49 protein-coding genes, 2 tRNA genes and 2 pseudogenes (2 of these 53 only partly in view) are annotated in these 57,671 nt (G+C 64.1%); 34 read left to right on the top strand and 19 right to left on the bottom strand.

The genetic code is table 11. From position 1 onward, the window contains the following. Both AQ611_RS11700 and AQ611_RS11695 read left to right on the top strand, forming a co-directional pair. Positions 1-859, top strand: partial view of a trans-sulfuration enzyme family protein gene (locus AQ611_RS11700; RefSeq protein ID WP_231935831.1) — the 3' portion only. Its footprint begins 374 nt before the window's first position; only the last 859 of its 1,233 coding nucleotides appear in the window; its start codon lies off the left edge, out of view; it ends in the stop codon at positions 857-859. Positions 860-1,626: 767 nt separating this feature from the next. Next, positions 1,627-1,959 (top strand): hypothetical protein, encoded by a 333-nt coding sequence (locus tag AQ611_RS11695; RefSeq protein ID WP_069234611.1) that lies wholly within the window; start codon positions 1,627-1,629, stop codon positions 1,957-1,959. 169 nt (positions 1,960-2,128) lie between these two features. Here the strand turns inward: AQ611_RS11695 and AQ611_RS11690 are convergent, their stop codons facing one another. From AQ611_RS11690 to AQ611_RS11675, 4 genes are read right to left on the bottom strand one after another with little or no spacing between them, the layout of a single operon-like run. Continuing rightward, a complete protein-coding gene (locus AQ611_RS11690) occupies positions 2,129-3,010 on the bottom strand; it encodes an efflux RND transporter periplasmic adaptor subunit (RefSeq protein ID WP_059518670.1) in 882 nt (293 codons plus the stop codon). A 13-nt stretch (positions 3,011-3,023) separates the two neighbouring features. After that, positions 3,024-3,227, bottom strand: a complete 204-nt coding sequence (locus AQ611_RS11685) for a DUF1656 domain-containing protein (RefSeq protein ID WP_059518612.1) — start codon at positions 3,225-3,227, stop codon at positions 3,024-3,026. After that, the gene (locus tag AQ611_RS11680) at positions 3,224-5,413 is read right to left on the bottom strand and encodes an FUSC family protein (RefSeq protein ID WP_069234610.1); all 2,190 of its coding nucleotides are present in this window, start codon (positions 5,411-5,413) and stop codon (positions 3,224-3,226) included. Before AQ611_RS11680 ends, AQ611_RS11685 begins: the two co-directional genes overlap by 4 nt. A 17-nt stretch (positions 5,414-5,430) precedes the next feature. Then, positions 5,431-7,095 carry an efflux transporter outer membrane subunit gene (locus AQ611_RS11675; protein ID WP_374755083.1) on the bottom strand — a complete coding sequence of 555 codons (1,665 nt, stop codon included), beginning with the start codon at positions 7,093-7,095 and terminating at the stop codon, positions 5,431-5,433. A gap of 206 nt (positions 7,096-7,301) precedes the next feature. Here AQ611_RS11675 and AQ611_RS11670 point away from each other — a divergent pair, with 206 nt between their 5' ends. Both AQ611_RS11670 and AQ611_RS26135 read left to right on the top strand, forming a co-directional pair. Beyond that, a complete protein-coding gene (locus AQ611_RS11670; protein ID WP_069234608.1) occupies positions 7,302-8,243 on the top strand; it encodes a LysR family transcriptional regulator in 942 nt (313 codons plus the stop codon). Between the two features lie 177 nt (positions 8,244-8,420). Beyond that, positions 8,421-8,588, top strand: coding sequence for a hypothetical protein (locus AQ611_RS26135; protein ID WP_069234607.1), 168 nt, complete (start codon positions 8,421-8,423; stop codon positions 8,586-8,588). Positions 8,589-8,702: 114 nt separating this feature from the next. On the opposite strand, the gene AQ611_RS11660 is transcribed toward AQ611_RS26135, so the two are convergent. The 4 genes from AQ611_RS11660 to wrbA are packed head-to-tail and all read right to left on the bottom strand — an operon-like array spanning position 8,703 to position 12,202. Continuing rightward, on the bottom strand, positions 8,703-9,653 hold the full coding sequence (locus tag AQ611_RS11660) for a metallophosphoesterase (protein ID WP_069234606.1): 951 nt from the start codon (positions 9,651-9,653) through the stop codon (positions 8,703-8,705). A 37-nt stretch (positions 9,654-9,690) separates the two neighbouring features. After that, complete coding sequence (locus AQ611_RS11655; RefSeq protein ID WP_069234605.1) at positions 9,691-11,112, bottom strand: FAD-binding oxidoreductase; 1,422 nt, start codon at positions 11,110-11,112, stop codon at positions 9,691-9,693. Between the two features lie 41 nt (positions 11,113-11,153). After that, entirely contained in the window at positions 11,154-11,597 is a 444-nt protein-coding gene (locus AQ611_RS11650) for a DUF2069 domain-containing protein (RefSeq protein WP_059518599.1), read from the bottom strand. Beyond that, entirely contained in the window at positions 11,594-12,202 is a 609-nt protein-coding gene (gene wrbA / locus AQ611_RS11645) for an NAD(P)H:quinone oxidoreductase (protein ID WP_069234604.1), read from the bottom strand. Before wrbA ends, AQ611_RS11650 begins: the two co-directional genes overlap by 4 nt. A gap of 121 nt (positions 12,203-12,323) precedes the next feature. Here wrbA and AQ611_RS11640 point away from each other — a divergent pair, with 121 nt between their 5' ends. Then, on the top strand, positions 12,324-13,637 hold the full coding sequence (locus AQ611_RS11640) for a YihY family inner membrane protein (protein WP_059518668.1): 1,314 nt from the start codon (positions 12,324-12,326) through the stop codon (positions 13,635-13,637). 30 nt (positions 13,638-13,667) lie between these two features. Here AQ611_RS11640 and AQ611_RS11635 read toward each other — a convergent pair whose 3' ends face one another. After that, positions 13,668-13,994, bottom strand: coding sequence for an Mpo1-like protein (locus AQ611_RS11635; RefSeq protein WP_069234603.1), 327 nt, complete (start codon positions 13,992-13,994; stop codon positions 13,668-13,670). 348 nt (positions 13,995-14,342) lie between these two features. Here AQ611_RS11635 and AQ611_RS11630 point away from each other — a divergent pair, with 348 nt between their 5' ends. The 3 genes from AQ611_RS11630 (at position 14,343) to aroC (ending at position 18,143) form a co-directional block, all read left to right on the top strand. Continuing rightward, positions 14,343-14,810: a CBS domain-containing protein gene (locus tag AQ611_RS11630; RefSeq protein WP_059518595.1), complete on the top strand. Its 468-nt coding sequence runs from the start codon at positions 14,343-14,345 to the stop codon at positions 14,808-14,810. 123 nt (positions 14,811-14,933) lie between these two features. After that, positions 14,934-16,868, top strand: coding sequence for an MFS transporter (locus AQ611_RS11625; protein WP_069234602.1), 1,935 nt, complete (start codon positions 14,934-14,936; stop codon positions 16,866-16,868). A gap of 165 nt (positions 16,869-17,033) precedes the next feature. Further along, complete coding sequence (gene aroC, locus AQ611_RS11620) at positions 17,034-18,143, top strand: chorismate synthase (RefSeq protein WP_059518592.1); 1,110 nt, start codon at positions 17,034-17,036, stop codon at positions 18,141-18,143. Positions 18,144-18,324: 181 nt separating this feature from the next. Here aroC and AQ611_RS11615 read toward each other — a convergent pair whose 3' ends face one another. Then, positions 18,325-19,995 (bottom strand): electron transfer flavoprotein-ubiquinone oxidoreductase, encoded by a 1,671-nt coding sequence (locus tag AQ611_RS11615; RefSeq protein ID WP_059518590.1) that lies wholly within the window; start codon positions 19,993-19,995, stop codon positions 18,325-18,327. Between the two features lie 180 nt (positions 19,996-20,175). Between AQ611_RS11615 and AQ611_RS11610 the strand changes: the two genes are divergently transcribed. Further along, on the top strand, positions 20,176-20,955 hold the full coding sequence (locus AQ611_RS11610; RefSeq protein WP_059518588.1) for an SDR family oxidoreductase: 780 nt from the start codon (positions 20,176-20,178) through the stop codon (positions 20,953-20,955). A gap of 43 nt (positions 20,956-20,998) precedes the next feature. Next, positions 20,999-21,442: an acyl-CoA thioesterase gene (locus AQ611_RS11605; RefSeq protein ID WP_059518586.1), complete on the top strand. Its 444-nt coding sequence runs from the start codon at positions 20,999-21,001 to the stop codon at positions 21,440-21,442. A gap of 232 nt (positions 21,443-21,674) precedes the next feature. Here AQ611_RS11605 and AQ611_RS11600 read toward each other — a convergent pair whose 3' ends face one another. Then, positions 21,675-23,198: a glycoside hydrolase 5 family protein gene (locus tag AQ611_RS11600; RefSeq protein WP_059518584.1), complete on the bottom strand. Its 1,524-nt coding sequence runs from the start codon at positions 23,196-23,198 to the stop codon at positions 21,675-21,677. Between the two features lie 616 nt (positions 23,199-23,814). Then, positions 23,815-24,363 (bottom strand): LuxR C-terminal-related transcriptional regulator, encoded by a 549-nt coding sequence (locus AQ611_RS11595; RefSeq protein ID WP_069234601.1) that lies wholly within the window; start codon positions 24,361-24,363, stop codon positions 23,815-23,817. Between the two features lie 248 nt (positions 24,364-24,611). Between AQ611_RS11595 and AQ611_RS11590 the strand changes: the two genes are divergently transcribed. The 14 genes and pseudogenes from AQ611_RS11590 (at position 24,612) to AQ611_RS11525 (ending at position 38,352) form a co-directional block, all read left to right on the top strand. Next, positions 24,612-25,316 (top strand): CoA transferase subunit A, encoded by a 705-nt coding sequence (locus AQ611_RS11590; protein WP_059518577.1) that lies wholly within the window; start codon positions 24,612-24,614, stop codon positions 25,314-25,316. Position 25,317: 1 nt separating this feature from the next. Next, positions 25,318-25,959, top strand: coding sequence for a CoA transferase subunit B (locus AQ611_RS11585; protein WP_069234600.1), 642 nt, complete (start codon positions 25,318-25,320; stop codon positions 25,957-25,959). 307 nt (positions 25,960-26,266) lie between these two features. Beyond that, positions 26,267-27,273, top strand: a pseudogene (locus tag AQ611_RS11580) (alpha/beta fold hydrolase). Positions 27,274-27,385: 112 nt separating this feature from the next. Beyond that, the gene (locus AQ611_RS11575; protein WP_069234599.1) at positions 27,386-27,739 is read left to right on the top strand and encodes a RidA family protein; all 354 of its coding nucleotides are present in this window, start codon (positions 27,386-27,388) and stop codon (positions 27,737-27,739) included. Between the two features lie 54 nt (positions 27,740-27,793). Beyond that, positions 27,794-30,031, top strand: coding sequence for a RelA/SpoT family protein (locus AQ611_RS11570; RefSeq protein ID WP_069235271.1), 2,238 nt, complete (start codon positions 27,794-27,796; stop codon positions 30,029-30,031). A 110-nt stretch (positions 30,032-30,141) separates the two neighbouring features. Beyond that, positions 30,142-30,218: transfer RNA gene (locus AQ611_RS11565), tRNA-Val, on the top strand. Between the two features lie 222 nt (positions 30,219-30,440). Continuing rightward, entirely contained in the window at positions 30,441-32,348 is a 1,908-nt protein-coding gene (gene thrS / locus AQ611_RS11560) for a threonine--tRNA ligase (RefSeq protein WP_069234598.1), read from the top strand. 49 nt (positions 32,349-32,397) lie between these two features. Next, entirely contained in the window at positions 32,398-32,922 is a 525-nt protein-coding gene (infC, locus tag AQ611_RS11555; RefSeq protein WP_082710295.1) for a translation initiation factor IF-3, read from the top strand. Between the two features lie 190 nt (positions 32,923-33,112). Further along, entirely contained in the window at positions 33,113-33,310 is a 198-nt protein-coding gene (gene rpmI / locus AQ611_RS11550) for a 50S ribosomal protein L35 (protein WP_004191477.1), read from the top strand. 30 nt (positions 33,311-33,340) lie between these two features. Then, a complete protein-coding gene (gene rplT / locus AQ611_RS11545) occupies positions 33,341-33,700 on the top strand; it encodes a 50S ribosomal protein L20 (RefSeq protein WP_004192938.1) in 360 nt (119 codons plus the stop codon). 161 nt (positions 33,701-33,861) lie between these two features. Next, positions 33,862-34,875 carry a phenylalanine--tRNA ligase subunit alpha gene (gene pheS, locus AQ611_RS11540; RefSeq protein WP_069234597.1) on the top strand — a complete coding sequence of 338 codons (1,014 nt, stop codon included), beginning with the start codon at positions 33,862-33,864 and terminating at the stop codon, positions 34,873-34,875. Positions 34,876-34,963: 88 nt separating this feature from the next. Next, positions 34,964-37,396, top strand: coding sequence for a phenylalanine--tRNA ligase subunit beta (pheT, locus tag AQ611_RS11535; protein ID WP_069234596.1), 2,433 nt, complete (start codon positions 34,964-34,966; stop codon positions 37,394-37,396). A 72-nt stretch (positions 37,397-37,468) separates the two neighbouring features. Continuing rightward, positions 37,469-37,873 carry an integration host factor subunit alpha gene (locus tag AQ611_RS11530; protein WP_059518563.1) on the top strand — a complete coding sequence of 135 codons (405 nt, stop codon included), beginning with the start codon at positions 37,469-37,471 and terminating at the stop codon, positions 37,871-37,873. Positions 37,874-37,932: 59 nt separating this feature from the next. After that, the gene (locus AQ611_RS11525; RefSeq protein WP_059518561.1) at positions 37,933-38,352 is read left to right on the top strand and encodes a MerR family transcriptional regulator; all 420 of its coding nucleotides are present in this window, start codon (positions 37,933-37,935) and stop codon (positions 38,350-38,352) included. 51 nt (positions 38,353-38,403) lie between these two features. Here the strand turns inward: AQ611_RS11525 and AQ611_RS11520 are convergent, their stop codons facing one another. Next, positions 38,404-40,569, bottom strand: coding sequence for a hypothetical protein (locus AQ611_RS11520; RefSeq protein WP_069234595.1), 2,166 nt, complete (start codon positions 40,567-40,569; stop codon positions 38,404-38,406). Positions 40,570-41,292: 723 nt separating this feature from the next. Here AQ611_RS11520 and AQ611_RS11515 point away from each other — a divergent pair. The 3 genes from AQ611_RS11515 to bamC all read left to right on the top strand — a co-directional run bounded on the left by AQ611_RS11515 (position 41,293) and on the right by bamC (position 45,105). Beyond that, on the top strand, positions 41,293-43,278 hold the full coding sequence (locus tag AQ611_RS11515) for an HAD-IIIC family phosphatase (protein WP_069234594.1): 1,986 nt from the start codon (positions 41,293-41,295) through the stop codon (positions 43,276-43,278). A gap of 68 nt (positions 43,279-43,346) precedes the next feature. Next, positions 43,347-43,423: transfer RNA gene (locus AQ611_RS11510), tRNA-Pro, on the top strand. 479 nt (positions 43,424-43,902) lie between these two features. Further along, the gene (bamC, locus tag AQ611_RS11505; protein WP_059518544.1) at positions 43,903-45,105 is read left to right on the top strand and encodes an outer membrane protein assembly factor BamC; all 1,203 of its coding nucleotides are present in this window, start codon (positions 43,903-43,905) and stop codon (positions 45,103-45,105) included. A 512-nt stretch (positions 45,106-45,617) separates the two neighbouring features. On the opposite strand, the gene AQ611_RS11500 is transcribed toward bamC, so the two are convergent. From AQ611_RS11500 to AQ611_RS11490, 3 genes are all read right to left on the bottom strand, one after another. Further along, positions 45,618-45,875, bottom strand: coding sequence for a hypothetical protein (locus tag AQ611_RS11500; protein WP_059573392.1), 258 nt, complete (start codon positions 45,873-45,875; stop codon positions 45,618-45,620). A gap of 148 nt (positions 45,876-46,023) precedes the next feature. After that, positions 46,024-46,269, bottom strand: coding sequence for a hypothetical protein (locus AQ611_RS11495; protein ID WP_059518540.1), 246 nt, complete (start codon positions 46,267-46,269; stop codon positions 46,024-46,026). Between the two features lie 254 nt (positions 46,270-46,523). Then, the gene (locus AQ611_RS11490) at positions 46,524-47,246 is read right to left on the bottom strand and encodes a YdcF family protein (protein ID WP_059518537.1); all 723 of its coding nucleotides are present in this window, start codon (positions 47,244-47,246) and stop codon (positions 46,524-46,526) included. A 203-nt stretch (positions 47,247-47,449) separates the two neighbouring features. Between AQ611_RS11490 and AQ611_RS11485 the strand changes: the two genes are divergently transcribed. After that, positions 47,450-47,767 carry a hypothetical protein gene (locus AQ611_RS11485; protein ID WP_059518535.1) on the top strand — a complete coding sequence of 106 codons (318 nt, stop codon included), beginning with the start codon at positions 47,450-47,452 and terminating at the stop codon, positions 47,765-47,767. 160 nt (positions 47,768-47,927) lie between these two features. Here the strand turns inward: AQ611_RS11485 and AQ611_RS26340 are convergent, their stop codons facing one another. Then, positions 47,928-48,176 carry a hypothetical protein gene (locus AQ611_RS26340; RefSeq protein ID WP_069234593.1) on the bottom strand — a complete coding sequence of 83 codons (249 nt, stop codon included), beginning with the start codon at positions 48,174-48,176 and terminating at the stop codon, positions 47,928-47,930. A gap of 198 nt (positions 48,177-48,374) precedes the next feature. Beyond that, positions 48,375-48,770, bottom strand: a pseudogene (locus AQ611_RS11475) (transposase); the annotation flags it as partial. 421 nt (positions 48,771-49,191) lie between these two features. Between AQ611_RS11475 and AQ611_RS11470 the strand changes: the two are divergent. The 3 genes from AQ611_RS11470 to rluB all read left to right on the top strand — a co-directional run bounded on the left by AQ611_RS11470 (position 49,192) and on the right by rluB (position 53,428). After that, positions 49,192-50,094, top strand: a complete 903-nt coding sequence (locus AQ611_RS11470) for a LysR family transcriptional regulator (RefSeq protein WP_069234592.1) — start codon at positions 49,192-49,194, stop codon at positions 50,092-50,094. 304 nt (positions 50,095-50,398) lie between these two features. Then, positions 50,399-51,715: an SMC-Scp complex subunit ScpB gene (gene scpB / locus AQ611_RS11465; RefSeq protein ID WP_083237301.1), complete on the top strand. Its 1,317-nt coding sequence runs from the start codon at positions 50,399-50,401 to the stop codon at positions 51,713-51,715. Between the two features lie 63 nt (positions 51,716-51,778). After that, positions 51,779-53,428 (top strand): 23S rRNA pseudouridine(2605) synthase RluB, encoded by a 1,650-nt coding sequence (gene rluB / locus AQ611_RS11460; RefSeq protein ID WP_069234591.1) that lies wholly within the window; start codon positions 51,779-51,781, stop codon positions 53,426-53,428. Positions 53,429-53,655: 227 nt separating this feature from the next. On the opposite strand, the gene AQ611_RS26130 is transcribed toward rluB, so the two are convergent. Beyond that, positions 53,656-54,159 (bottom strand): hypothetical protein, encoded by a 504-nt coding sequence (locus AQ611_RS26130; protein ID WP_146011789.1) that lies wholly within the window; start codon positions 54,157-54,159, stop codon positions 53,656-53,658. Positions 54,160-54,413: 254 nt separating this feature from the next. Between AQ611_RS26130 and rimP the strand changes: the two genes are divergently transcribed. The 3 genes from rimP to infB all read left to right on the top strand — a co-directional run. Then, positions 54,414-54,875, top strand: coding sequence for a ribosome maturation factor RimP (gene rimP / locus AQ611_RS11450; protein ID WP_004193908.1), 462 nt, complete (start codon positions 54,414-54,416; stop codon positions 54,873-54,875). Further along, positions 54,872-56,347: a transcription termination factor NusA gene (nusA, locus tag AQ611_RS11445; RefSeq protein WP_069234589.1), complete on the top strand. Its 1,476-nt coding sequence runs from the start codon at positions 54,872-54,874 to the stop codon at positions 56,345-56,347. Before rimP ends, nusA begins: the two co-directional genes overlap by 4 nt. A gap of 91 nt (positions 56,348-56,438) precedes the next feature. Continuing rightward, positions 56,439-57,671 carry the start of a translation initiation factor IF-2 gene (gene infB / locus AQ611_RS11440; RefSeq protein ID WP_059518521.1) on the top strand. Its footprint extends 1,683 nt past the window's final position, so the window shows 1,233 of its 2,916 coding nt (coding positions 1-1,233); its start codon is at positions 56,439-56,441; the stop codon falls past the right edge of the window.

Below are 57,671 nucleotides of genomic sequence, written 5' to 3'. Positions count from 1 at the left end.
GACGCACCATTACATGAGCACGGCAAAGATGCTCGATGAGGTGCTGCATAGATTTGGCGTGGATGTTTCCCTGGTCGATCAGACGGATGCATCTGCTTTTGCCGCAGTGATTCAACCCCGCACCAGACTCATTGTGCTGGAATCCCCCGTCAACCCATTGCTCAATCTGACCGACATCGCCAGTGTTGTGGGGATTGCGCAGTCACGCGGCATTCTCACTGTGGCAGACAACACCTTCGCTTGCCCGGTAAACCAGCAGCCTCGTGCGCTGGGCGTCGATATCGTCGTACATAGTGCGACCAAGTATCTGGGAGGGCATCACGATCTGACTGGGGGCGTAATCTGCACGAGCCGGTCTCTCGCCGAACAGATCTGGCACACACACGTCACACTCGGCTCCGTGCTTTCGCCCATGGATGCCTGGCTATTGTTGCGGGGGCTTCGTACATTGCCGATCCGAATCGAACGGATCAATGCCAATGCGCTGAATATGGCGAGAGTCCTTGAACGACATCCGAAGATCGAATACGTGCGCTATCCAGGCTTGGAAAGCCATCCGCAGTTTGACCTTGCGCGTCACCAGATGAAGGGAGCTGGCGGCGTGATTGCCTTTGGCGTGAAAGGAGGATTCAAAGCGGCCAGGCGCCTAGTCGCTGCGCTTGGCATTCCGTTGAACGCCGGTAGCCTCGGTGGCGTCGATTCTCTCGCCATTCATGTTGCGACGATGTGGGCAGGAACTATGACAGAAACCCAGATGGCGACAGCCAGTATTCCTGCCAATCTCGTGCGCTACTCAGTCGGAGTTGAGCACATCGATGATCTTGAATCGGATCTGCTTCAAGCTCTCGACAAGATATAACTGAACCGCTTCGCGTTTTCCATCGTCCCGGTTTCTCAGGAAGCGGGGCATTATTGCATCAATCGAATTCGAAGGCGCAGAAGGGTGAACAAGGTAGGCGCTTATCTAGCGTAAGCCTTGAAGTCATGAAATCCTCTGCGCTGATGCTGAAATGATCGAACTGCCGGGGCCTGGTGGACTTCATCGCAATGCAGATAGGTCGACGTCGTCGAGATCGGCGAATGGCGCAGATTATCGCGAACCACGATTAGTTCGGCGCTCGCGCGTGCCAAACGGCGCCTCCCGCTTCACGCTATGAGCCGCAGACGCCTGCTCGCGAGCCCGTTACCCGCGTGAATCAGGCGCCGCGTCGCCGTGCCCAGGTGTCCGGCTTCGTGCTTCGTGCTTCGTGCTTCGCGCGGAGCGGGCGTTGGATTGCCGCGAGACGACTCACCCCAGGACGGCCCAGGACGCGCATTTTCGCCGGCGCGCGGGCCGTTGCGCGTTCGGCGCCCATCGGAATGTTGGGCCATTGCATCATGTCCTTGTCTTCTCATTTTCACGGTCGTGTCGTCATGCGTAGTCCCCGCAATTTCTCCCTTGGTCATTCGAGTCCCACTTCCTCGGACGCAGCCGTCAGCGCTTCGGACCCCAGCGCTGACGGTGCGGGTTCCTCCCAGGCGCGAGGGGCGGCGGAGCCTGCCCGCGGCCGGCAGAACGTTGCGGGGATGGTGCCTTACGCGGGGTCCGGGGCACGCATACCCAGCCCCGGAACGGTTTCGTTTCAGGTGGCCCGCGCCGATTCCCCGCTGGCAGGGCTGCGCGAATCAAGCCCGCAGCCATCCGACGCGCAGGTGGCGCAACAGAACCTGGAGGCGTTCAAGCAACGGGTGGATCAGCTCTATCAAGACGCACGGCAGCAGGCGGGCACGCCATTGTCGCGGGCCGAACTCGCGGCCGATTTCCTGATTTCGGTTGGCCAGGAGCAAGGGCGCATAAGCCGGGAGGCTTTCGCAGCGAAACACGGCATTTCCACGCATTTCGCCAGAGCCATCGGAAACGAGAATGGCTCGCTGACGCAATTTGGGCGACGGCAGTTGCGCAACGATTCGTCCGAATAAGCGATGCGCTTGCGCGCGTTGCGCAGGTGGCTATGTCGAACCGGCGCGACGCGCGAGCGAGTGTCGACCGGGCGCATCCGATGTCGGGCCGGGGTGATCCGACCGGCCCGGTCTCGTGCGCCGCGCAGCGGCTGCCGCGCACATGCGGCAAGGGATGCCGGCCGGCTTCTCAGGATTTCTTCCGCTGGCCGCCGTCGGGCTCGACGATCACCGTGCAGGTCGTGCCGGCCGACAGCACGAGATCCTTCGGCACCTCGTCGATATGGATGCGCACCGGCACGCGCTGCGCGAGCCGCACCCAGTTGAACGTCGGATTCACGTCGGCGACGAGATCGCGGCTTTGCGGGTTGTCGCGGTCGTAAATCCCGCGCGAGATGCTTTCGACGTGGCCTTTCAGCACTTCGCCGCTCATCAGCCGCATCTGCGCCTTCGCGCCGATCTTCACGTGCGGCAGCTTGGTTTCCTCGAAGTAGCCGTAGACCCAGAACGAATGGCTGTCGACGATCGCGAGCTTCGCCTGGCCGGCGTTCGCGTAATCGCCCTTGAATACCTGGAGATTCGTCACGTAGCCGTCCACCGGCGAGATCACGCGCGTGCGTTGCAGATTGAGCTTCGCGGCGTCGAGCGCGGCGAGTGCCTGCTGGTACTGCGCCTCGGCGCTCGATGCGGTGTGCGCGGCGTTCTCGCGGCTTTCCTTCGATACGACGAGCGCGTCGAGATCCGCGCGGCGCGCCGCGTCGTCGCGGCGCATCTGCAACTCGGCGCGGCGGGCGGCGACGGCGGCCTGCGCCTGCTCGACCGCGATCTGGTAGTGCGATGGGTCGATCTGCATGATCAGATCGCCTTTCTTTACGAACTGGTTGTCGCGCACCGGCAACTCGACCACCGCGCCCGACACGTCCGGCGCGACGTTGACGATCTCGGCGCGCACACGTCCGTCGCGCGTCCACGGCTCGTCCATGTAATGGACCCACAGCGCGCGCCCGATCAGGATCGCGACGATCAGGATGGCGGCTGTCGCGACGAAGCCGAAAAGTTTTCGCAAGAGCATGGTTCGATTCATATCAACGATAGACGGCGAGACTGAGCGCCCCGCAAATGCAGACGAGCAGGCTGGCCCGGAACAGCGACGGGTGCCAGACGACGCGGTAGAGCCCGGTGTACGCGAGCAGGCGGTCGAGCAGCCAGGTCGCGAAGCCGCCGATGACGAACATCAGCACGACAGTCGGGATGTACGCGTCGAATATCGCGAGGTCGCGCGGCATCATGATGAAGCTCCTTCGGCGGGTGGAACGGGCGCGCCGCCAAGCGCGGCGAGCGGCGATTCGGGGTCGAGCAGCGCGGTGCGCACGAAATGCAGGTAGGACAGGATGCGCTGCAATTGATGGCGCGTCTCGCGCGGCGGCGCGAACGTGGCGAGCGCCTGCTGGGCCGCGGCGATCGCGTCGACCGTCGCGGCGAGCGCCGCGTCCAGGCGCGCCGGCGCGGGCCGCGAGAACAGCGCGGCGAGCGCGTCGCGCGCGGTGTCGATCGTGCGCCGCCATGGCATCGTCGGCGCATAGCGCGGATCGTCCGGCAGCGCCGCGAGCGTCTCGCGCAGGTCGATCACCGCATTGCCGGTTTCGAGCACCGCGAACATCCAGCGCAACGCTTCGCGCTGAGCGCCCGGCTGATCGGCCGACAGCGCATGCGCCTGGAACATCAGATCGCGCGCGCCGCTCTCGAAGCGCGAGCGCAGGCCGGCAAGGCGCGCATGGCAGGCGGCCACCACCTGGTGGCGCAGGTCCGCGAACAAGCGCTTCTTGAGCCACGGCGCGCTCGGCGGAAACAGCACCGCAAATGCGATCGCCGATACGATCATCGACAGCACGAGCGCGATTGCATCGTTCATGAAGCCGACCGGATCGTAATGCGTGAGGTTTTCCGGGCCGGCGAGCGTGCAGAAGAAAATCAGATAGCCGGCGCCGATGCCCGCGTATTTCGGCGAGATCGACATGAACACGCCGGGCAGCAGGAACGGCGCGAGCGACACGCACAGCAGCACGAAGCCGTCGATGTGCGGATAGACGCCGAACATCAGGGCGAAGCCCGTGATCACCGCGAATGCCGTGCCGATCGCCATTTGCGCGGCCATCTTCGTCGGCTGCGGCGACGACGACGCGAGCGCGCACACGGCCGCCGAATTCAGCACGAGCGTCACGCCGCTCGGCCACGCGCTGTAGATCCAGAACACGCTGAGCAGCAGCATCACGGCGGCGGTGCGGATGCCCGCGATCAGCGCGGCCGTCGCGTTCGTGCGCGGCTCGTAGCGCTCGATCCAACGCTCGCGCTCGTGCGTGCTCGCGGCGAGCGAGCCGTAGGTGGCCGCATACGCGTGCAGATCCGTGATGAAGCGGTACAGCAGCTCGGCCGCGGTATCGAAATCGAGCAGCGCGGCGTCCGGTTGCGTCTCGAGCGTGGCGCGCGTCGCGCGAATCCGGCGCGGCAGCGCGTCGCGGTACGCGAGCAGTTGTTCGGCTGCGAACACGGCGTCGGCCGCCGTGCGCACGTGTTCGCCGTTGCGTGACAGCAGCGGCGCGATCTCGCGGAAATACGGCTCGAGCGCGTCGACGGCCGGCGCGTTGGCCGCGTGCAGCCTGTTCATCAATTGATGCAGCGCGTGAAAGCGGCTTGCCGCCGTCATGAATTCGCTGTTCAGCCGCGACAGCCGGCCGCTCCTCATCCGGGTGTCCGGGTTTTCGAACACGGCGATGCTGCGCGCCGCCTCGAAGCCGACCACGTCCGCGACGAAGCGCGTGTGGACGCTCTCGATCTTCGAACGATCGAGCGTGCCCGCGAGCGTCGACGCGACGTAGTCGACGAACGCGCCGAAGCGCTGGCGCACGGTGGTGCGCATCTGCTCGCCGGCGTAGCGCGGAAACACCAGCGCGCTGACGATGCCGGCCGACAGAATGCCGATCGAGATTTCGGACACGCGCGTCATCGCGGTCATGAACGCGCCGCCGGGCGCCTGCGACGCGGGCAGGCCGATCAGCGCGGCGGTGTAGCCGGCGAGCAGAAAGCCGTAGCTGCGGAAATTGCGGTTGCGCGCGGCGCCCGCCGTGCAGAGCGCGACCCACAGCGCGACCGCGAGCACGAACAGCAGCGGCTGCTGCGGAAACAAGCCGACGAGCGTGAGTGTCGCGCTCAAGCCGACGAATGTGCCGATCAGCCGGTAGAAGCTTTTGGCGAACACCGCGCCGCTTTGCGGCTGCATCACGATGAACACGGTCGTCATCGCGGTTTTCGGTGCGGGCAGGTCGAGCACCATCGAGACGCCGAGCGCGACGAACGCGGCAGCGAGCGCTTTCACGAGATAGAGCCAAGCGGCGCCATCGGTGCGCGCCCAATCGCGCATCGCGTTGGCGAGCGGGGCGGCGGACGATGCGGTGGAGGCGGCTGGGGCGGCGGACATGTCGGCTGGCTCCGTGATCAGCGCGCCGCGGTTGCGGCGGGCGGCGTGAGCGGTACGCGCGGCGCGGCAGCGGGCGCGGGCCTGGCCGCGGGTATACGGGCGGCGAGCATCGCGGACGTGGCGGATGCAGCCGATGATGTCGCCGCCGTCGCCGTCGCCGTCGCCGTCGCGGACGCCGGGGCTGCCGTCGTCGGCGTGGCTGCCGATGCGTGCGGCATCGCGACTGACGCTGCCGCCAGACCCGCGAGCGCATTCGCCGCCGGCACGTCGCCGTCGCGCGCCGCGTCGCCCTGCGGCTCGATTCCGCCGCCGAGCGCGACCATCAGCGACGCATGCGCGGCGAGCCGCTGCGCGTCGATGCGCGTCTGGTTCTCCTGCGCGCTCAGCAACTGGCTTTGCGCGAGCAGCACGTTCACGTAATCGGTCAGCCCGCGGCTGAAGCCGGTATGAGACAGATCGTAGGTGCGCTGGGTGAGCGCAACCGCGCGTGCCGCGTCCTTGCGCTGGGTGTCGAGCGAGCGCAGCCGCACGATGCTGTCGGCGATATCCTTCAGCGCGCCGACGAGCGTCTGGTTGTACTGCTCGACCGCCAGGTCGTAGCCCGCAGCCGCCGCGCCGAGCTGCGCGCGCAACCGGCCGCCCTCGAAGATCGGCAGCGTCAGCGCCGGGCCGGCTGACCAGCCGCCGTTCATCGCGCGCAAAAAGGTGGTGAACGCGCCGCCGACGGCCAGGCCGCCGAGCGATGCGATCAGGTTGACGTTCGGGTAGAACGCGGCCTTTGCGATGTCGATGCCGCGCGCCTGCGCATCGACCGTCCAGCGCGCGGCGACGACGTCCGGCCGCCGGCCGATCAATTCGGCCGGCAACGCGGACGGCAGCCCCGCGCGCGCATTCAGCGCGAGCGTGGGCCGCGTGAGCGCGTCACCCGCGCCCGGGCCCTTGCCCGCGAGCGCGGCGAGCTGATGGCGGCCAAGCTGAATCGCCTCCTCGTAGCTGTCGATCTGCCGCGCGTAGTCGGGCAGCGGCGCCTCGGCCTGGCTGACTTCGAGCTGCGTGCCGATGCCTGCTTGCAGGCGCTTGCGCGCGAGCGTGGCGAGTTCGTGCTGGCGTTCGTAGGCCGCGTGTGCGATGTCGAGCAGCGCGTAATTCTTCGCGAAATCGATATAGGCGAGCGTCACGTGCGCCTCGATCGCGAGTTGCGCGGCACGCGCGTCGGCTGCCCTCGCGTGCGCCGCGTCGAGCGCGCGTTGCGTGTTGTTCTTGTCCTCGCCCCACAAGTCGAGGTGATACGACAGGTTGAGCCCGCCCGTATTGTTCCAGGTGTTCGAATCGGCAAGCGGGCCGGGGCCGTAATAGACATTGTCCGGCCAGTGCTGGCGCATCAGCGACAGCGAGCCGTTCAGTTGCGGCAGCTCGCCCGCATGCGCTTCGCGCACGAGCGCCTGCGCTTCGCGCACGCGCGCCTGGGCGGCCGCGAGCGATGGGTTGCCGGCGAGCGCCGCGGCGATCCACGTATCGAGCTGAGGGTCGCCATACGCATGCCACCAGTCGGCCGCGGGCCAGCCCGCGTCGCGCTCGGCCGCGGCGATTGCGGTGCCTGCGTCGAGCAGCGCCGGATCGAGCCGTCTTGCCTGAGGGGTTGCGTCTCCCATGCTCGCGCAACCGGTCATTATTAATGACATTGCAAGAACCGACAGTGCAAGCGCCCCACTGATTGCCGGAGACCGCACGATTTTCTCCCTTTTGAATAAAGATGAGTCGAGCGAGATTATATTTTTTTGCGAATTCTAGAATAAGCCAGCAAGAATGCAACGCATTCTTACGGAATCCGAGATAATATTGTTGGACGTATGTGCAACAATCTGGCCGGATTCGATAGGGAAACACCATGGATACGCTCCAAAACATGCGCGTGTTCGTCCGTGTGGTTGATGCGGGCAGCTTCACGGCGGCTGCGCAGCAGCTCAATACGACGACGGCCTACGCGTCGCGGGCGGTCTCCGATCTGGAAGCGCATCTGCGCACGCGCCTGCTGAACCGGACGACCCGCCGCATCGCGCTTACCGAGGCGGGCGAGCGATATCTGCAACGCTGTGAGCAGATCCTCGCGTATGTCGAGCAGGCCGAGGCGGAGGCAAGCGACGCGCACGCGCGCCCGTCGGGCAAGCTGAAAGTCCATTGCATGACGAGCCTCGGTCAGCATTACACGGTGCCCGCCGTGTCGCGCTACCAGCGGCGCTATCCCGACGTCCACGTCGATTTGACGCTCGCGCAGCGCTTTCCCGATCTGCTCGAGGAGGGCTTCGACGTGTCGCTCGTGGTCGGCCGCGATCTGCCGGATTCGGGGCTCGTGTCGCAGCGGCTCGGCGTGACGTTCAGCGTCGTATGCGCGTCGCGCGCGTATATCGACAAGCACGGCGCGCCGCAGCGCCCGCAGGATCTCGCGAGCCACGTGTGCCTCGCGATGGTCGCGCCGGGTTTGTACTGGGACGAATGGAAGCTGACGGGGCCGAATGGCGACGAAGCCGTCACGCTGTCGTCGCCGCCGTTTCGCGTCAATGTCGCCGAGGCGCTGGCGGTCGGTGTGCGCGAAGGGATGGGAATCGGCGTGCTGCCGCTTTATTCGGCGATCGCGGGGCTGCGCAACGGCGACTTCGTCCGCGTGATGCCCGAATACCGGTCGCACGTGATGAACATTTATGCGCTATACGCTTCGCGCCAATATCTCGACGCGAAAATCCGCACGTGGGTCGATTTTCTGCGTGACGAACTGCCGTTGGTTCTCGAAGCCGACGAGGCCGAACTCGAACGATTCACCCTTCAGGCCTGAACGCCGAATGGGCGCGCGAAACGGGAAAAAAGCAAAAGGGCAATTCATGTCGCCGATCGGCGGAATTGACCGTGTTTGACGCTGGCGCAACATTTTTTAACGGTCGTTCGGCAATGGGTTTGCTACTGTCTTTTCTAGGCACTCGTTCAACACATTCGACGAATCGGGGAGAAATCGATGAATACGCAACTGCTGATGGGCCTGGGCGCGCTCGCACTGCTCGGCGTGGCGGGCGTTGCCGCATCGCGCGAGTTGCTGCGCGCGCTCGATGCGCAAATGCGCCGTGCGCCGGTGCCGGTGCGTGCGCGCCGCGTGCACCGCGACGGCCGGCGGACCGTGCTGTGAGCGGCATCGTTTCCCGTTGCGGCGAACGTGGCTTTCGTCGCTGCGAGCGCGGTTCCCGCCGAGGCGTGCGTCGCGCTTACCGCCGCATTCACCGCCGTGCGCTGAATGCGCGGGTCATCCGAGCGTGACGACTTTGTTCCATTCGAACGCTGGGTTTTCGTGTTCGCCGGTGCGCCGGCTCACGTAGCCATGCGGGTTGCAGACGACGCGCGTGCCGTTTGCCGTTGTGTAATCGAAGGATGTGTGCGTGTGGCCGTGAATCCATAGCGAGACGGGCGGCCGCACGAGCGCGGGGAGATCATTGACGAAGCCGGACGACACGAGATCGCCGGCGTAGCGGGCGGCAAGGCTCGCGCGATGTGGCGCGTGATGCGTGACGACGATCGTTGCGCCTGCCCACGGCTTCGCGAGTTCGCGCTCGAGCCACGCGCGCGCGGTGCGGTGCAGCGCCAGCGCGTCGCGCGGCGTGAAGCCGCGGGGAGGCGGCGTGGCGGCGCGCGGTGGCGTGGCGCCGGAAGCGGTCGCGGCGGACGCGCTCGGATGGAGCGTGCCGGGAACGCGGGCGATTGCCGGTTCGGCGGTCGTATCCGTGCCCGGCGGTTGCCGAGCGGCAAGCTTCGCGCCGTTCGCGCCGTCCGGCCAGTCGACCTGAATCAACCCCCTGAAATCGAGCATCGCGCGCTCGCAAGCGGCGATCGCTTGCGTGAGCGTATCGGCGTCGGCGCCGAACAGCGCGAAATCGGTCCAGAGCGTTGTGCCGAGCACCCGGAAGCGTCCGGCGGGGTCGATATACGTATCGTTGTTCAGATAGTGCACGTGATCGAGCGCCGATGCGGTATCGCGCATCGCGGTTTCGAGCGCGCCGAATTCGCCGTCGTAGTACTCGTGATTGCCGGGCACGTAGACGACCGGCACGTCAGGGGCGAACGTCTGGGCCGCCCAGCGCAAGCCTTGCGCATGATTGTGAATATCGCCCGCGAGGACGACGAGATCTGCGTGCGCGAATGGGATCGCATCGGGCTCATGGTGTTCGAGATGCAGATCGGACAGCACACGGATCTTCACGGGCGGCTCCTTCGCGGCGCGGCGCCGACGCGTCGCGTCAGTGCAGCACCTTGCCGGGGTTCATCAGGTTCAGCGGATCGAGCGCGGCTTTCAGCGCGCGCATCATGTCGATTTCGACGGCCGGCTTGTAGCGCTGCGCGTCGTCGATCTTGAGCTGGCCGATACCGTGCTCGGCGCTGATCGTGCCCTGGTACTTATGGACGTTGTCGTAGACGATCCGGTTGATCGGCGCTTGATATTCGGCGAGAAAGGCCTTCGGATCGCCGCCCGCGGGCGCCTGCACGTTGTAATGCAGGTTGCCGTCGCCCAGATGGCCGAACGTGACCATCCGCGAGCCGGGCGCGGCGGCCTGGATCGCCGCGTCGGTTTCGTCGACGAAGCGCGCGATCGCCGAGATCGGCAGCGCGATGTCATGCTTGATGTTGAGCCCTTCGTCGGCCTGCGCGAGCGGGATGTGCTCGCGCAGATCCCAGAACGCGCGCGACTGCGCGAGATTTTCGGCGACCACCGCATCGACGACGAGCCCGGCCTCGAACGCGTCTTCCATCATCTTCTCGAACAGCGTTCGCGCGTGCGCTTCGCTCTCGTTGTCGGACAGTTCGAGCAGCACGGTCTGCGGGTGCGGCGCGTCGAACGGGTAGCGCAACTGCGGATAGTGCTGGCCGACCAGGCGCATGCAGAAATCCGACATCAGCTCGAACCCCGTCAGCAGCGGGCCGGCTGCGCGCTGCGCGAGCGCGAGGAAGTCGATTGCCGCGTGCGGCGATTCGAGCGCGGCCAGCGCGGTGACCTGGGCGGCGGGGCGCGGATGCAGCTTCATCACGGCGGCCGTGATGATGCCGAGCGTGCCTTCCGCGCCGATGAAGAGATCGCGCAGATCGTAGCCGGTGTTGTCCTTGCGCAGCCCGCGCAAGCCGTCCCAAATTTCGCCTTGTGGCGTCACCACCTCGAGCCCGAGGCACAGCTCGCGCGTGTTGCCGTAGCGCAGTACCGCGGTGCCGCCCGCGTTCGTCGCGAGATTGCCGCCGATCGTGCAGCTTCCCTCGGCGGCGAGGCTCAGCGCGAACAGGCGGTCGGCCTGCTGCGCGTGCGCCTGCACGTCGGCGAGGATCACGCCGGCTTCGACGGTGATCGTATTGTTGTACGGATCGAGCGCGCGCACGCGGTTCAGGCGAGCCAGGCTCAGCACGGCCTGTTGGCCGCTCGTGTCGGGCGTCGCGCCGCCGGCGAGCCCGGTGTTGCCGCCTTGCGGCACCAGCGCGACGCGATGCGCGAGCGCGAGCTTGACGATCGCCGCGACCTCGGCGGTGTTCGCCGGGCGCAGCACCGCGCACGCCGCGCCTTGATAGCGGCGGCGCCAGTCGGTGAGGAATGCTGCGGTATCGTGCGCATCGGTCAGTACGTGATCCGCGCCGATTGCGTCGCGGCAGGCGTCGATGAAAGCGGAGGAGGCGGTCATGGCGATGATTCGAACTCGAAAGAGGAACGCGGTCGAAGAAATCAGGAGCGGGGGCGGCGTGGCGCGGGCGGCTGGGGGGCGGCGGGCCTTGCGGCCGGATCGGCCGCCTGCTTGGCCGCTTGCTTCGCGACGCGCTTGAACGGCGCGACATAAGCGAGCGCGGCCCCGAAAAAGCCGAGCGCGAGCGCGGCCTCGGCCCAGCCCAGCCGAGCGGACAGCCCGGCGTCCGTCATCCCGCGCACGATGCCTTCCGCAAGATAGATCAAAATCAGCATCGACGCCCACTGCAGCGTATAGACATTGCGCCGCCATACGCCGGGCAGCGCAAGCGCGAGCGGCACGGCCTTCAGCATCAGTGCGGAGCCGCCGGGGCGCAGCGGCGCGAGCCAGGTCTCCCATGCGACGCACAGCACGATCAGCAACGCTGCGCATAGCGCGGCAGCGCGCGCCGCGCGCGGGTTGGCCGCCGCCGCGCGCGCGCTCATGCCGATGCCGCGTCGAGCCGCGCCGCGATGCGCGCGAGCCGTGCGCCGAGCGCGATCGCGAGCGTTTTTTCGTCGACGGAGATAGACGCGTGCACGGCGTCGGCGGCGCGCGCGAAGTGCGACGCGCCATACGGCGTGCCGCCCGTCTGCGTGACAGTCAGCGTGCTTTCGGTGTACGGGATGCCGACGATCAGCATCCCGTGATGGAGCAGCGGCAGCATCATCGACAGCAGCGTCGATTCCTGCCCGCCGTGCAGGCTGCCCGTGGACGTGAACACACACGCCGGCTTGCCCGCGAGCGCGCCCGAGAGCCATTGCGGCGTCGTGCCGTCGAGAAAGTACTTGAGCGGCGCGGCCATGTTGCCGAAACGGGTCGGCGAGCCGAGCGCGAGGCCCACGCACTCGTCGAGATCGCGCGGCTCCGCATACGGGGGGCCGTCGTCGGGAATGTCGGGCTGGGTGGCTTCGCAGAGAGTCGATACCGGCGGCACGGTGCGGATGCGCGCCTGCATGCCGGGCACGCCGTCGATGCCCGTCGCGATCGCGCGCGCGAGTTCGCGCGTCGCGCCGTGACGGCTGTAATAGAGCACGAGGATGTCTTTCATAGGCCTCTTGAATGAGCGGCTATTATAGGGGCTGAAGCTGGCGCGCCGCGTGGGGGTTTGTCCCGCCGCGCGGCACAGGCCGTTCCCCAGTCGTAATAGGAGATAGGAGAGTCCGCCGTTGCTGAAGAAGTTGAGCGTCGATCTCGATGCCGTCAAGCGTCTCGCGCGCTTTGCCGCGAAGCGCAGCGCCGAAGACCGCATCCCGCAAGTCGCGGGCAGCCTCACGTTCACGACCATGCTCGCGCTCGTGCCGCTCGTGACGGTTGCGTTCGCGCTGTTCACAGCGTTTCCGATGTTCGCGTCGTTCCAGAACTCGCTGCAGGGATTTCTCGCCGATCATCTGATGCCCGCGCAGTTCAACAGCCAGATTTTCAAGTACCTGAACCAGTTCGCGTCGAAGGCGAAAGGGCTGACGACCGCTGGCCTGATCGTGCTGGTCTTCACCGCGGTGATGACGATGATGACGGTCGAATCGGCATTCAACGTGATCTGGCGGGTGCGCAAGCCGCGGCCGCTCGCGCAGCGCGTGCTCGCGTATTGGGCGCTGATTACGCTCGGGCCGTTGCTGTTCGGCGTGAGCTTGTCGATTTCGTCATATCTGTTCACGCAGTCGCTTGCATTCACGGGCTCGACGGGCGCGACGACCGTGTTCGAATGGCTGCTGACCGCGGCCTCGCTGCCGCTCACGGTGCTGGCCTTCACGCTGCTTTACGTTTATTTGCCGAACTGCACGGTGGCGTGGCGCGACGCGGTGGTGGGCGGGATTTGCGCGGCGGTCGCGTTCGAGCTGGCAAAGCGCGGCTTCGGCTACTACGTGCGGCGCATCCCGACCTATACCGCGGTGTATGGCGCGTTCGCCGCGCTGCCGATGTTTCTGCTATGGATGTATTTGAGCTGGTTCATCGCGCTCGCGGGCGCGATGATCGCATCGTCGCTGCCGGCGATCCGGGTCGGCCAGTTCCACCGGATCCACTATCCGGGCAGCGATCTGCTCGATTCGCTCGAATTGCTCGCGCGGCTTGCCGATGCGCAGAACGCCGGCAAGCGCGGCTATACGGCCGCGCGGCTCGCGCTGTTGACGCGCTGCGACATGGAAACCGCGCAGCGGTTGCTGTCGACGCTCGAGGAGCGCGGCTGGATCGCGCGGCTGCAAAACGGCAACGATGCGATGCCGCGTTACGTGCTGCTCGTCAATCCCGAGCGGCTGAGCGTCGCGGATTTGTTCGACGTGCTCGTGATCGACCGTTCGGAGTTGATTTACCAGGCGCAGCGCGGCAAGACCCAGATCGATTGCGCGACACTCGTCGATGCGCTGGCCACCGACAAGCTGAGCGTCTCGCTTGCCGAATTGATCGCGCGCCGCAAGGCAGGCGCGGCGCGAGGCGCTCAACCCGCGGCGCAACCCGCGCCCGCGCTGCCGCCGCGCACCGCCTGAGGCGGGCGGCAGGCAGCGTCGGGCGGCCGGTCAGATCGGCAGCTTGCCGGTGCAGATGTCCTTGAACATGACCCAGTCGCCCATCAGGCTGTAGAGCGGGTGCCGGAATGTCGCGGGGCGGTTTTTTTCGAAGAAAAAATGGCCGACCCACGCGAAAGCATAGCCGCAGACGACGGCGGCGGGCAGCCACGCCCACCGGCCGGTGGCGAGCGCCATCGCGACGCAGCCGATCACGCCGAGCGAGCCGATGAAGTGCAGCCGCCGTGACACGAGATTGCGATGTTCGCCAAGATAGAACGGGTAGAACTCGGAGAAATTCGCGAAATGCTCGGTAGGGGAGGAATCGGAGTGTGTCATCGTGATCTCCTGTGTCGATCGGAGTGCGTGCTTCGGCACTTACTCCGGTCCCATGCCGCGGCCGCAAGCAGTTGATACTGCAGCGCCCATGCCGGCCGGAATGCGCGCGTGAGCGTTTGCCCGGAGCTTTTGCCCCATCTTCTCCGAACTGACGCCCGGTCCTGCGCTGCGGCCCATGCGCCCGCACCGAGCCTCGCACGGCGCGGCGTGCATGCCGTTCATTTTGCGGCGAGCCGTGCCAGGCTGCAACTGCGACCCGGGCGCGGCGCACGCGCTTTCCTTTTGACAGGCTTTCCGTTAGGATCGAAAGCCAGTCTTGCACGAAGCAAGTTGCAATAGGGGACAACGATGCGCGTCAGCGATATTCTGAAAGTCAAGGGCAATACGCTTTTCACCGTGACGCCCGATACGCCGCTGCGCAGTGCGGTCGATACGATGGCCGAGCACGATATCGGCTCGCTCGTCGTCATGGAATACGGCGATCTCGTCGGGATTTTGACGTTTCGCGAAATCATCCTGCGCTTGAAGGCAAACGGCGGCAACCTGGGCGACGCGCTCGTGCGCAAGGTGATGGACGACGAACCGCTCACCTGCACGCCGGAGACCGATCTCGACGAAGTGCGCCGGATGATGCTCGAGCGCCATGCGCGTTACATGCCGGTGCTCGACAAGCGGGTGCTGATGGGCGTGATCTCGTTCTACGATGTCGCGAAAACGGTGGTTGAGGCGCAGAGCTTCGAGAACCGGATGCTCAAGGCCTATATCCGCGACTGGCCGGAGCCCGACGGCGAAGAACACAAGCCGCTGGCGAGCTGAGTTTCGTGCGTCGCGCGTGCCGGCCGCGGCCGGGTGCGCCGCACAGCCGGCCCGGCATTTCCGTTTATTTTCATTCGCCCGCTTACGCGATCGTATCGATGCGTCGAGCGGGCGTTTTTATGTATGAGTGATCCGTCGGTGGTATCCGCCGCGCGTCGTGAGCCGCGCCGCACGCACGCGTCGCAGTTCGATCTGTTGCGCGAGCGCCGTTTCGCGCCGTTTTTCGCGACGCAGTTTCTCGGCGCGCTGAACGACAATGTTTTCAAAATCGGTTTCACGTCGCTCGTCACGTATCAGACGGCGAAATTCAGCGGCGTCGATCCGAAAACGGCCGCGTTCCTGATCTCGGCGGTCTTCATCTTGCCGTTCGTGCTGTTTTCGGCAACGGCGGGCCAGATCGCCGATAAATACGATAAGGCGCGGCTCACGCGTTTCGTGAAATCGTTCGAGATCGTGCTGATGGCAATCGGCGCGGCGGGCTTCGTCACGCATAGCGCGCCGCTGCTCTATTTATGCACGTTCATGATGGGCATGCATTCGACGCTGTTCGGGCCCGTCAAATACTCATACCTGCCGCAGCATTTGAGCGATCGCGAACTCGTCGGCGGCAACGGATTGGTCGAGATGGGAACGTTCGTCGCCATCCTGATCGGCACGATCATCGGCGGGGCGGCGGCGGGTATCGCGGGGCGCGGCGAATGGCTGCTCGCCGTTAGCTGCGTGGCCATCGCGGTCGCCGGGCGCGGCGCGGCGGCTTGCGTGCCGATCACGCCCGCGCCGCAGCCCGATCTGATGATCAACTGGAATCCGTTCTCGGAGACGGCGCGCAATCTGAGGCTCGCGCGCGAGAACCGCACGGTGTTTCTCAGCCTGCTCGGCATCTCGTGGCTGTGGTTTGTCGGCGCGACATTCCTCACGTCGTTTTTCGGCTTTGCGAAGGATGTGCTGTCGGCGAATCCGGACGTCGTCACCGTGCTGCTCGCCACCTTCTCGATCGGTATCGGCTTGGGCTCGCTATTGTGCGAGCGATTGTCACGGCGGCGCGTGGAAATCGGGCTCGTGCCGCTCGGCTCGCTCGGCATCAGCGCGTTCGCGATCGAGCTGTACTTCGCGAGCCACGCATTGCCGGCGCAAGCGCATCTGTTGACGGTCGGCGAGTTTCTCGGCGCTGCCGCGCATTGGCGCATCCTCGCCGATCTGTTTCTGCTCGCGATGTTCGGCGGCTTCTATAGCGTGCCGCTCTACGCGCTGATCCAGAGCCGCAGCGCGCCGACGCATCGCGCGCGGATCATTGCCGCCAACAATATCCTCAATGCGCTGTTCATGATCGTGTCGGCATTGATGGCGATGTTGCTGACCAAGGCGGGCGTCAGCATTCCGGGCATTTTTCTGGTGACCGGGCTGTTGAACGTCATCGTCGCGGGCTACATCTATTCGCTCGTGCCGGAATTTCTGCTTCGCTTCGTTGCATGGGTGCTGGTGCACACGTTTTACCGCATCCGTCTGGTGCATCCGGAGCGGCTGCCGGAACAAGGCGCGGCGCTTCTCGTGTGCAATCATGTGAGCTATGTCGACGCGCTTGTGCTTGCGGCGGCAAGCCCGCGACCGATCCGTTTCGTGATGGATCACCGGATTTTCCAGACGCGCGTCGCGAACTGGGCGTTTCGTCATGCGAAGGCGATACCGATCGCACCGCGCCACGAGGATCCGGCATTGCTCGAGCGTGCCTACGATGCGTGCGAGGCCGCGCTGCGCGAAGGCGAACTCGTCTGCATTTTTCCGGAAGGCAAGCTTACGCGAACGGGCGAGATCAACCCATTCCATCATGGGCTCACCGAGATCCTGCAGCGCGTGAGCGTGCCCGTTCTGCCGATGGCGTTGCGCGGGTTGTGGGGCAGCGTGTTTTCGCGGCATGAGGATGCGCACTGGCCGCGTCCCGTCAGGCGTGGGGTGATGAGCCGGTTGACGCTCGCGGTCGGCGAGCCGATTCCTGCCGCGGCGGCAACGCCACAGGCTTTGCAGGAGGCGGTGGCCGCGCTGCGCGGTGCGCGCAAGTAGGCGCGCAAACAGGCACGGTTTGCTTCGTTTTGATGGCGCAAAGCGTGCACGGCGGTCCGCGGCCGCATGCGGAGTCCGCCGTTCGTTACGGCCATGCGCGGCGCAAGCGCGCGGGCCGCTGGCATAATGACGGTTTCCGCGAATTCCTTTCTTTTGGACGGCATTATGTCCGGCAATACCCTCGGTACGCTTTTCACTGTCACGACCTTCGGCGAGTCGCATGGCCCCGCGATCGGCTGCGTGGTCGACGGCTGTCCGCCGGGCCTCGCGCTCTCGCAAAACGACGTGCAGCTCGAACTCGACCGTCGCAAGCCCGGCACGTCGCGGCACGTCACGCAGCGCCAGGAGCCCGACGAAGTCGAAATTCTGTCGGGCGTGTTCGACGGCGTGACGACAGGCGCGCCGATCGCGCTATTGATTCGCAATACCGATCAGCGCAGCAAGGACTACGGCAATATCGCGGAGACTTTCCGCCCAGGCCACGCTGACTACACGTACTGGCAGAAGTATGGCGTGCGCGATTACCGGGGCGGCGGCCGGTCGTCCGCGCGATTGACCGCGCCCGTCGTCGGCGCGGGCGCGATTGCGAAGAAATGGCTGCGCGAGCGTTTCGGCGTCGAGGTTCGTGGCTACATGAGCGCGCTGGGCGGGATCGAGATTCCGTTCGTCGATTGGGCGCACGTGCGCGGGAATCCGTTTTTCGCGCCGAATGCGGACATCGTCCCGCAACTCGAGGCATATATGGACGAGTTGCGCAAAGACGGCGATTCGATTGGTGCGCGGATCGACGTCGTCGCGTCCGGCGTGCCGGCCGGTTGGGGCGAGCCGCTTTTCGACCGGCTCGATGCCGACATCGCGCACGCGATGATGGGGATCAATGCGGTGAAGGGCGTGGAGATCGGCGCGGGCTTCGCCAGCGTCGCGCAGCGCGGCTCGGTCCACGGCGACGAACTGACGCCCGAAGGTTTCGTCGGCAATCACGCGGGCGGTGTGCTCGGCGGGATATCGACCGGGCAGGACATCACGGTATCGATCGCGATCAAGCCGACGTCAAGCATCCGCACGCCGCGCCGTTCGATTACGAAGACGGGCGAGGCCGCTGTCGTGGAGACGTTCGGGCGTCACGATCCATGTGTCGGGATTCGCGCGACGCCGATTGCCGAAGCAATGCTCGCGCTCGTGCTGATCGATCACGCGTTGCGCCACCGCGCACAGTGCGGCGACGTTGCGACCGCGACGCCGAAGATTGCGGCCCGCGCGCCGGATACGAAGTAAGCGGCGCGCGGAAACGGCGGCGGCGCGCGCTGGGCGGTTCGCTCGCGGCAGGCGGGCTGCCCCGGCCGGTGGCGGCACAAAAAAACGGGCGCCCAAAGGTGCCCGTTTCGTTTGAATGCCGGGGCCGGACGCCCAGGTCCGGGGCAGGACCCGGCACACGGCGCGTCCGTGCACCCCTGCGTTACATGTTCGGATAATTCGGCCCGCCGCCGCCTTCGGGCGTGACCCAGACGATGTTCTGCGTCGGATCCTTGATGTCGCAGGTCTTGCAGTGCACGCAGTTCTGCGCATTGATCACCAGCCGTTCGCCATTTTCGTCGTTGACGAATTCGTACACCGCCGCCGGGCAAAACCGGCTTTCCGGGCCCGCGTACTTGTGCAGGTTGACGTTCACCGGCACGCTTGCGTCCTTGAGCGTCAAGTGTGCCGGCTGATTCTCCTCGTGATTCGTGTTCGAAATGAACACCGACGACAGGCGATCGAAAGTCAGCTTGCCGTCCGGCTTCGGATAATCGATCGGCTGACATTGCGACGCGGGTTTCAGCATTTCGTGGTCCGCGTGCTGATGGTGCAGCGTCCACGGCACGTTGCCGTTCATCAGCTTCTGCTCGACGCCGACCATCAACGTGCCGAGGTACAGCCCTTTGCTCATCCATTGCTTGAAGTTACGCGCGCGGTACAGCTCGGTGTGCAGCCACGAAGTCTTGAACGCGTCCGGATACGCGTTCAGTTCGTCGTTCTGGCGGCCTGCCTGCACCGCGTCGAACGCGGCTTCGGCGGCGAGCATCCCGGTCTTGATCGCCGCGTGGCTGCCCTTGATTCGCGATGCGTTCAGGAAGCCCGCGTCGTCGCCGACGAGCGCGCCACCCGGGAACACGGTCTTCGGCAGCGACAGCAGCCCGCCCGCCGTGATCGCCCGCGCGCCGTATGACACGCGTTTGCCGCCCTCGAGGAACGGCCGGATCGACGGATGGGTCTTGTAGCGCTGGAACTCCTCGAACGGCGACAAATATGGGTTCGAGTACGCCAGCCCGACGACGAAGCCGACCACGACTTGGTTGTTGTCCAGGTGATAGAGGAACGAGCCGCCATAGGTATCGGACGACAGCGGCCAGCCCGCCGTATGGATCACGAGGCCCGGCTTGTGCTTGACGGGGTCGATCTCCCACAGCTCCTTGATGCCGATCCCGTAGGCTTGCGGGTCGCTCTGCGCGTTCAGCTTGAACTTGTCGATCAACTGGCGCCCGAGGTTTCCGCGGCAGCCTTCCGCGAACAGCGTGTACTTCGCGTGCAATTCCATGCCCAGCTGGAAGTTCTCGGTCGGCTCGCCGTTCTTGCCGATGCCCATGTTGCCCGTCGCGACGCCCTTGACCGAGCCGTCGTCGTTGTACAGGATCTCGGCGGCGGGAAAGCCCGGGAAGATCTCGACGCCGAGCGCCTCGGCCTGCTGGCCCAGCCAGCGCGTGACGTTGCCGAGACTGATCACGTAGTTGCCATGGTTCTTGAAGTTGTCCGGCAGCGCCCAGTTCGGCACCTGGAACGCGCTTTTCTCGGTCAGGAACAGGAAGCGGTCTTCAGTCACCTCGACGTCGAGCGGCGCGCCTTGCGCTTTCCAGTCGGGGATCAGCTCGTTGAGCGCGCGCGGGTCCATCACTGCGCCCGACAGAATGTGCGCACCGATTTCCGAGCCTTTTTCGAGCACGCAGACGCCGATTTCCGTGCCTTTTTCCGCGGCCAGCTGCTTGAGCCGGATGGCCGCCGACAGGCCCGCCGGGCCGCCGCCGACGATCACGACGTCGTATTCCATCGATTCGCGAGGGCCGTATTGCTCGATGAGGCTTGCGGGGGTCATGAACGCTCCTCTAACCATTAGAATGCTTTTATTCGGGACCGTATTGTCGGCTAAATAAAACGCTTGCCGCAACAGCGAACCTGTAGATTAGCACGATCGTTCTATTTTTGAGGTTGGGATGCGTGCCGGAACGCATGATACTGTTGCGGCATTGCATCATTGAAAACAATAGGAGTCGGCATGGGCCGATCGATCAATCTGGAAGGAAAAGTTGCGCTCGTCACGGGCGCATCGAGCGGCCTCGGCCAGCGTTTTGCGCAGGTGCTGTCGCAGGCGGGCGCGAAAGTGGTGCTCGCGAGCCGCCGCGTCGAGCGGCTCAAGGAGCTGCGCGCGGAGATCGAGGCGGCGGGCGGTGCCGCGCATGTGGTGTCGCTCGACGTCACTGACTATCCAAGCATCAAGGCGGCCGTCGCGCATGCGGAAACCGAGGCGGGCACGATCGATATCCTCGTCAACAATTCGGGCGTATCGACGATGCAGAAGCTCGTCGACGTGACGCCCGCCGATTTCGAATATGTATTCGATACGAACACGCGCGGCGCGTTCTTCGTCGCGCAGGAAGTCGCCAAGCGAATGATCATGCGCGCGGGCAGCGGCAATGGGAAGCCGGCGTTCCGGATCATCAACATCGCGTCGGTGGCGGGTTTGCGGCCGTTTGCGCAAATCGGCCTCTATGCGATGAGCAAGGCGGCCGTCGTCCACATGACGCGCGCGATGGCGCTCGAATGGGGGCGCTACGGGATCAACGTGAATGCGATCTGCCCAGGCTATATCGATACCGAGATCAATCATTACCTGTGGGAAACCGAGCAGGGCCAGAAGCTGCAGTCGGCGTTGCCGCGCCGGCGGGTCGGCAAGCCTCAGGATCTCGACGGTCTGCTGTTGCTGCTCGCGGCCGATGAATCGCAATTCATCAACGGCTCGATCATTTCGGCCGACGACGGTCACGGGCTCGCGTGAGCAGGCGCCGCCGGATAGTCATTTTGTAGAAAAGAAGCGTGCAATGAGCGATTACACCCCTGTTTTCGAGATGTCGATGCCGATTCGTTGGGGCGACATGGATGCCTTCGGCCATGTGAACAACACGGTCTATTTCCGCTACATGGAGCAGGCGCGAATCTCGTGGTTCGAGACCCTCGGCATCGCGGGCGGCAACGGCGAGGGGCAGGGGCCCGTGATCGTCAATGCGTCGATGGAGTTTTTGAAGCAATTGCACTATCCGGGCGATGTGGTGGCGCGCATGTCGGCGGCAAAGCCCGGGCGCAGCAGCTTCGACACCGGTTTCGAGCTGACCCGCGCGGACGATCCCGAGCACCTGTACGCGCGCGGCAATGCACGCTGTGTGTGGATCGATTACGCGCTGGGTAAATCGGTGCCGCTGCCGGATGCGCTGCGTCAGATGATCGAAAGCGCGCTGGCGAAAACAGCGGGAATAGAGGGGCGCTGATTTCGGCCTGGCGGCGTATTTGCCGCACCGTGGGCCGTTCGTGCAACCGGCGCTCGTCCGTTCGTCGGCGCTTGCCGCCCAGCATGCGGCGGGATTCCGGCTTGCGGGGCGGCATTTGCGTCGATCAAGCGGCAAGCGTGGCGGGTTCCCGCGAATGCCGCCGGCTAGTGCATGCAAGGCAGCGAGCGCCGCGCGTGCGGCTGCCCGCCTTTGCCTCGATGTTTCGAGATGTTTACCAACCCGGACCAACCGGCGCGTAACCCGGCGTCTGGCTGGCGGCCGCCTTGGCGGCGGCGCCGAAGTTGGGCCACGCCGGATAGTAAGGGCTCGACGTGGCTTGGTACGTCCCGGCAATCTTCGGCGCGCCCACCGTGCCGGTCGCGCCCGTCGACGAGGTAATCGTCACCAGGCCGAAATACGGTTCATAGATATCCCCGCTGTACGGCGACGACAGGGCCATGTCCGAATACGAATACGCATACACGGGCCCGTACTGGCCATAGGGCTGATTGCTGATCCACGCCATCAACTCCCGGTACTCGCGCGCCTGATTGGCTTGCGTCAGGTACGGCGGCGCCATCGTCTGAAAATTGGCGTTCGTATATTGCTGCGGGCTGCCGCCCAGTTGGCCGGTGAAATTGGTCGCGCCGTCCGACGCCGTGGTCGGCGCGCCGAATTCGGTGATCGCGATGGACTTTCCTGCATCGCCGTTCGCGTTCATCAGGTCGCGCAGGCTGGTGCCGGTGTAGCTCGCGAAAGTCTTGCCGGTAGGCGACGGCCACGCATAGGACGGCGACGAGAACGTGTGCCACATGATGTTGAACGCGTTCGAGTAATCCGGGTACTGCGAATTGAGCGTGGTGTTCGGGCACTGATTGCCTGGCGCCTGCCAGTCGTCACTGTGGCAGTGCGGATGATGGGCGAGCGCGTCGAAGTACCCGCGCGCGCCGTTCGCATACATAACGGCCAGCCAATCGCGCGGCTCCCATTGCACCGGAGCCGGATATTGCGGATTCGTGGAATTGACCAGGCCCGCCACGCCGTTCGCCGGCAGGGCGCCGGTGCCGTTGTTCGGCGCGGTGATGCAGCTCGAGCTGCCGCCCGCGTAGACATAAGCGGACGGATTGACCTGCTTGATCGCCGGATAGACGCTTTTCAGAATTTGCGTGTACGCCACGGGATCGTGCGGGATGAAGTCGGGGCCGCAATTCGGTTCGTTCCAGATTTCCCATGCGTCGATTCGCCCGCCGTAGCTGTCGTTGCCGTAGTGGCTGGCGGCCGCCTTCGCGAAATTGGTATAGGACGTGGGGTCGGGCGCGCACAGCGTGTACATGCCGCTGCGATAGCTGCTCGGACATTGCGCGCCGACCGCCCATTTTGGCGTGGACGTGATCACGCCGAGAATTCGCAAGCCATTGTTCCGGGCGGCCCGGACGACGGCGTCCGTGACGCCCCAGTATAGGCCGCTGGTCGGGCCGGGATTGGGGTCGCCGGGGATGATCCAGGTCTTCGCCAACTGGATGTTTGCCCAATTGATATGAATACGGACCCAGCGCACGTTCATTGCCGCAATGCCGGCCATATAGTTATTGATGGCTTGTGTCGGGTTTTTGGAATTCTGATTGATAATATCGAGGATTTCGCCGCCTACATCGACTCCGGTTACCGGCGTATTGGTTTGGGCGAAAGAGGAGCGGCAGCCAATCAAACCCAATATCAAAATAAGGAGGAAGGGTCTTATTCTCGCGATAATCATGAAAGCACCTGGTCTTAAGGTTTGGTTGTAGTTGATTGAAAAATCGTTGTTGTTTGATTTATGCGAGAAAACATGCCGCGGCCCCGCGCTGACGCACGGTCGCTTTTGTCGCGTGATTGCTCGACTGTTCGGTTGCTTCGTCGCTCAGCGTTGCGCGATATCCGCGCGCCATGCCGGCGGTCCTGCCGCAGGCATGGCAGGGCTGAGTCCGGCGTCAGCCGCGAAGCGGCGCCACCGGATCGCGAGTCGGTCCGATCGAAGGATGGACGCGGTCGAAGCGTCCGGCAGAAAGGTTGGCATCCTCGTTCAACTATCTATTAAATATTATTACCCGGACAATGCAGATGCATTGCTTTTCGTCTGATATTACTGTGCGCTTGTTCTAGGTCTGGTTACCGGGCATAAGGGTAAATAAATTCCGCGGAAAAGTGTAGACCCGAATTTTGATTGAATCGGTTTTCAGAGATGGGATTATTGAATTTTGGATGTGAATTAATTTGAGATGAATAATGGGATAGGCCAATTCCATTATTTTTCGAATTTTGACCGCGGCTAATGGCGGTCCGGTTGTTTTGCGTTATCTTTTTCTGCTGCTGCGGCCGATTTTGCGGGCCGCTTACCGCCCGAGCAGGCGTTGCACCAACTCGGCCGTATTGCCCGTTCCGTATTTGCGCATCAGCCGTGCGCGGTAGATATCGACCGTGCGGGAGCTGATGTCGAGCAGGCGGCCGATTTGCTTGCTCGTTTTGCCTGTCACGAGCTGTGCGGCGATTTCTCGCTCGCGCGGCGTAAGCTCGATCGCGACTCGCCGCGTCGCGCTCAAATCCTCGAATGTCCATACGCCGGCGGCAAGTGGCGCGGTGCGCTCGAGCGCGCGGCCCGTCACGTGGCACCAGAATAGTTCGCCGCTTGCGCGTTTCATGATTCGGTCGTCGGCGTAGCTGCCGTGCGCGATCATCACCGGCGCGATCCGCTCCGCGATCCGCTCGAACTCGTCGGACGACGGATAGAGCGCTTCGAACGATTGCCCGATCAGGTCAGTGCGCGCCGCGCAGCGGAAGATGGCGGCCAGCGCGTCGTTACAGTCCTCGATCACCCGGTCGCGAGACAGGACGAGGCCGATCGGCGCGAGGTGGAATGCGGTCTGATAGTCGATGGCAGGCATGGAAGCGGGTGGGCGGTGGCGGGATGCCGTGCGGGCTACGGTGAACACTTATGCATTTTTGCGTATTGTGCCCCATGTCGAGCGCATCGTACCCTTTCGGGCAGGTCGCGGCTCTCGGGCTGCGGCGATGAGAACAAGCGCATCGCGGCAGCATGGGCCGCGCGTGCCTAGAATGTGGTGTGACGGAGCAGGCGGACGGGCGCGCCGCATGAGCCGTCGAACCGTTTTCCATAGAGGAAGGGACACAGATGAACAAAATCTACCCCAGTGCGGCTGCCGCGCTCGAGGGCATCGTGAGCGATGGACAGACCTTTGCGGTGGGCGGCTTCGGCTTGTGCGGGATTCCCGAGGCGCTGATCACCGCGCTGCGCGATTCCGGCGTGAAGGGTATTACCTGTATCAGCAACAATGCGGGCGTTGACGGCTTCGGTCTTGGCCTGCTGCTCGAAACCCGGCAGATCAAGAAAATGGTTTCGTCATACGTCGGCGAGAACAAGGAATTCGAGCGTCAGTATCTGGCCGGCGAACTCGAGCTTGAATTCACGCCGCAAGGCACGCTTGCCGAAAAGCTGCGCGCGGGCGGCGCGGGCATCCCGGCGTTCTTCACGCAGACAGGCTACGGCACCGTGATCGCCGAAGGCAAGGAGACGCGCGAGTTCGGCGGCAAGCAGTATGTGCTGGAGCCGTCGCTGACCGCCGATGTCGCGCTCGTGAAGGCGTGGAAGGCCGACAAGTCGGGCAATCTGATTTATCGCCGCACCGCTCGCAACTTCAACCCGATGTGCGCGATGGCGGGGCGCATCACGGTCGCCGAGGTCGAGGAGATCGTCGAGAACGGCGAATTCGATCCGGATCAGATCCATACGCCGGGCATCTTCGTGCAGCGGCTCGTACTCAATGCGACGCCGGAAAAACGCATCGAACAACGCGTCGTGCGCGCGAAAGGAGACTGAGATGGCTTGGAATCGTGATCAGATGGCCGCGCGCGCGGCGCAGGAACTGCAGGACGGTTTTTATGTGAATCTCGGTATCGGGTTGCCGACGCTCGTCGCGAATCACGTGCCGGCGGGCATCGAAGTCTGGCTGCAATCGGAGAACGGTCTGCTCGGCATCGGGCCGTCGCCGACCGAGGACGAAGTCGACGCCGATCTCATCAACGCGGGCAAGCAGACCGTGACGACACTGCCGGGCTCGTCGATTTTCTCGTCGGCCGATTCGTTCGCGATGATTCGCGGCGGCCACATCAACCTCGCGATCCTCGGCGCAATGCAGGTCAGCAAGAACGGCGATCTCGCGAACTGGATGATCCCGGGCAAGATGATCAAGGGGATGGGCGGCGCGATGGATCTCGTCGCGGGCGTCAAGCGCGTGATCGTATTGATGGAACATGTTGCGAAGGGCAACCAGCACAAGATTCTCGATACATGTTCGCTGCCGTTGACGGGCGTTGGCGTCGTCGACCGGATCATCACCGATCTTGGCGTGATCGATGTGACGAAGGACGGGCTGAAGCTCGTCGAACTGGCCGACGGCGTGAGCGTCGACGAGATCCAGGCGAAAACCGGCGCGCCGCTCGACGTGAGCGCGTTCGCGTAGTGGATATGGTGGGCGGCCGGCGCGGTGCGGCGGCAGTCTTGTTTGTGTTGCCGAGTAGCCGTTGCCTGGCGGGCATGCGCTGAAACCCGGCCGCCGGCCCATGCCGTAAAACGCCCCGCGTTGGGTAAAGCGCGGGGCGTTTTGCTGTGCGCGGCCGTGCTGGCCCAGGACGGCCGCGCGCTCGCTTGCGGTTGACATTGTCGCTGTGGCCGGCAAAGGGGGCTCATGCCGGTATGAATGACGCCAGGCTTCGCATGAAGGGCGTCGGCGGGGGGATGCGCAACGTGCCGCATCGGCCGAATGGCCGATCCGCGGATCAAGCCGGCGCAACGCGGATTACAATCGATCCGTGTGCCCGGTGGCCCGTCTCCTTCGGCGCGGCGGGCGTTCTTCATGCCGATTGTTCGTCAGGATGCGCAGATGTCATCGAACCTTGCCCCTTCCTCTTTGCGGCGGCCTCGCGAGCGCCGTGTCCAATGCGCGAGCCCCGTGGGTCTGCACCATGTCGCCTATACCGAGTGGGGCGAACCGGACAATCCCCGCGTGCTTGTCTGCGTGCACGGCCTGACCCGCTCGGGGCGCGATTTCGACCGGCTTGCCGCAGCGCTCGCCGATGTCTACCGCGTCGTGTGTCCCGACGTCGTCGGGCGTGGCCGCTCCGACTGGCTGGCCGACCCGAAGCTCTACGGCATACCGCAATACGTCGCCGACATGGTGACGCTGATCGCGCGGCTCGACGTCGAACGGGTCGACTGGTTCGGCACGTCGATGGGCGGCTTGATCGGGCTCGCGCTCGGCGGGTTGCCGGGCACGCCGATCGGCAGGATGCTCGTCAACGATATCGGCCCGCATATCGAGCCGCCGGCGCTGGCGCGGATCGGCGAATATCTCGGGCTCGACAAGCGTTTTGCGACCGAGCAGGAAGGGGTCGATTATTTGACTTCGCTGTCGCTGCCGTTCGGCCCGCTCACGCCTGACGAGTGGCGCGAGATCAACCGGCCGCTGCTCAAGCAGGACGCGGACGGCGGTTGGCGCACACGCTACGATCCGCGGATCGTCGAGCCGTTCGCCGCCGCGACGCCCGAGGCGAATGCGCTAGGCGAAGCGCTGCTGTGGCGAGCACTCGAAGCGTTCGGCGGCCCGCTGTTGGTCGTGCGCGGCGCGCAGTCGGATTTGCTGTCGAGCGAGACGGTGGCTGAGATGAAGGCGCGCGGGCGCGAGGTGTCGAGCGTCGAGATCGCGCAAGCGGGCCATGCGCCGGCGTTCGTGAGCGCCGATCAAATTGCGATTGCGCGTCGATTCTTCATCGCATAAGCGCGGCACGCGTCATAATATGCGGTTCGGCGCAGCTTGGCCGTCAGCGTGCGCGGTTCATCCGGATGCGGGCCGCGCCGTGTTTCGATCAACTTTCCAACCGGGATTTCTCATGGCAGTCATTCGTCACCACGTCGGCCCCCGTCTTTCCGAAATTGCTATCCACAACGGCACGGTCTATCTCGCGGGCCAGATCGCTGAGGACACCGCCCAGGACATCAAGGGCCAGACGCGCGAAGTGCTCGGCCACATCGATCGCCTGCTCGCCGAGGCGGGCAGCGACAAGTCGCATCTGCTGTCGGTGCAGATTTTCATCTCCGACATGGCGAACTTCCCGGGCATGAATGAAGTGTGGGACGCATGGGTCGCACCGGGCGCGACGCCGCCGCGCGCAACCGTCGAGGCGAAGCTGGCCGATCCGGCCTGCCTCGTCGAAGTGGTGGTCGTCGCCGCGCAACGGAGCTGAAGCCCAAGCCGCGTGGTTGGGCAATACGACGTACCGATGAAGCAGGGCACGCCAATGACAGCCGAATCGGCTTCTGCCGCCGTTGCGGCGCCGTCGTTCGACGACGCGCTCGCATTCGTGCGCGAGCACGCGGGCGATGCGCGGCTGTCGTCGGGCGAGCCGCTCGTCGAGCATGCGGCGGGCACGGCGTCGATCATGCAGCGGCTGAACGTCGATCCGCCCGCGGTGAGCGCGGCCGCGCTCTTCGCGCTGACGCCGCATTTGAACGATCCCGAGACGCAGATCGCCGCGCATTTCGGCAACGAGGTCGTGCAACTCGTCAACGACGTGCGCAAGCTGTTGCGCCTGGGCACCGTCAGTCTGCGCGCCGCGCAGAACGCGGGGGCCGATGCAGGCCGCGACGCGCAGGCGCAGCGGCGCGCGCAGATCGAGGCGCTGCGCAAGATGCTGCTCGCGTTCGCGCAGGACATTCGCGTCGTGCTGATCCGGCTCGCGTCGCGGTTGCAGTCGATGCGCTACTACGCCGCCGCGAAGATCGCGCCGCCGCCGGAGTTGGCGCGCGAGACGCTCGAGATCTATGCGCCGCTCGCGAACCGGCTCGGTATCTGGCAGCTCAAGTGGGAACTGGAGGATCTCGCGTTTCGCTTCGAGGACCCCGTTACCTATAAACGCATCGCGAAACTGCTCGACGAGAAGCGCGCCGAGCGCGAAGCATACGTCGCGCAAGCAATCGGGCGTCTCGAGCGCGAGCTGGCCGCCGCGCAGATCCACGCCGACGTGAGCGGCCGGCCCAAGCATATCTACAGCATCTGGCGCAAGATGCGCGGCAAGGAACTCGATTTCTCCGAGCTTTACGATGTGCGCGCGTTTCGCGTGATCGTGCCGGACATCAAGGATTGCTATACGGTACTCGGCATCGTTCATCACCTGTGGCAGCCGGTGCCGAAGGAGTTCGACGATTACATCTCGCGGCCCAAGCCGAACGGTTATAAATCGCTGCACACGGTCGTCATAGGCGACGACGGCCGCGCATTCGAAGTGCAGATCCGCACGCAGGAGATGCACAACTTCGCCGAATACGGCGTTGCCGCGCACTGGCGTTACAAGGAAGCGGGCGCGCGCGGTTACGGCGGTCAGTTCGAGGCGAGTGACAAATACGACGAGAAGATCGCATGGCTGCGCCAACTGCTCGCGTGGAAGGACGACGTCGCGGAAAGCGGCGGCGAGGCGAGCGGTCGCGACGCGTGGGCGCAATTGCGCGAGACGTCGCTCGCCGACGATCACATCTACGTGCTGACGCCGCAGGCGCGCGTGATCGCGCTGCCGCAGGGCGCGACGCCGGTCGACTTCGCGTATCACCTGCACAGCGAGCTTGGCCACCGCTGCCGCGGCGCGCACGTCGACGGGGCGATGGTGCCGCTCAACACGCCGCTTGCGAACGGGCAGACGGTCGAGATCGTCACGGTGAAGGAGGGCGGCCCGTCGCGCGACTGGCTCAATCCGCAGCTTGGTTATCTGCGCAGCGCGCGGGCACGTCAGAAGGTGCGCGCATGGTTCAACCTGATCGACCAGCAAGAGAACGTTGCGCGCGGCCGCGCGCTTGTCGAGAAGACGTTGCAGCGCGAAGGCAAGACGTCGGTGAATCTCGAGCAGCTTGCGGCGAAGCTCGGCTTCAAGTCGTCCGACGAACTGTTCTCGGCAGTCGGCAAGGAAGAGTTCAGCCTGCGCAACGTCGAGCAGGCGCTTTCCGATGCACCGCAACCGGAGCCCGAGCCCGAAGCGCCCGAGAATTTCGAGAAGCGCAGCAGCGGCGCGAGCGTCACGCAAGGCGCGTCGACGGGCGTACTCGTCGTCGGTGTCGACGCGCTTCTCACGCAGCTCGCGCGCTGCTGTCGTCCGGCACCGCCGGACGCGATCAGCGGTTTCGTCACGCGTGGTAAGGGAATGTCGATTCACCGCAGCGATTGCGCGATGTTCCGGCGGATGGCCGAACGCGCGCCGGAGCGCGTGCTGCAGACGACGTGGTCCGCCGACGTGCTGGGCGGGCGCGGCGTGTCGGTCTATCCGGTCGACCTGATGATCGAGGCAACCGACCGGCAGGGGCTGTTGCGCGACATCTCCGAAGTGTTCGCGCGCGAGAAGATGAACGTGACCGGCGTGAAGACGCAGAGCCGCCGGAACACGGCGTTCATGCAATTTACGGTCGAAGTGTCGAGTTCGTCGCAGGTGCAGCGCGCGTGCACGTTGCTCGGTGAGGTGGCGGGCGTCGTGCGGGCGGCGCGCAAGGCATGAACGCCGCCGAGGGGCGGCTGGCGATGGCAATGGGGTGCGAATTTTTCTGAACAAAATGCACGAAAGCTATTGCCAAGCCTAAAAAAGCTCCATATAATTTCAGCTTCTTCAGGCTCGTAGCTCAGTTGGTTAGAGCACCACCTTGACATGGTGGGGGTCGTTGGTTCGAATCCAATCGAGCCTACCAATGACACATCGCAAAAGGCGAATACGGTTATGACACCGCGAACGTTGACCGAAATTCATTCGGAGCGGCGCTAGTCGAGGAACGTTTTCGCCTTGTGGTTTTGAAGTATCAGAATGCGGCCCCTCGAAAGCGGGGCCGCATTTTTTTTGTCGCGCGTTTGGGGCGTTTCCTCGTGCGCGGCTCAATCCGCCGCTCACTGTCGGCATCACGGAGATTGCCAATATGGTTTCGATACGCCTGCCCGACGGCTCGATTCGCCAGTACGAGCATCCGGTGACGGTCGCCGAAGTCGCGGCGTCGATCGGTCCCGGCCTCGCGAAGGCTGCGCTCGGCGGCAAGCTGGACGGCGAACTCGTCGATATGTCCGCGCTGATCGATCGCGACGCATCGCTTGCGATCGTCACGGACAAGGATGCGGACGGTCTCGACATCATCCGTCACTCGACGGCCCACCTGCTCGCCTATGCGGTCAAGGAACTGTATCCGGAAGCCCAGGTAACGATCGGCCCCGTGATCGACAACGGTTTCTATTATGACTTCTCGTATAGCCGGCCTTTCACGCCGGAGGATCTCGAGAAGATCGAAAAGCGGATGCAGGAGCTCGCGAAAAAGGACGAACCGGTCACGCGCCGCGTCGTGTCGCGCGACGAGGCCGTTGCGTACTTCCGGGGCATCGGCGAGAAATACAAGGCCGAGATCATTGAATCGATTCCGTCGAGCGACGAGATCAAACTGTATTCGCACGGCGGCTTCACCGATTTGTGCCGCGGCCCTCACGTGCCGTCGACCGGCAAGTTGAAGGTCTTCAAGCTGATGAAGGTGGCGGGCGCGTACTGGCGCGGCGATTCGAGGAACGAGCAGTTGCAGCGGATCTACGGCACCGCGTGGACGAAAAAGGAAGACCAGGACGCGTATCTGCACATGCTCGAAGAGGCGGAAAAGCGCGATCACCGCAAGCTCGGCAAGCAGCTCGATCTGTTCCATATTCAGGAAGAGTCGCCCGGCATGGTGTTCTGGCATCCGAAGGGATGGACGCTGTGGCAGCAGGTCGAACAGTACATGCGCCGCCGGCTGAATGACGCGGGCTATCTCGAGATCAAGACGCCGATGATCATGGACCGCTCGCTGTGGGAGGCGTCGGGCCATTGGCAGAACTATCGCGACAACATGTTTACGACAGAGTCGGAGAAGCGCGACTACGCGATCAAGCCGATGAACTGTCCGGGGCACGTGCAGGTGTTCAAGCACGGGTTGCGTTCGTACCGCGATCTGCCGCTGCGTTATGCGGAATTCGGCTCGTGCCATCGCAACGAGGCGTCGGGCGCGCTGCACGGGCTGATGCGTGTGCGCGGCTTCGTGCAGGACGATGCGCACATCTTTTGCACGGAAGACCAGATCAATGCCGAGGCGATCGCGTTCAACAAGCTTGCGATGAGCGTCTACGACGATTTCGGCTTCGAGCGCATCGACATCAAGCTGTCGCTGCGTCCGGAGCAGCGGATGGGCTCGGACGAGACTTGGGATCACGCGGAAGAGGGCCTGCGCAACGCGCTGAAGGCGTGCGGCCTCGAGTGGGAGGAGCTGCCGGGCGAGGGCGCGTTCTATGGCCCGAAGATCGAGTACCACATCAAGGACGCGCTTGGCCGTTCGTGGCAGTGCGGCACGCTGCAGCTCGACATGCTGCTGCCGGAGCGGCTCGGCGCGGAGTACGTCGCCGAGGACAATAGCCGCCGCCGGCCGGTGATGCTGCATCGGGCGATTGTCGGTTCGATGGAGCGTTTTCTCGGCATTCTGATTGAGCACCATGCTGGTGCAATGCCGATTTGGCTTGCCCCGGTGCAGGCGGTTGTGCTGAATATCGCTGAAAGTCAGGCCGAATATGCGCAATCTGTTGCTCAAACATTGCAAAAACAAGGGGTTAGAGCGTCGGTTGATTTGCGCAACGAGAAAATTAGCTATAAAATACGCGAGCACACGCTCGAAAAAGTTCCCTACCTGCTCGTCGTAGGCGATAAGGAGCGTGAAGCGCAAACGGTAGCCGTGCGTGCCCGTGGCGGCGTCGATCTGGGGGTTCTCCCGGTCGAGGCCTTTGTTGAGCGCCTGCGTGGAGAAATCCAGGCGTTCAAGTAACCGCCCTGGCAGCGCGGCTCGTTTTTTTAATTTTTAGAGGAAACGTAACATCGCTACTGATAAGTCGTCGCATCGCATCAACGGTGAAATTACTGCGCCGGAAGTGCGTCTGGTCGGAATCGAGAACGAACCGCTCGGTATCGTAAAGCTCGCCGATGCTTTCCGTAAATCGGAGGAACTGGATGTTGATCTGGTGGAAATCGCGCCGCAGGCGGTTCCGCCGGTTTGCCGCTTGATGGATTACGGCAAGTTCAAGTACCAGGAAGCCAAGAAGCAGCATGAGGCGAAGCTGAAGCAGAAGGTCATCCAGGTCAAGGAAGTCAAATTCCGCCCGGGTACCGATGACGGTGATTACAACGTCAAGCTTCGCAACCTCGTGCGCTTCCTCGAGGAAGGCGACAAGACGAAGATCACGTTGCGTTTCCGCGGCCGCGAAATGGCTCACCAGGAAATCGGCATGCGCATGCTCGAGCGTTTGCGCACCGATCTCGAGGAAGTGGGCCAGGTCGAGCAGATGCCGAAGATGGAAGGGCGCCAGATGATCATGGTGCTCTCGCCGAAGAAGAAGAAGTAACCGGCCTGCGCGCGACATGCGCGCGGCTTTGCAGTGGTTCGGCGTGTCGCCCTGTCGGGGCGGCACGCTAGAAACGACGGCGGCTGCTTGCGGCGCGCCGTACACAAGTGGACTGGGTTTCGAAGGGCGGGTCAGGGGCGAAGAGCCAACCGCACACCCATCTCCATCAAATAAACTGGAGTTGTTCGTCATGCCTAAGATGAAGACCAAGAAGAGCGCTGCCAAGCGCTTCGTGGTGCGTCCGGGCGGCACCGTCAAGCGCGGTCAAGCCTTCAAGCGCCACATCCTGACCAAGAAAACCACGAAGAACAAGCGCCATCTGCGCGGCGCCACGGCAGTTCATGATTCCGATCTGAACTCCGTCCGCGCGATGCTCCCGTTCGCGTAAGCCCTCAACCGATACTCACAGGAGAGAAACATGCCTCGAGTCAAACGTGGGGTAACCGCACGGGCCCGCCACAAGAAGATCATCAACCTGGCCAAGGGTTATCGCGGCCGCCGCAATAACGTCTACCGCATCGCCAAGCAGGCGGTGATGCGCGCGGGCCAGTATGCGTATCGCGATCGCCGCAACAAGAAGCGTGTGTTCCGCGCACTGTGGATCACGCGTATCAATGCGGCCGTGCGTCAGCACGACATGACCTACAGCGTGTTCATCAACGGCCTGAAGAAGGCGTCGATCGAACTCGACCGCAAGGTGCTGGCCGACATGGCGGTGTTCGACAAGGCTGCTTTTGCCGCGATCGTCAAGCAGGTGAAAGCCGCCGTTGCAGCCTAATTGCGAGATTAGCACTGCGTGGTCAGTTGCAGCGATGCTCCGGTAATCTCGGCCGCTGCAGCGAAAACGGGGCTCTTCCGAGCCCCTTTTTTGTTGGGTCGGGCGCTTTCGTGTCGTCGCGGATGCGCGCTGAACCCTTGACGTGGGAAGTGAAGGGACCAATGGATCTGGATCAGATTGTCGCCGATGCGAAGCAGTCGTTCGAAGGGGCTGCCGATATCACCACGCTCGAGAACGAAAAGGCGCGCTTCCTCGGTAAGTCGGGCGTGTTGACCGAGCGGCTGAAGAACCTCGGCAAGCTCGATCCCGACTCGCGCAAGACGGAAGGCGCGCAAATCAATGTCGCGAAGCAGCAGGTCGAGGCCGCGCTCAACGCGCGCCGCCAAGCGCTCGCCGATGCGCTGCTGAATCAGCGTCTTGCCGCCGAGGCGATCGACGTCACGCTGCCCGGCCGTGGCGCGGGCACGGGCAGCCTGCATCCGGTGATGCGCACCTGGGAGCGCGTCGAGCAGATTTTCCGCTCGATCGGCTTCGACGTGGCCGACGGCCCCGAGATCGAAACGGATTGGTACAACTTTACTGCGCTGAACAGCCCGGAGAACCATCCGGCGCGTTCGATGCAGGATACGTTTTACATCGACGGCAAGGACGCCGACGGCCGTCCGCTGCTGCTGCGTACCCATACGAGTCCGATGCAGGTCCGCTACGCGCGGATGAACCGGCCGCCGATCAAGGTGATCGCGCCGGGCCGCACGTACCGCGTCGACAGCGACGCGACGCACTCGCCGATGTTCAACCAGGTCGAAGGGCTGTGGATCGACGAGAACGTCAGCTTCGCGGATCTAAAAGGCGTCTACACCGATTTTTTGAAGAAATTCTTCGAGCGCGACGATATTCTCGTGCGTTTTCGCCCGTCGTACTTTCCCTTTACCGAGCCGTCGGCCGAGATCGACATGATGTTCGAGCACGGCAAGAACGCGGGCAAATGGCTTGAGATCTCCGGTTCGGGGCAGGTGCATCCGACCGTGATCCGCAACATGGGCTTCGATCCCGAGCGCTACATCGGCTTTGCGTTCGGCAGCGGCCTCGAGCGGCTGACGATGCTGCGCTACGGTGTGCAGGATCTGCGTCTGTTCTTCGAGAACGATCTGCGTTTCCTGCGGCAATTCGCCTGACCCGCGCGACCGCCTCGCTCCGCGCCCGGCGGGCCGCGCCGAATGCCGCGCCGGGCCTCGATCCAACCTGTTTCGAACGTGGACTTCCATGCAATTCCCTGAATCCTGGCTGAGAACCTTTGTCGATCCGCAACTGACGACGGACGAACTGTCGCATGCGCTGACGATGGCGGGGCTCGAGGTCGAATCGCAGCGCCGCGCGGCGCCGCCGACCGAGAAAATCGTCGTTGGCCGCGTGCTCGAGGTGGTCAAGCATCCGGATGCCGATAAGCTCAACGTCTGTCAGGTCGATGCGGGCACCGGCACGGCGCTGCAGATCGTCTGCGGTGCGCCGAACGTCGCGCCCGGCATCAAGGTGCCGGTCGCGCTGGTCGGCGCGAAGCTGCCGCCCGCCGAAGACGGCGGCGCGCCATTCGCGATCAAGCTGTCGAAGCTGCGCGGCGTCGAAAGCCAGGGGATGCTGTGCTCGGCGCGCGAACTCAAGCTCTCCGAGGATCACAGCGGTCTCATGATCCTGCCGGAAGACACGCCGATCGGCCAGGACATCCGCGACGCGCTGAATCTCGACGACACGATCTTCGAAATCAAGCTGACGCCGAACAAGGCGGATTGCCTGTCGGTGTTCGGCATCGCGCGCGAGACAGCCGCGATCACCGGCGCGCCGCTCACGGCGCTTGAGATTCGTCCGGCTCCGGTAGCGCTTGCCGAGACGCTGCCCGTCACGATTTCCGCTCCCGATCTGTGCGGCCGCTTCTCCGGCCGCGTGATCCGCGGCGTGAACGCGCGCGCGAAAACGCCGCAATGGATGGTCGAGCGTCTCGAACGCTCGGGGCAGCGCAGCGTGTCCGCGCTCGTCGACATTTCGAACTACGTGATGTTCGAGCTTGGCCGCCCGTCGCACGTGTTCGATCTCGACAAGATTCACGGCGGCATCGACGTGCGCTGGGGCAAGCGCGGCGAGTCGCTGAAGCTCTTGAACGGCAATACGGTCGAGCTCGACGAGACGGTCGGCGTGATTGCCGACGAGCGGCAGGTCGAGAGCCTCGCGGGCATCATGGGCGGCGACAGCACGGCCGTCACGCTCGATACGACAAACATTTACGTCGAAGCCGCGTTCTGGTGGCCGGACAGCATCCGCGGCCGGGCGCGCAAGTACAACTTCTCGACCGACGCCGCGCACCGCTTCGAGCGTGGCGTCGATTACTCGACGACCGCCGAGCATCTCGAGCGGATCACGCAGTTGATTCTCGACATTTGCGGCGGCGAGGCGGGCCCGGTCGACGACCAGGTCGTCAACGTGCCGCAGCGCGCGCCGGTGTCGATGCGCGTGTCGCGCGCGAACAAGATCATCGGCGTCGAGATCGGTGCCGATGAGGTCGCGCAGATTTTCACGCGCCTGGGGCTTGTGTTCGAGCGCGACGGCGACGTGTTTCGCGTGAGCCCGCCGCCGCACCGCTTCGACATCGAGATCGAGGAGGATCTGATCGAGGAGGTCGCGCGCATTCATGGCTTCGAGAATATTCCCGCGCGGCCGCCCATCGCGAGAAACGAGATGCGTGCGACCGACGAGACGCGCCGCTCGATTCACGCGCTTCGCCACGCGCTTGCCGCGCGCGATTACGCGGAAACCGTCAATTTCAGCTTCGTCGATGACGAATGGGAACGCGATTTCGCCGGCAACGCCAATCCCGTGCGGCTGCTGAATCCGATCGCGAGTCAGCTGTCGGTGATGCGCTCGACGCTGTTCGGCAGCCTCGTTGGCGTGCTGCGCCATAACCTGAACCGCCGTGCGGATCGCGTGCGGGTATTCGAGGCGGGGCGCGTGTTCGCGGCGGAGCCGGCCGCGCAGGCGGGCGAGCTGGCGCTTGCTGGTTATGCGCAGCCCAAGCGTATCGGCGCACTGGCCTACGGCCCGGTGCTCGACGAGCAATGGGGCGCGGCAACGCGTCAGGTGGATTTCTTCGACGTGAAGGGCGATCTCGAGGCGCTGCTCGCGCCGGCCGTGGCGCGCTTCGTGAAGGCCGAGCATCCGGCGCTGCATCCGGGGCGCAGCGCGCGGATCGAACTCGATGGCCGGGCGGTCGGTTGGATCGGCGAGCTGCATCCTCGTTTGATGCAGAAGTACGAGCTGCCTCATCCGCCGGTCATGTTCGAGATCGACGCCGATGCGCTCGTGCCGCGGGCGCTGCCGGCACCGTCCGAAGTCTCCAAATTCCCGCCGGTGCGGCGTGATATCGCGGTTGTCGTCGACCAACAGGTCGAGGTGCAAGCGCTCTTCGACGAGATCGGCAAAGCGCTTGCGGAGGATGCGTGCAAGTTTGTCCAGAAGGTTGCGCTCTTCGATGAATTTCGTGCAAAATCAAATACTTCTGGTGGGTTGTCCGCCCACGAGAAAAGCCTCGCGTTTCGCGTGACGCTCCAGGATGCGGCCGGAACCTTGCAGGACGAGACGGTTGATCAGGCGATCCAGACCCTCGTGGACCGCATGGCTCGAGCTTATGGCGCGCGTTTGCGCGGATAGTGCGCAGGAAGTGGCGTGTCGCCGCTTTCCGCCGATGTTTTATCCCAGTTTGACGCGCTGGTTTTGCAGAATATGAACGACATGAACTCGAGTGAATTCGAAGCCCTTCTGACGGCGCAACGCAGCGCCATGACCCGCGACGTGCCTGCGTCGTCGGCGCCGGGCGATACGCCCACGCTGACGAAGGCCGAGCTGGCCGAACTGTTGTTCGACAGCGTCGGCCTCAACAAGCGCGAAGCGAAGGACATGGTCGAAGCGTTCTTCGAGGTGATCCGCGATGCGCTTGAAAACGGCGAAAGCGTGAAGTTGTCGGGCTTCGGTAATTTTCAGCTCCGCGACAAGCCGCAGCGGCCGGGGCGCAATCCGAAGACGGGCGAAGCGATTCCGATCGCCGCGCGCCGCGTCGTGACGTTTCATGCGAGCCAGAAGCTGAAGGCGCTCGTCGAAAACGGCGCCGAGTCGAATCTCGTGCGCTGAAACCGGCGCTTCGCCCACGCGCGACGCGCCCGCGCGCCCTTACCGACGGTTAACTGACGATGACGTCGACGGTTGAAAAAGTCGTGTTGCCACCGATTCCCGCGAAGCGCTATTTCACGATCGGGGAAGTGAGCGAACTGTGCGGCGTCAAGCCTCACGTGCTTCGGTATTGGGAGCAGGAGTTTACGCAGTTGCGTCCGGTGAAGCGGCGCGGAAATCGCCGCTATTATCAGCATCACGAGGTATTGCTGATTCGGCGGATTCGCGAACTGCTCTACGAACAAGGGTTCACGATCAACGGGGCGCGCAACCGCCTCGACACCGTCGGCAGCGGGCGTGGCGCGAGCGATTCGGCCGCGGCGGAGGGGCAGCCGGAGTCGCCGGTGCACCACGCGCCGGCGGCGGATGAAACGGTCGATGTCGCGCAGTTGCGCAATGCGCTGCTCGACGTGATCGAGAGTCTGAAGCGCGGCAGCTGATCCCATCGATCCGATCCGCCCCCGGTACGATTGACCGGCCCGCCGCCACGGTTACGGCGCGAGCGGGTTCTTCTTGCCGAGGTCGACGAGCAGCGTGCCGTCTGCCGCCATCTGCACCGAACCCTGTGAAACCTGATCGCGATAGCCGTAAAGATCGAAGCGCACACGCGCTTGCGTCGAGTTCCGGATCAGCGCGCGCGCATTCAGCTCGAGCACGTTGAACATTTTCATGTCGCCGCTTTCGAGCCACATATAGCTTGCCGGCAACGAGGCGGGCGGGTGCAAGACGGGAGCGTCGGTTGCCGGGCTGAACGTCAGGCGCAGCCCATCGGGCTCGACCGTCGCTTGCGACATGCGGCCGGCCAGCACAGGGGGCGGAAACACCGTGTATTGGTCCAGCACGAGCTGATCGCCGCGCAACTCGGCGCCGCGGCGCTTGAGCGGCGCGAGCGTCGACAACTCGATGCCGAGCGCCCGCAACAGCTTCGCCTGCGGCACGCCGAGCACGCTTACCTGCGACGGCGTGAACGCGAGATGGCGTTCGTCGACGAGCGTCAATGTGCCCTCCATCTCAGCCGGCAGCCACACACCGGGCGGCACCTGGTTCCACAGCTTGAGGCCGCCTTGCACGCGCAGGTTGCCGCCGTTGGCGCTCAGCTTCAGATCGTTCAGCGAGCGCGGCGAATAGTCGAGCAGATACCGGTTGAAGAGATCCGACATCGCTTGCCACGGCGCGAGCACCGAGCCGCTCAGAATCCGGATGTCGTATTGATTCGGATCGTCGAGGTCGACCGGTTCGCCGGCACGTTTTGCGATGAGCTGTACGACGAGATCGTCGACGCGAAAGCCGATGTTGTCGGCGATGTAGAAATCGGCGTTGTGCAGATGGATGGTGGTCGGGCGGCTCGATACGCGGCGCTCGGTCGGCCGCGCCGGTGCGCCGGCGTTGCGGTTGACGGCGATTTTGCGAAAACCCGGTTGCGCGGCGGGACCGCGCGCGTCGACGAGCGCGAACGCCTGCCATTGCCGGCGCGCGGCTTCGAGGTCCGTTTGCTGATCGGCCAGCAGGCTGTCATTGAGCCGGGCGGACGCGGCGCCGAACGTCGGCGCGCTGCCCGGCCGGTTGAGTTTCGCGTAGGACGGCATCCGGATGGTTATTGCCCCCGTATTGTCGAAATTGAAATACCCGGCGCTGACCTGGTCGCGATAGTGATAAAGATCCAGTACGAACGGCTCGTTTGCGCTGGCGTCGCGCATCGGGCCGATCACCAGGTTCGCGTTCATCGGCATCGAGCGCATGAATTTCACGTCGCCGCCGCGGATATACATCGCCTGCTTGGGGGCGGAATCGGGTAAGGCGAAGCCGGCCCGCGAGCCGTCGTCGAGCGAGAGATCGACGCCGCCCGGCGTGATCCTGAGCGCGGTGATCGTGATGTTCAGGCGCGGCGGCGGCATCAGTTTGCCGATGTCGAGCACGAGATCGTCCCCGGTCAGCCGCGCGATCGGCGTATCGATCTTCAGCAGATCCGACATCTTGACGTTCGCGGCGCGCATCACGGGATTCGCGTTGATTCCCGACACGCGGATCGAGACCGGACGGAACACGAGCTTGGTTCGATCCACGATGTCGAGGCGGCCCGTCAACGAGAACGGCACCCAGCCGTTGCGCTGCATTTCGCCCTGCAGGTGGATGACGCCGTCGCCGGCCGATACGTGCAGCTTACGCAGCGGCGCGTTGCGGTAGCCGAAGATGTAGCCGTTGAAGAGCGCGGTGAGTTTGGCGTCGTCGAGCGTGACGGCGCCGCGATGCACGTCGATCTCGAAGCTGGTCGGATCGTCGAGCACGATCGGCGCGCCGGCCTGCGTCGGCACGAGCGTTGCCGACAATCGATGCACATAGAAGCCGATGTCGCCGACGATGCGCAAATCGATGTCGCGCAGGAACGTCAACGCTGCGCTTTGGCCGGAGTCGCGTAACGTCAGCGGACGCGGTTGGGCGAGCTTGATGGATGCGAGCGATGGCACGGTGCGGGCGATTTGCTGCTCGCGTGCAAGGCGATCGGCTTTCGCGCGTTCAATCGACGTGGCCGCCTGCGTGCCGTTGCCGGCGCTCGTCGCGGATTGGGCGCATCCGGTGCTGAGCAACGCGAGCGCGGCCGCCGTTGCCGCGCAAGAGCGTAAGAATCCGTGAGAAACCGAAACGGCGTTGCTCGGCATGCGCGGTGGATGCGCAGTGCGAAAGACGTGCGTGCGCTCGACGCACTGGACCGATGTGCGCATGGTTGCTGTCTCCCTGTATTTGTCGTGGCCGGCCGTTGCGCGGGTGCGCGCATCGGCCGCCCTGTGCGGCAAGTGTGACACGATGGGGTAGAGGGGCAGCACCAAACGTGGGGGCGTCGTGTTGCATTGCGCAAAGGGCGCGCCGCGGCGGAGCATGCCGGAACTCTGTCTAGGCAGCTTAAACACGCGGCCGATGCGGGGCGAATCGTCGTGCGTTTAGCGGGCGAAGCTCCCGCCGGGCGGCTCGCGCGCATGACTGGGGCATGCGATTTGGCACGCGTTATCGTCCAGTTCTTCGCACGTCGTTTTGCAAGAATGTCTCACGCGCGCATGCTTTAACATAATGACTACCGCCCCCGACATTCGATGCCGCATTCCCTCTACCGTCTAAAGAGCAGACGCTGTTTTTCTGAATGATCGTGTTTTGTTTCTCTTTCATTTTTCTTGTAATTGATAAATGAATTTCTGAAATCCCACGTCGAATGCGATATCGGCGGCGTATGACGCGCGACGGGCCGTGACTGAATGCGGGCGAGCGCGCGGGATATGCCGCGGACGGCCGTGTTGTACGGATCGCGGAAACCTTATAATCTCTCCCCGGTGAGTGGCGGCACCTCTCGTAGCAGTTTCATTGAAACGTAACAAGAGCGAGGATGCAGCATGGCCCGCATTACCGAATCCGAAGTGCTCAGCGCTTACCGCGCTATTTTGAAGCGCGACCCCGAAAGCCGGGAAGTGATCGATTATTGGACGGGCAGCCGCTTTCCGTTGGAACGGCTGCTCGAACATCTCGTGAACTCAGCGGAATTCGCGATGAGTTTTACGCCGATGCCTGCCACTGCCGTTTCCGACTTCAGGCAGCACAACAACCGGTTCTACACGATACCGCAGGATTTGCGCCGCACCGATTCCAAGCTCGGCCGCGTCCTGCTGCAGGGCTCGTGTCTGATGGAGGCGTGGATACCGGCGCTGCGCAAACATGGCATCGAGACGCCGATCGACCTCGTGTTGTTCGCCTCCGATATGCCGGACACGCTGCCTCATCCGTTCGATGCCTACTCGTTCCATATCGCGCAGATTCCGCTGCGCGGCGTCCTGCTGGAGGGAAGCTACGCGGAGTGGCTGCGCGCGCCGTACTCAGATGAGCAGGCAACCGATAGGCTGCTCAACGAAGCCTGTGAGATCGTCGATTTCTGGATCGAGCGCATTTTGCGTTGGGCGCGTGAAATTCCGACGTTCGTCGTCAATTACATGACGCCGCAGTACAACGTGAACGGCCGGCATTTCCACCGCTCGGATGCGACGAGCAACCTTTATCTGATGGAGCAGATCAACCGTCATATCGAGCGCCGGGTGTTCGAGCATCCGAATCTGTACCTGATGGATATGAATCATCTAGCGTCCATTTACGGGCGCCGTTTCATTCAGGACGACAGCATCTGGCATTACGCGCACGGCGGCTTCATCGGCGACCATGATTTCACGCTGGATCAGGACCGCATCGTCAGGGTGCCTGCGCCTTCGGCCCACTATTCACACCAGGTGGGCGAATTCATTTGCGGGCTGTGGCTCGAGGCGGAGGCGATGTATCGCAGCCTGCGGTCGATCGACAGCGTCAAGATGGTCTGTGTCGATCTCGACGATACTCTTTGGCGCGGTGTGCTGGCAGAAGCCGACAATCCCGACTATCAAAGCGCCGTCGAAGGATGGCCGCTCGGCATCGCGGAGGCGTTGCTGTCGCTGCGAAGGCGCGGCGTGATTCTCGCGCTCGTCAGCAAGAACGATCTCGAGCGCATCAAGGCGATCTGGCCTCGCGTTTTCCAGCGCCGGCTGCTTCTGGAGGATTTCGCGATCCTGAAGGTCTCGTGGAACAACAAGGTGCAGAGCATCAACGAGGCCATGCAAGAAGCGAATTTGTTGCCGCGAAACGTGATCTTCGTCGACGACAATCCGCGCGAGCGCGAAACCGTCGAGGAGGCGATTCCCGATCTTCGCGTGGTGCATGCGTCGCACTACTACTGGAAGCGCATCCTGATGTGGAGCGCCGAAACGCAGGGCGTGACGATTACCGCCGAATCCACGCGGCGCACGGAGATGATCAAATCGCAAATTCAGCGCGAGACGGAGCGCAAGACATTGTCGCGCGAGGAATTTCTGGCGAGGTTGAATCTGAAGGCCGCATTCGGCCGGATTACGGGGCAGAGCGATCCGCGTTTTCCGCGAACGCTCGAGTTGTTGAACAAGACCAACCAGTTCAATACGACCGGCCGCCGCTGGAGCACGCAGGAACTCGACGACATCTGCCGCAGCGGGCTGGTGCTCGTCGGCGAGGTGACCGACCGGCATGCCGAATATGGTCTCGTCGTGATCGGCATCGCATCCGCGCAGCGCATCGAGCAAGTGGTGATGAGTTGCCGTGTGGTCGGCCTGGACGTGGAAATCGCGATGGTCTCTTTGCTGACTGAAGCCTTGTTGCGGGACAACGCTGCTGCCGTTGCGGTTTCGAAGCATACCGATGCGAATCTGTTGTCGCGCGATCTGTTCGAGAAGTGCGGTTGGTCGGTTGACGGCGACTTGTGGCGCACGACTCGGGCGGTTCCGCTGCCCGCGCATGTCGAGGTTGCGTATCCGGGGGCGATCGCGTAACGCGTGTCGCGGCAATTGCGCTTCAACTGTTCTCTTGAGAGAAAGTGTCTGTTATACTTTAACGCTTTCGGGGCGTAGCGCAGCCTGGTAGCGTACCTGCATGGGGTGCAGGTGGTCGGAGGTTCAAATCCTCTCGCCCCGACCAGATCAAAACCCGCACAGCGTAAGGCTGTGCGGGTTTTTTAATGGGCGCTTGATTGTTGAGTAAATCGAAAACCATATTGGAAACTTTCTCATATCGAGCCTGGGCGCCGCGCCGATTTTCGCCCAGACAGGTGACGACCAACATTCGCGCGCAGCGTGTCGCGCGACTGACTTGACGGATGTACGCGCTTCGATCATCGCCGTGTCGGCGTCTTTCTTGTCCCGGCTCACCGGGTTTCTCCGGCGGCAACGAGATGTCGGCCGAGGATGGGGTGTTGCGCATTTCCGGTTTTTTTACGGCAACTCCACGGCATGGATTCGTCCGCATTCGCTTCTTGCGAGCCTCATGTCGACGCTTCAACGCCGTCCGTGACGATACCGATGTTTGCTTTTTGCACGGTCTTGCGCTGGACCGGTAAAATGGAAAGTTGACTCACGGAAAAGTCGCCGTGAGCGACCTAGCGGAAGGATTCCCTGAACATGACTGATCTTCGTCTTACCACGCGGTTTGCGGTATTGCTCGCGACTGGCGCGTTCGTCGCCGGTTGCAGTTCGCCGTCGCCTACGAAAATCGACTATAAGAGCGACTCGAAATCGAAGGAGGTGTCGCTCGCGGTGCCGCCCAATATGCTGGACGAGACGCCTGATCAGCGTTCGCTGCCGCCGCAGGGGGGCGCGACCTCGCTTTCGAGCCTGCAGCAGGTGCAGCAGGCTGCGCCCGCGACCGATACGGTCGTGCCTGCCGTACCTGGGATGCACATTCAGCGTGACGGCACCGAAAGCTGGCTCGTGATCGACGACAAGACGCCGGCCCAAATCTGGCCGCAGATTCGCCGGTTCTGGCAAGAGCAGGGTTTTCTGCTCGTGGTCGAGCAGCGCGACAAGGGCGTGATGGAAACGGACTGGAACGAAACGCACCCGCAGATCAACGATGGTCTGATTCGCGGCGTGATTTCGAAGGCGATGGGCAATTCCTATGTGACGGCGGAGCGCAACAAGTACCGCACGCGCCTCGACGCCGCGCCGAATGGCGGCACCTATGTGTTCGTCAGCCAGAAGGGGATGCGCGAGGCACTCACCGGGCCGGGCAATGATTCGAGCAAATGGGAGCCGAAGCCTAATGATCCTGGACTCGAAACCGAATACTTGAAGCGTCTGATGGCGGTGCTTGCGCAAAACGATGCGCGCGTGAAGGCCGGCGGCGTGCCGATCGTCGACGATGCCGCGCCGAGCAATTCAAAATCCGCGAGCGACAAGAGCAAGGCGGCTGCCGCGGCGATCGCTGCGCAGAATGTGGCGAACGCGTCGGCGTCGCGCAGCCCGGCCGAACCGGCGGCGGATGTGCCGTCGGAGGTGACGCTTCCCGAGTCGTATGACCGCTCGTGGCTACGTGTCGGTATCGCGCTCGATCGTGCGAATTTCACGGTGGACGACCGCGATCGGGCGAAGGGGCTGTACTACGTTCGTTATGTTGATCCGAAGGATTTCAGCGCCGAGGAGCAGGGCTTCTGGAATCAGCTTTTCCACGGCAAGAAGGAAAAGAAGGCGAAGCAATATCTTGTCAACGTGAAGGCACTTGCCGAAGATCAAACCCGTGTCGCGATTGTCGACGACAAGGGGGCAGTCGATACGTCGGCGCCTGCGCGGCAGATCATGGCGCTTCTCGTCAGCCAGATGCGTTGACGCGTGCATCCTGCGGCATTCGCCGCATCAAGCATCACCGGGCCCGCCTTTCGGCGGGCTTTTTTTTGTGCTGCGGACGGCGGACGTCGCACATTCGGCGTCTGCGGCCGCGTGCCGGCTAGTGGCGGCGTTACGTAACGTCACCCCCGTAACGGATAGCTCGAAATCGCACTTTCCGCAGACCGCGGATGATTAATCTTTTTAAATCAAATATTTAAAAAATATTTCCAGATTGGCACGAAAACTGCTCTCATTTCCGGGAGTAATCAGGGAGGGTATTTCGAATACAGCGAGGTTCGGTCTCGCATACCCCCTGCCTGATGGGATATCGACGCATCGGGTGGCTGCCGGCGATCGGCGCGCTACCCAGTCTGAACGATGATCCGCGTTTGCGCGGATCTCGGTGGCCCCGTCGCCTATCCTCGTAGGGCGACGGTTTTGCCCGCGCTTCGTATGAAGCGCGGGCTATTTTTTTGCTGCGCCGGCCGACGCCTGGGGGGGCACGCCGACAGTCAGTGCGAGGCGTTCGGGACGTCGAGAATCAGAATGATGGTCCAGTCTGCGTCGCCGTCGTGGTGATATTGCCGTTCCGCGACGATGAACGGGTGCTGCTTGCCTTGCGGGCCAAGGAAAAGCACGTCGCCCTCCATCGGCAGGCATTCGATCGGCGGCAGTGCGAGAAACGCCTCGTCGGAGCCGCGCGGCATCAATTGCTTGATTTTGCGGGTTGCGGCGTCAGTCCATTCGATATCCAATTGGATGTTGCTCATTCAGTCCTCCGCACCAGGGTGCGCACGGGTGGAAAAGTTCGGTGCGCGACTTTAGCACAACGCACGGCGCGCTCATCGGGACACGCGAATGAAAAAGCCGAATCCGGCAACCCGGATTCGGCTTTGCGTGCAGCGAGATGAGCCGGACTTACTGAGCTTTCTTTGCGGCCTTATGGTGTCCCTTCTTGCCGTGATGCTTGCGCTCATGAGCCGGCTGCGCTTCGGCTGCCGGCGGTTGCGCGGCTTGCTGCTGTTGCAGCGCTTGCGCGCGCTGCTCGATTTCAGCGATTTTTGCCGGATCGGTGATCGTCTTGATTTCGGTGCTTTCTTGAGCGTATGCCGCGCCAGCCAGAGCCGACATCGAAACCAGGATAGCCATGGTCATTTTCTTCATTGCTTACCTCCGCTAAGTGGTGATGGACCCGAGTGTTGCCGATTTGTCTGGCGTCTGCAATCGAGTGAGCCGAGTTTATCAAAAGTGACGGATCAGTGCATTCGATTGCATCGCGGCGATCGGCCGCGTGGATCGGGCGCAACAGTCGTTCGCCCCGTCATGCCGCCGCCACACGCTTGCCCGGAAAGGCTCGGGCGTCGGATCGGTTCGCCGGGGTGGCACCTTGTGGTGCGCGAAAGACAGTCGAGCATTGATCAAAACCAGCCGAGCTGACGATACACGTAAAACTGCGCGATGCCGAGAATTTCGTGCAGCGCCTGCTCCGCATTGGCAAGATTGTCGAAGCGCGGCAGCCACCCGAGCTGCGCGCCGCGGCGGTTCGAGTAGACGGGCTGCGGCGCGATGCCGAAGTGGTCGAAGTCCAGGAGCGCGCGTCGCATCTGGTATGACGTCGTAACGAGGATCAGCGCGTCGTAATGTTGAGCGCGTAATATGGAAGCGGTGAAGCGCGCGTTTTCGTAGGTGGTGTGACTGCGCGCTTCGCGAATCAGCGCGTCGTTCGCCACGCCGCGTGCGAGCAGATAAGGCGCGTATGTAGCGGCTTCGCTGACACCGGGCCGCTGCGGATCGCCCCCCGATACGATCACGGTGCAGTGCGCGGCCGTTCGTATGCACGTCGAATAGAGTTCGGCCGTTTTCGCGATGCGGGCGAGGGCGTCGCGCGTGGGGACGGCGGCGCCGTTGCGCTGCTCAATGCCTGCGCCCAGCATCACGATCGTGGTGTCGCCTGTCATGGTCGGATGCTCGACTGGCCGCACGCCCAATTCAGCGAGTGCGACAAGCGGCGCCGCGAGCCATCCGGATGCGATGAGCCAGAAGAGCGCGACGATCGTAATGGCGATGGCGCGCGCGCCACGGTGCTTGCGGTAGAGCACCAAAGTCGCAAAGAGTAGGGCAAATGAATTGAACAGAATCAATTTGATTGGGGTAAGGTAGCTTTTCGGGAATGGAGAATGATCCGCCCCTGTTTTGTAAGAACAAAACGGCCGGGTGCGGGTCGGAAGAGACTGGGGAGGGACAATCACAGATCCCTCATGAGCTGCGTGGTGGCGTCGGTGGGCGGAGATCTCGGCCGGCGAGGCCGCTTTGCAATGTCGCTGCCCTTTAAGAAAGAATCGAGATGGCCACGTATTCCAACGAAGCAGTACTCGACGCGCTCAGGCGTGTCCAGTACCGTCAAGTTCCGTGGGCGAGGCGTCCGGGCGTGTTCGAATACCTGCGTTCGCTGGGTTTGATGGATACGGTTCGGCAGAAGACCGTCGCGCCCGCGCCGGGCTTTCACGCGCCTGTCGACATCGCAGTGCTGACTGACAATGGCCGTGCTGAATTCGCGCGGCTCGAGCGGGATGAGAAACGCGCCGATTGGGAGGATCGCAAGATGGCGGACTACGCGCTCAGCGAGGCAAGCGCCGTATCGATCCTGGAGAGTCGTCTGTAGCACAGATTGCATGGGTTGGGCCCAAAAAAAAAGCCCGTATCACGAGGATACGGGCGGTACCGGGTTCATTGCTGCTGCCACGCTGTGCTCATGGCAATGCTGAGACTCGGCCAATGCCGCGCAGTTCCCGAGCTGACCGATTTTTCCTGGTACCGGCGATTTATTGACGATTCGGATTGCGTGGCCGCTGCGCGTCGTCACGTTCGCGCGCATTGCTCGCAATGTCGCCGCGCAGGTCGCCGCGCGGCACGCTGGACTGATTGCGATGCGCCGCTGCGTCTGCCGGAGAAAGCGCGACCTGATCCCGCCGTTCGTGCGGCTTCGATAAAGGTGGGCCGGCTCGCGCAGCAGTGGCGAGCGCCAGCGAAACGACAACGCCGCATGCCGCGAGAAGTGGCAAGGGTTTCATCGTTGAAGGCTCCCTTCGAGCCGATAGACGGCTCGTTCCGTGTACCGGTAAAGGTATGCGGGAGAGCGAAAGTGCGCTGTAAATATTGGTAAGCGGATGTGTCGCCCAATCGCATCGTCGGCACGGCATGCGAAAGGGAAGCCGGCATCCCGGCGCGTTGTCCGGGCGGCGCTGCGGACCGCCCGGAGACAGGATTCACGCCATTTTGACGGGCGCGCGCCAGGATTCCGGATTGGTCCAGAATGCGCCGCGCAGGCGGTCGCGGCTCGGCGGGGCGGGCGGCTTGACCGCGCTTGCGCCGATACGGCCGCGCAGCGAGATCTGGCGGCCGTTCGAGCCGAGACGCTTCACCACTTCGGCGAGCGTGCCGTCGGCCTGCCATTCGTCGAAGCGTCGACGGCAAGTCGGCGGCGACGGATAGCGGCCAGGCAGTTTCGACCAGCCTTCGCCCGTCGACAGCACCCAAAGAACGGCGTTCACGACCGAACGCGCCTCCACACGAGGGCGGCCGCGGCGCTCGTTGCGCGCAGGCTCGGCGCAGAACAGCCCCTCGAGCAGCGCCCACTCGTTATCTCTCAAATCGTCGAACAGCATCATGTCCTCACCTCAGCGAAGCTATTTCCGGTGCGCCGCCCCGCGCTGCGCACTCCACACGTCGGGCACTCGTTGAGCGAGTGCCGGGTGAGGGCGCCGGCTTCACGCGACGGCGGATGCGGTGTAATCCGCCGCGGGAAGGCCAACCCCCCGCAGCCCTGTGCGCCTGCTTATGCAGGAAGCGTGCCATGTCAACGGCAATCGCTGCAGAGCCGCTAGACGGCGCGCCGATGGCCGCGACAACTAGGGGCGTATAAGACGCCAAAACGACCCTCACGCAAATCAGGACAATCACCAATCTTGTGCAGCGTGGCCCGTGAGACGTGCGTTTCAGCTTGTGTTGCACCGCACCGACACACGACGGCGCGAGGGCGAACGCATACAATTGCGCATCGATGCGTCCGATTAATGAGGCAATGCTATGAATATCACGCTGCGGCAGTTGCGCGTGTTCATCGAGGTGGCGCGGCTCAAGAGCTTCAGTCGGGCAGGTGACGAGATCGGTCTCACGCAATCGGCCGTCAGCCGCTCGGTGCGGGAGTTGGAAGGCGAGATCGGGCTCAAGCTGATCGACCGCACGACGCGCGACGTGCAGCTCACCGACGTCGGCGTGAATCTGATCGCGAGCGTGTCGCGCCTGCTCGGCGATCTCGACGACGCCTTGCGCGAAATTCGCGAGATCGGTGAGCAGCGGCGCGGGCGCGTGATCGTCGCGGCAAGTCCGACGGTCGCTTGCCGGCTGATGCCGCGTGTGGTTGCCGCTTGCGAGCGGCGCTTTCCGTTTGTTGCGCTTGGCTTGCGTGACGACGTGCAGAGCGACGTGTTGCGCAAGGTCAAGTCGGGCGAAGTGGATTTCGGCGTCGTGATCGGGCCGCTCGCGACGGGCGATCTGATTGCCGAGCCGTTGATGACCGATTCGTTTTGTCTGGTCGCGCGCGCCGATCATCCGCTCGCCGAGCGCGATCCCGTGCCGTGGACCGCGCTTTCCGGCGAACGGCTCGTGTTGCTCGATTACGCGTCGGGCAGCCGTCCGCTGATCGATGCGGCGCTCGCCGCGCATCGGGTCGCAGCCGGTGTCGTGCAGGAACTCGGTCATTCGGCGACCGTGTTCGGGCTCGTCGAGGCGGGCGTCGGCGTGAGCGTGCTGCCGTGGCTTTCGTTGCCGCTGCCTGCCGGCTCGTCGCTGGTCGCGCGGCCGCTTGCGCCGCGTGCGGAGCGCACCGTCGAGCTGGTGCGGCGGCGCGAACGCTCGCTGTCGCCGGCGGCCGACGCGGTCTGGGGGCTCGTGAAGGAGATGCCGGCGCGTGTCGAGGATCTCGATTGACGCTTGCGGCGGATGTTCGCGGATGAGGGGTGTTTGCGCAAAGTGTCCTTTGCCGCACGCTTTTTTATCCGCTCTTTATCTTTACGCACCGGGTAATTTTGCGTAAGATGGCGCTCAGTCACGCGGCTCCGACGTCGGTTCCGCGCTGTTCCGTCCGGTTCGGGTTGGGCTTGAAAGCTGTTTCGCCACCCCCGGTTCGTGCTCCCATCAATATGACCGATCAGAATCGGGCGAGCGCGTCTTCCGTTCCTTACGTCTGTTCGATTGATCCGGTTCGTTTGACCACAGGGTCTGACTTAGCTGCATGAATACCCAAGAGGCGAAAATCGTCCTCGAGACTGCTTTGATCTGCGCGCAGGAACCGCTGAAGCTCGGCGATTTGCGCAAGCTCTTCGTCGACAGCGTGTCGGCGGATACAGTCCGAACACTGCTCGAAGATCTGAAACAGGAGTGGTCCGGCCGCGGCGTGGAACTCGTTGGGTTGGCGTCGGGCTGGCGCTTCCAGAGCAAGCCGGCGATGCGCACTTATCTCGACCGGCTGCACCCGGAAAAACCGCCGAAATATTCGCGGGCGGTGCTGGAGACGCTGGCGATCATCGCGTACCGGCAGCCGGTGACGCGCGGCGACATCGAGGAAATTCGCGGTGTCACGGTCAACACGCAGGTTGTCAAGCAGCTGGAGGATCGCGGCTGGATCGAGGTGATCGGTCATCGCGACGTGCCGGGGCGTCCGGCGCTCTACGCGACGACGAAGCAGTTTCTTGACGACCTCGGCCTGGCGGCGCTCGACGATCTGCCGGCCCTCGAAGAACCCGCCGCGCATCTGGAGGCGAGCCTGCTCGCGCAGCAGGCCATCGATTTCCCGGATGACGATGCACAAAGCGGCGCGATTGCGGAAGCCGACGAAGCGGCGCCGCCGGGTGGCGACGCGCAGTCCGATATTGTTGGCGGCGCGGCGGGCCGCGCCGGTTCGGCCGGGCCGGTGGAGAGCGCCGGCTCGGACGTATCGGACGACATGGTCGAGGATGCCGCCGTTGCCGACGGCAGCGGCGCGGTGCCAGCCGGGCCGGCTGGGGCCGAAGATGCTGGTCGTCCCGCCCTCGGCGGTGAGTCGGCTGCATCGGTTGAAACGGCGGTGTGCGGCGACGGGCCGGCGAATGCGCAGCCTGTTGCCGGCGATGGTGCGGCGGCGCATGTCGAGGATGAACAAACGATTGCGCATGACAGCGCCTCGTCGTCGATCGAATTTGCAGGCGGCGGTGCGGCACTCCTGCGCGCCGAATCGGCTGGCGCGCCGGCGGATGCGCCCGCGCATCGGGGCGCCGCGGCGAATGAGGATGGCGTCGCGGCGACGGATACAGCCAATCGCGAGGTGACCGCCGAGCCGGCGGTGGGCCGAGTGAAGCAGGAAGAAGACCCAGGCCAGATCGGCGGCGTCCGCAGCGACGCCGGGCCGGTCCAGGCGCACGTGCAGCAGGCGTTGGACGATTCGTCCGGCAGTCTTGCCGACGCCGTGCGCAGTTCAAGCGAGGCGGCCCCCGGGCACGCGCAGCAGGACGGCGAGGCGCCGCGCATCGATGATGCGCCGGACGTCGAGGCGCCCGAGCAACACCGCGCGTGAAAACGGGCGACCAACCCTAGCCGTGCCCGTGACGGGCGCGAGACCTGACATTTTGAGGTTGTTTTGACAGATATCCACGACATCGATTCGTCTGAAGCCGCGCATGCCGTCGCGGTGGCGCGCGCCGACGATGCGCGCGAGCAGCCTGCTCAGACCCAGGATGCGGGCGGCGAAGAGCGCCCGCGCCGCGGTCTGCGGCGCGGTCCGCGCAGCTTGATCGCACGCCGTCGCGCGGCTGCGAAATCGAAGAATACCGATAGCGCGGAGCAACCCGACCCAATGGCGGCGGGCGATGCCGGCGCGGCGAAGGCGCCGGCGCGCGCGCCGCGCAATCAGGATGCGGCCGCGAAAGCGCAGCGCAAACCGGCGGCAGCCGGCAAGCGCGAAGGTGCCGCGCGGCAGCAGGGCAAGCGCAGCGCGCCGGCGGCCGCCGAGGCGAGCCAGGACGATTTGTTTGCGTATGTGATTTCGCCCGCGTTCGATGCCGATAACAATTCGCAGGGCGGTGGCGTGCGCGCGCCGATGCTGCGCCGTGGCCGCCAGGGGCAGCAGCCGAAGCGCGTGCTGTCGCCGGATGACGATGCACCGAAGTTGCATAAGGTGCTGGCGGAGGCAGGCATGGGTTCGCGCCGCGAGATGGAGGAGCTGATCATCGCCGGCCGCGTGTCGGTCAATGGCGAGCCTGCGCATATCGGCCAGCGGATCATGCCGACCGACCAGGTTCGAATCAACGGCAAGCCAGTCAAGCGCAAGCTTCCGAACAAGCCGCCGCGTGTGCTGCTCTATCACAAACCGACCGGCGAGATCGTGAGTCATGCTGATCCGGAAGGGCGGCCGTCGGTGTTCGACCGGCTGCCGCCGATGAAGACTGCGAAGTGGCTCGCGGTCGGCCGCCTCGATTTCAATACCGAAGGTCTGTTGATGTTGACGACGTCGGGCGATCTCGCGAACCGCTTCATGCATCCGCGCTATAGCGTCGAGCGCGAGTATGCGGTGCGGGTCGTCGGCGAGCTGACCGAGGCGTCGCGCCAAAAGCTGCTGCATGGCGTCGAACTCGACGACGGTCCGGCGAACTTCCTGCGCATTCGCGACGGCGGCGGCGAGGGGACGAATCATTGGTATCACGTCGCGCTTGCGGAAGGGCGCAATCGCGAGGTACGCCGGATGTTCGAGGCGGTTGGCCTGATGGTGAGCCGTCTGATCCGCACGCGTCACGGCCCGATTCCGCTGCCGCGCGGCCTGAAGCGCGGCCGCTGGGAGGAGCTGGATGACGCACAGGTGCGCCGCCTGATGGCGGCGGTCGGACTGAAAGTGCCGACCGACGACAAAGGCAAGCGCGGCGGTCCGGCCGAGCGCCGCCAGCCTGATCCGATGCAGACGTCGATGGGCTTTATCAGCCGCGAGCCGGTGCTGACGGCGCACGGTCAACTCGATCAGCCTCGCCGAGGCCGGCGCGGCCTGGCGGGCGGCGGCGGTTTCGGCGCCGGTCTCGGCGGTTACTCGAGCCTGCCGGCATATGGCGGCGGCGCGCGCCAAGGCGGCCGCGATATCGACGGCAACCGCGCGTCCTATGGCGCCGGTGGCAACAAGCGCGGCGCCGGCGGCAAGGGCGGCCGAAACGCGAATGGCAATCGGGCCGACGGGAATGCGGGCGGCGGCCGCAATAATGGCCAACCGCATATGCCGCCGCGTAATCGCTCGCGCGGCCGGTAAGCGACAAAACTGGCGAAAGGCCGGCGTAAACTCGTTGCGTGGCGGCGGCACTCCTGGCCGCGCGCCGAAGCCGGGCAAAGCCCTGAAACCGGCTGCTCAGCTCATGCCGGCCGGTTCCGCCGCGCTTGGCGCAACCGGCGCGGCTCATTTCTCCATGTGCTGCGGTGGCCTTGCGCTGCCGAGCATGCCGTGCGATCGGCGGTGGGGATCTCGAGTCTCGTCGAATTTCATGCATAATTTTTTGCCGACGCGTTCGATGCCGTGAACCGCGTCGTCGCACGCGATTGCCACACGTTTTTCGTCGTGCCTGCGATGCCGATACGGCTAAGGACTGCCTCGCGATGCTCAATCACGAGGGTTCGCAATACATGTCTATGCAGCACCTTCAGTCCGGAAATGTGGCGCTCGAGCAAGGCTCGCGTTGCCGCTTGGAAGGAAATCGTGGTTTCGCGGCTGCGTCGGTTGTACCGGTTGCTGGAACGGCAGGTGCAGGGCGCACGCTGATCTTGCGGCTTGCTCACCGCCGCTTTCGCGCGAGCCTTGCGCGGTTCGGGTGCACAAAGGCCGGCAAGTCGTTGCCGGCGGCCACGGCGATAATGACGAGAGGCGCGGCGGCGCATTTCATTTCGTCGGGTTTTTAATCGTTTGTCTGGCCGGCAGGCTGCGCAAATCGCCGTCCGCCACGCTTTGCCATAATCCCGGATGTTGCAAATGCCCCGCAAAATTCCCATTTCGGGCCGATTTTGCGCCGAATTGGCGGGGTGGCGCTTTGCGTCCGGCCCAGAACTCGCTATAATCGCAAAGTCGCTGGGCGTACGGATTCGATGTGCAGCTCAGGTGCGACCACCGGTAACAAGATGGGCGTTGCGCCCATTTTTTTTTGCCGAAACGGTTGGGCATCTCGGGTAGCGCTTCCTGCGCCGGCTAAGGCGCGCGTTCAGCGGGTGAATCGCGAGGGGCGGGCGCGGACACCTGAGAGGACACTGTGCAACTGACGGAACTGATAGAAACCACGGTCACGGGGCTCGGCTACGAGCTCGTGGATCTCGAGCGCACCGGGCGCGGCATGGTCTGCGTCTACATCGATCAGCCCGCCGGCATTACGATCGACGATTGCGAGAAGGTCACGCGTCAGCTCCAGCACGTACTGACGGTCGAAAACATCGATTACGAACGGCTCGAGGTCTCGTCGCCGGGGCTCGACCGGCCGTTGAAGAAGCTGGCTGATTTCACGCGTTTCGCGGGCAGCGAAGCCGTCATCACCCTGAAAAAGCCGTTGGACGGACGCAAGACGTACCGTGGCATTCTGCATGCGCCGAACGGCGAGACGATCGGTTTGGAATTTGAGAGGAAGAAAGGCGAGGCCGCGATGCTGGATTTCACGCTGGCCGATATCGACAAAGCTCGCCTGATTCCGCACGTTGACTTTAGGAGCCGCAAACAATGAGTCGCGAAGTGTTGATGTTGGTGGATGCGCTGGCGCGCGAAAAGAACGTCGACAAGGACGTCGTGCTGGGCGCGCTCGAAGCCGCGCTTGCATCGGCATCCAAGAAACTGTTCGATGAGGGCGCCGAGATCCGCGTCCACATCGATCGCGAAAGCGGCGAACACGAAACCTTCCGGCGCTGGCTGGTCGTGCCCGACGAGGCCGGGCTGCAGGAGCCGGATCGCGAGATCCTGCTGTTCGAGGCGCGTGAGCAGAAGCCGGACGTCGAGGTGGGCGACTACATCGAGGAATCGGTGCCGTCGATCGAATTCGGCCGCATCGGCGCGCAGGCGGCCAAGCAGGTGATCCTGCAGAAGGTGCGCGATGCCGAGCGCGAGCAGATCCTGAACGACTATCTGGAGCGCGGCGAGAAGATCATGACCGGCACGGTGAAGCGGCTCGACAAGGGCAATTTCATCGTCGAATCGGGGCGCGTCGAGGCGCTGCTGCGCCGTGACCAGCTCATTCCGAAGGAAAACCTGCGCGTCGGCGACCGTGTGCGCGCGTACATCGCGAAGGTCGACCGCACCGCGCGCGGCCCGCAGATCGAGCTGTCGCGCACCGCGCCCGAATTCCTGATGAAGCTTTTCGAGATGGAAGTGCCGGAAATCGAGCAGGGTCTGCTCGAGATCAAGGCGGCGGCGCGCGATCCCGGCGTGCGCGCGAAGATCGGCGTCGTCGCATACGACAAGCGGATCGACCCGATCGGCACCTGCGTCGGCATCCGCGGCTCGCGCGTGCAGGCGGTGAGAAACGAGCTTGGTGGCGAAAACATCGACATCGTGCTATGGTCGGACGATCCCGCCCAGTTCGTCATCGGCGCGCTTGCGCCGGCGGCCGTCCAGTCGATCGTCGTCGACGAGGAAAAGCATTCGATGGATGTGGTCGTCGACGAGAGCGAGCTGGCCGTCGCGATCGGCCGTAGCGGCCAGAACGTTCGCCTTGCCAGCGAGCTGACCGGCTGGCAGATCAACATCATGACGCCGGACGAATCCGCGCAGAAGCAAAACGAAGAGCGCGACACGCTGCGCAGCCTCTTCATGGCGCGCCTCGACGTCGACGAGGAAGTTGCCGATATCCTGATCGATGAGGGCTTTACGAGTCTCGAAGAGATCGCCTATGTGCCGTTGAACGAAATGCTCGAGATCGAGGCGTTCGACGAGGACACCGTCCACGAGTTGCGCAACCGCGCGCGCGATGCGCTGTTGACGATGGCGATCGCGAACGAGGAGAAGGTCGAGAATGCCGCGCTCGATTTGAAGAGCCTGGAAGGCGTGACGCCCGAGCTGGTCGCGAAGCTCGCCGAGCACGGCGTGCAGACGCGCGACGATCTCGCGGAGCTGGCGGTTGACGAACTCACCGAGATGACGGGCGTCGACGAGGAGGCGGCGAAGGCGCTGATCATGAAGGCGCGCGAACACTGGTTCCAATGAGACACGATCATGGCGAACTGATTTGCTGGCGGCCGGAAGGCCTGACCCGATGCTAACCGCAAGGAATCGGTCCTTGCACTAAGAGGAATGAATGGCGAGTAACAACGTAGCCCAATTTGCCGCGGAACTGAAAATGCCTGCTGGTGTGCTGCTCGAACAACTGCAGGCTGCGGGCGTCCAGAAAGCGAGCGAGGACGATGCGCTGTCGGAGACGGACAAGGCGCGTCTGCTCGATCATTTGCGCAAGTCGCACGGTGCGACCGATGGCGACAAGCGCAAGATCACGCTGACTCGCCGACATACGTCCGAGATCAAGCAGGCCGATGCGACGGGTAAGGCTCGTACCATTCAGGTCGAAGTGCGCAAGAAGCGCACGTTCGTCAAGCGCGACGACGTCAACGAGGCGGGCGCCGAGCAGGCGCACGCCGACGAGCAGGCGGACGCCGAACTCAAGCGTCGCGAGGAAGAGGCGCGCCGCGAGGCCGAACTGCTCGAGAAGCAGGCGCAGGAGCTGCGCGAGCGCCAGGAGCGCCTCGAGCGCGAGGAGGCCGAGCGCCGTGCCCGCGAGGAAGCCGCGGAGGCCGAGCGACGTCGCGCGGAAGAGGAAGCGGCGGCCAAGCGCGCGGCCGAAGCCGCGCAGGCCGCGGCCCGGGAAGAGGCGGCTGCGGCGCAGCGCGCGCAGTCCCAACAATCCACGCAGGAGGAAGAGCGCGCGGCCGCCGAGCGCGCCGCGCAGCGGGAAGCGGCGAAGAAGGCCGAGGATGCTGCGCGCGAGGCTGCCGAGAAGGCGCGCGCGGAGCAGGAGGAAATCCGCAAGCGCCGCGAAGCCGCCGAGGCGGAAGCGCGCGCGATTCGCGAAATGATGAACACGCCGCGCCGCGCGCAGGTGAAGGCGCCCGAGCCGAAGCCGGCCGCGGCGCCGCCTGCCGCGAAGGCTGCGGAGGCGAAGGGCACGCTTCACAAGCCGGCAAAGCCGGCCGGCGAGGCGTCCGCTGCCGCGCGTCCCGCGCCGAAGAAGGCGGCGGGCGGCGGCGCGCCGGCCGCGCCCGCCACGTCGGCGCCAGCAGGCGATCGCAACAAGAAGCCGGGCGGCGGCAAGGGCGGCTGGCAGGATGACGCCGCCAAACGCCGCGGGATCAAGACGCGCGGCGATTCGAGCGGCGGCGTCGATCGCGGCTGGCGCGGCGGCCCGAAGGGGCGCGGCAAGCACCAGGACAATGCGTCGTCGTTCCAGGCGCCGACCGAGCCGATCGTGCGGGAAGTGCACGTGCCGGAAACCATCTCGGTGGCCGATCTGTCGCACAAGATGGCCATCAAGGCATCG

It is taken from the genome of Burkholderia singularis (assembly GCF_001718875.1).
GTDB lineage: Bacteria > Pseudomonadota > Gammaproteobacteria > Burkholderiales > Burkholderiaceae > Burkholderia > Burkholderia singularis.
This window is presented reverse-complemented; position numbering and strand designations above follow the sequence as displayed.

Bases quoted from the DNA above. Each gene is read 5' to 3' on its own strand.
- AQ611_RS11485 (WP_059518535.1), top strand. From the start codon at position 47,450: ATGGCCACGTATTCCAACGAAGCAGTACTCGACGCGCTCAGGCGTGTC.
- AQ611_RS11530 (WP_059518563.1), top strand. From the start codon at position 37,469: ATGAACGACATGAACTCGAGTGAATTCGAAGCCCTTCTGACGGCGCAA.
- AQ611_RS11635 (WP_069234603.1), bottom strand. From the start codon at position 13,994: ATGACACACTCCGATTCCTCCCCTACCGAGCATTTCGCGAATTTCTCC.
- AQ611_RS26135 (WP_069234607.1), top strand. From the start codon at position 8,421: ATGAATACGCAACTGCTGATGGGCCTGGGCGCGCTCGCACTGCTCGGC.
- wrbA (WP_069234604.1), bottom strand. From the start codon at position 12,202: ATGAAAGACATCCTCGTGCTCTATTACAGCCGTCACGGCGCGACGCGC.
- bamC (WP_059518544.1), top strand. From the start codon at position 43,903: ATGACTGATCTTCGTCTTACCACGCGGTTTGCGGTATTGCTCGCGACT.
- AQ611_RS11625 (WP_069234602.1), top strand. From the start codon at position 14,934: ATGAGTGATCCGTCGGTGGTATCCGCCGCGCGTCGTGAGCCGCGCCGC.
- pheT (WP_069234596.1), top strand. From the start codon at position 34,964: ATGCAATTCCCTGAATCCTGGCTGAGAACCTTTGTCGATCCGCAACTG.
- AQ611_RS11630 (WP_059518595.1), top strand. From the start codon at position 14,343: ATGCGCGTCAGCGATATTCTGAAAGTCAAGGGCAATACGCTTTTCACC.
- rplT (WP_004192938.1), top strand. From the start codon at position 33,341: ATGCCTCGAGTCAAACGTGGGGTAACCGCACGGGCCCGCCACAAGAAG.
- thrS (WP_069234598.1), top strand. From the start codon at position 30,441: ATGGTTTCGATACGCCTGCCCGACGGCTCGATTCGCCAGTACGAGCAT.
- AQ611_RS11590 (WP_059518577.1), top strand. From the start codon at position 24,612: ATGAACAAAATCTACCCCAGTGCGGCTGCCGCGCTCGAGGGCATCGTG.
- aroC (WP_059518592.1), top strand. From the start codon at position 17,034: ATGTCCGGCAATACCCTCGGTACGCTTTTCACTGTCACGACCTTCGGC.
- AQ611_RS11605 (WP_059518586.1), top strand. From the start codon at position 20,999: ATGAGCGATTACACCCCTGTTTTCGAGATGTCGATGCCGATTCGTTGG.
- AQ611_RS11585 (WP_069234600.1), top strand. From the start codon at position 25,318: ATGGCTTGGAATCGTGATCAGATGGCCGCGCGCGCGGCGCAGGAACTG.
- AQ611_RS26130 (WP_146011789.1), bottom strand. From the start codon at position 54,159: ATGGGAATTTTGCGGGGCATTTGCAACATCCGGGATTATGGCAAAGCG.
- AQ611_RS11470 (WP_069234592.1), top strand. From the start codon at position 49,192: ATGAATATCACGCTGCGGCAGTTGCGCGTGTTCATCGAGGTGGCGCGG.
- AQ611_RS11570 (WP_069235271.1), top strand. From the start codon at position 27,794: ATGACAGCCGAATCGGCTTCTGCCGCCGTTGCGGCGCCGTCGTTCGAC.
- pheS (WP_069234597.1), top strand. From the start codon at position 33,862: ATGGATCTGGATCAGATTGTCGCCGATGCGAAGCAGTCGTTCGAAGGG.
- scpB (WP_083237301.1), top strand. From the start codon at position 50,399: ATGAATACCCAAGAGGCGAAAATCGTCCTCGAGACTGCTTTGATCTGC.
- AQ611_RS11655 (WP_069234605.1), bottom strand. From the start codon at position 11,112: ATGACCGCCTCCTCCGCTTTCATCGACGCCTGCCGCGACGCAATCGGC.
- AQ611_RS11520 (WP_069234595.1), bottom strand. From the start codon at position 40,569: ATGCCGAGCAACGCCGTTTCGGTTTCTCACGGATTCTTACGCTCTTGC.
- AQ611_RS11575 (WP_069234599.1), top strand. From the start codon at position 27,386: ATGGCAGTCATTCGTCACCACGTCGGCCCCCGTCTTTCCGAAATTGCT.
- AQ611_RS11685 (WP_059518612.1), bottom strand. From the start codon at position 3,227: ATGATGCCGCGCGACCTCGCGATATTCGACGCGTACATCCCGACTGTC.
- nusA (WP_069234589.1), top strand. From the start codon at position 54,872: ATGAGTCGCGAAGTGTTGATGTTGGTGGATGCGCTGGCGCGCGAAAAG.
- AQ611_RS11495 (WP_059518540.1), bottom strand. From the start codon at position 46,269: ATGAAGAAAATGACCATGGCTATCCTGGTTTCGATGTCGGCTCTGGCT.
- AQ611_RS11680 (WP_069234610.1), bottom strand. From the start codon at position 5,413: ATGTCCGCCGCCCCAGCCGCCTCCACCGCATCGTCCGCCGCCCCGCTC.
- AQ611_RS11690 (WP_059518670.1), bottom strand. From the start codon at position 3,010: ATGCTCTTGCGAAAACTTTTCGGCTTCGTCGCGACAGCCGCCATCCTG.
- AQ611_RS11525 (WP_059518561.1), top strand. From the start codon at position 37,933: ATGACGTCGACGGTTGAAAAAGTCGTGTTGCCACCGATTCCCGCGAAG.
- AQ611_RS11500 (WP_059573392.1), bottom strand. From the start codon at position 45,875: ATGAGCAACATCCAATTGGATATCGAATGGACTGACGCCGCAACCCGC.
- AQ611_RS11595 (WP_069234601.1), bottom strand. From the start codon at position 24,363: ATGCCTGCCATCGACTATCAGACCGCATTCCACCTCGCGCCGATCGGC.
- AQ611_RS11670 (WP_069234608.1), top strand. From the start codon at position 7,302: ATGGATACGCTCCAAAACATGCGCGTGTTCGTCCGTGTGGTTGATGCG.
- AQ611_RS11675 (WP_374755083.1), bottom strand. From the start codon at position 7,095: ATGTCATTAATAATGACCGGTTGCGCGAGCATGGGAGACGCAACCCCT.
- AQ611_RS11610 (WP_059518588.1), top strand. From the start codon at position 20,176: ATGGGCCGATCGATCAATCTGGAAGGAAAAGTTGCGCTCGTCACGGGC.
- AQ611_RS11515 (WP_069234594.1), top strand. From the start codon at position 41,293: ATGGCCCGCATTACCGAATCCGAAGTGCTCAGCGCTTACCGCGCTATT.
- AQ611_RS26340 (WP_069234593.1), bottom strand. From the start codon at position 48,176: ATGAAACCCTTGCCACTTCTCGCGGCATGCGGCGTTGTCGTTTCGCTG.
- rpmI (WP_004191477.1), top strand. From the start codon at position 33,113: ATGCCTAAGATGAAGACCAAGAAGAGCGCTGCCAAGCGCTTCGTGGTG.
- AQ611_RS11650 (WP_059518599.1), bottom strand. From the start codon at position 11,597: ATGAGCGCGCGCGCGGCGGCGGCCAACCCGCGCGCGGCGCGCGCTGCC.
- AQ611_RS11600 (WP_059518584.1), bottom strand. From the start codon at position 23,198: ATGATTATCGCGAGAATAAGACCCTTCCTCCTTATTTTGATATTGGGT.
- AQ611_RS11615 (WP_059518590.1), bottom strand. From the start codon at position 19,995: ATGACCCCCGCAAGCCTCATCGAGCAATACGGCCCTCGCGAATCGATG.